39 protein-coding genes and 1 tRNA gene (1 of these 40 cut by a window edge) are annotated in these 48045 nt (G+C 42.7%); 5 read left to right on the top strand and 35 right to left on the bottom strand.

The features are described 5' to 3' along the window. Positions 1–218 precede the first annotated feature (218 nt). Positions 219–3728, bottom strand: coding sequence for a T9SS type B sorting domain-containing protein (locus tag ACFQZJ_RS07580; RefSeq protein ID WP_379933551.1), 3510 nt, complete (start codon positions 3726–3728; stop codon positions 219–221). A 218-nt stretch (positions 3729–3946) separates the two neighbouring features. On the opposite strand from ACFQZJ_RS07580, the gene ACFQZJ_RS07575 reads away from it, so the two are divergent. Beyond that, positions 3947–5221, top strand: coding sequence for a transposase (locus tag ACFQZJ_RS07575; protein WP_379933549.1), 1275 nt, complete (start codon positions 3947–3949; stop codon positions 5219–5221). Between the two features lie 122 nt (positions 5222–5343). Here the strand turns inward: ACFQZJ_RS07575 and ACFQZJ_RS07570 are convergent, their stop codons facing one another. The 5 genes from ACFQZJ_RS07570 to ACFQZJ_RS07550 form a co-directional block, all read right to left on the bottom strand. Continuing rightward, positions 5344–5562 carry an Arm DNA-binding domain-containing protein gene (locus ACFQZJ_RS07570; protein ID WP_379933547.1) on the bottom strand — a complete coding sequence of 73 codons (219 nt, stop codon included), beginning with the start codon at positions 5560–5562 and terminating at the stop codon, positions 5344–5346. A 227-nt stretch (positions 5563–5789) separates the two neighbouring features. Further along, positions 5790–5863 (bottom strand) — tRNA-Pro (locus ACFQZJ_RS07565). Between the two features lie 134 nt (positions 5864–5997). Then, complete coding sequence (locus tag ACFQZJ_RS07560; protein WP_379933546.1) at positions 5998–6918, bottom strand: alpha/beta hydrolase; 921 nt, start codon at positions 6916–6918, stop codon at positions 5998–6000. A 9-nt stretch (positions 6919–6927) separates the two neighbouring features. Then, on the bottom strand, positions 6928–8454 hold the full coding sequence (locus ACFQZJ_RS07555; protein ID WP_379933545.1) for a sulfatase: 1527 nt from the start codon (positions 8452–8454) through the stop codon (positions 6928–6930). Next, positions 8451–9176 (bottom strand): M15 family metallopeptidase, encoded by a 726-nt coding sequence (locus ACFQZJ_RS07550; RefSeq protein ID WP_379933543.1) that lies wholly within the window; start codon positions 9174–9176, stop codon positions 8451–8453. The genes ACFQZJ_RS07555 and ACFQZJ_RS07550 overlap by 4 nt, the downstream gene beginning before the upstream one ends. 160 nt (positions 9177–9336) lie before the next feature. Here ACFQZJ_RS07550 and ACFQZJ_RS07545 point away from each other — a divergent pair, with 160 nt between their 5' ends. Continuing rightward, positions 9337–10461, top strand: a complete 1125-nt coding sequence (locus tag ACFQZJ_RS07545) for a glycoside hydrolase family 130 protein (protein ID WP_379933541.1) — start codon at positions 9337–9339, stop codon at positions 10459–10461. A gap of 15 nt (positions 10462–10476) precedes the next feature. After that, entirely contained in the window at positions 10477–12270 is a 1794-nt protein-coding gene (locus ACFQZJ_RS07540) for an arylsulfatase (protein ID WP_379933539.1), read from the top strand. A gap of 85 nt (positions 12271–12355) precedes the next feature. On the opposite strand, the gene ACFQZJ_RS07535 is transcribed toward ACFQZJ_RS07540, so the two are convergent. The 5 genes from ACFQZJ_RS07535 to ACFQZJ_RS07515 form a co-directional block, all read right to left on the bottom strand. Further along, on the bottom strand, positions 12356–13990 hold the full coding sequence (locus tag ACFQZJ_RS07535) for a sulfatase family protein (RefSeq protein ID WP_379933538.1): 1635 nt from the start codon (positions 13988–13990) through the stop codon (positions 12356–12358). 224 nt (positions 13991–14214) lie between these two features. Further along, positions 14215–15042, bottom strand: coding sequence for a sugar phosphate isomerase/epimerase family protein (locus tag ACFQZJ_RS07530; RefSeq protein ID WP_379933536.1), 828 nt, complete (start codon positions 15040–15042; stop codon positions 14215–14217). Between the two features lie 103 nt (positions 15043–15145). After that, positions 15146–15862, bottom strand: a complete 717-nt coding sequence (locus ACFQZJ_RS07525; protein ID WP_379933558.1) for a gluconate 2-dehydrogenase subunit 3 family protein — start codon at positions 15860–15862, stop codon at positions 15146–15148. A gap of 9 nt (positions 15863–15871) precedes the next feature. Further along, complete coding sequence (locus ACFQZJ_RS07520) at positions 15872–17590, bottom strand: GMC family oxidoreductase (protein WP_379933534.1); 1719 nt, start codon at positions 17588–17590, stop codon at positions 15872–15874. Positions 17591–17778: 188 nt separating this feature from the next. Beyond that, complete coding sequence (locus ACFQZJ_RS07515) at positions 17779–19152, bottom strand: sialate O-acetylesterase (RefSeq protein ID WP_379933532.1); 1374 nt, start codon at positions 19150–19152, stop codon at positions 17779–17781. A 159-nt stretch (positions 19153–19311) separates the two neighbouring features. Here ACFQZJ_RS07515 and ACFQZJ_RS07510 point away from each other — a divergent pair, with 159 nt between their 5' ends. Beyond that, a complete protein-coding gene (locus tag ACFQZJ_RS07510; RefSeq protein ID WP_379933530.1) occupies positions 19312–20664 on the top strand; it encodes a Gfo/Idh/MocA family protein in 1353 nt (450 codons plus the stop codon). 341 nt (positions 20665–21005) lie between these two features. Here ACFQZJ_RS07510 and ACFQZJ_RS07505 read toward each other — a convergent pair whose 3' ends face one another. The 6 genes from ACFQZJ_RS07505 to ACFQZJ_RS07480 all read right to left on the bottom strand — a co-directional run bounded on the left by ACFQZJ_RS07505 (position 21006) and on the right by ACFQZJ_RS07480 (position 29669). Beyond that, complete coding sequence (locus tag ACFQZJ_RS07505; protein WP_379933529.1) at positions 21006–22031, bottom strand: LacI family DNA-binding transcriptional regulator; 1026 nt, start codon at positions 22029–22031, stop codon at positions 21006–21008. Positions 22032–22183: 152 nt separating this feature from the next. Further along, positions 22184–23509 (bottom strand): xylose isomerase, encoded by a 1326-nt coding sequence (gene xylA, locus ACFQZJ_RS07500; protein ID WP_379933527.1) that lies wholly within the window; start codon positions 23507–23509, stop codon positions 22184–22186. A 1-nt stretch (position 23510) separates the two neighbouring features. Further along, positions 23511–24998 carry a xylulokinase gene (locus ACFQZJ_RS07495; protein WP_379933557.1) on the bottom strand — a complete coding sequence of 496 codons (1488 nt, stop codon included), beginning with the start codon at positions 24996–24998 and terminating at the stop codon, positions 23511–23513. Between the two features lie 248 nt (positions 24999–25246). After that, positions 25247–25867: a response regulator gene (locus tag ACFQZJ_RS07490; RefSeq protein WP_379933525.1), complete on the bottom strand. Its 621-nt coding sequence runs from the start codon at positions 25865–25867 to the stop codon at positions 25247–25249. 702 nt (positions 25868–26569) lie between these two features. Then, positions 26570–28270, bottom strand: a complete 1701-nt coding sequence (locus ACFQZJ_RS07485; RefSeq protein WP_379933523.1) for a PorP/SprF family type IX secretion system membrane protein — start codon at positions 28268–28270, stop codon at positions 26570–26572. Between the two features lie 145 nt (positions 28271–28415). Next, a complete protein-coding gene (locus ACFQZJ_RS07480; protein ID WP_379933522.1) occupies positions 28416–29669 on the bottom strand; it encodes a cell envelope biogenesis protein OmpA in 1254 nt (417 codons plus the stop codon). A gap of 902 nt (positions 29670–30571) precedes the next feature. Between ACFQZJ_RS07480 and ACFQZJ_RS07475 the strand changes: the two genes are divergently transcribed. Continuing rightward, positions 30572–31321 carry a DUF6733 family protein gene (locus ACFQZJ_RS07475; RefSeq protein ID WP_379933520.1) on the top strand — a complete coding sequence of 250 codons (750 nt, stop codon included), beginning with the start codon at positions 30572–30574 and terminating at the stop codon, positions 31319–31321. Positions 31322–31480: 159 nt separating this feature from the next. Here ACFQZJ_RS07475 and ACFQZJ_RS07470 read toward each other — a convergent pair whose 3' ends face one another. From ACFQZJ_RS07470 to ACFQZJ_RS07385, 18 genes are all read right to left on the bottom strand, one after another. Then, positions 31481–31687 (bottom strand): YgaP family membrane protein, encoded by a 207-nt coding sequence (locus tag ACFQZJ_RS07470; RefSeq protein ID WP_379933518.1) that lies wholly within the window; start codon positions 31685–31687, stop codon positions 31481–31483. 19 nt (positions 31688–31706) lie between these two features. Beyond that, positions 31707–32012, bottom strand: coding sequence for a hypothetical protein (locus ACFQZJ_RS07465; RefSeq protein WP_379933516.1), 306 nt, complete (start codon positions 32010–32012; stop codon positions 31707–31709). Positions 32013–32327: 315 nt separating this feature from the next. Further along, positions 32328–35522, bottom strand: a complete 3195-nt coding sequence (locus ACFQZJ_RS07460) for an efflux RND transporter permease subunit (RefSeq protein WP_379933514.1) — start codon at positions 35520–35522, stop codon at positions 32328–32330. Positions 35523–35557: 35 nt separating this feature from the next. Next, entirely contained in the window at positions 35558–35890 is a 333-nt protein-coding gene (locus tag ACFQZJ_RS07455) for a hypothetical protein (protein WP_379933512.1), read from the bottom strand. A 25-nt stretch (positions 35891–35915) separates the two neighbouring features. Next, on the bottom strand, positions 35916–36047 hold the full coding sequence (locus ACFQZJ_RS07450) for a hypothetical protein (RefSeq protein ID WP_379933510.1): 132 nt from the start codon (positions 36045–36047) through the stop codon (positions 35916–35918). Between the two features lie 28 nt (positions 36048–36075). Then, positions 36076–37158: an efflux RND transporter periplasmic adaptor subunit gene (locus ACFQZJ_RS07445; protein WP_379933509.1), complete on the bottom strand. Its 1083-nt coding sequence runs from the start codon at positions 37156–37158 to the stop codon at positions 36076–36078. A 127-nt stretch (positions 37159–37285) separates the two neighbouring features. Beyond that, on the bottom strand, positions 37286–38599 hold the full coding sequence (locus ACFQZJ_RS07440) for a TolC family protein (protein ID WP_379933508.1): 1314 nt from the start codon (positions 38597–38599) through the stop codon (positions 37286–37288). A 552-nt stretch (positions 38600–39151) separates the two neighbouring features. Further along, positions 39152–39346 (bottom strand): DUF6132 family protein, encoded by a 195-nt coding sequence (locus ACFQZJ_RS07435; RefSeq protein WP_379933506.1) that lies wholly within the window; start codon positions 39344–39346, stop codon positions 39152–39154. Then, the gene (locus ACFQZJ_RS07430; protein ID WP_379933504.1) at positions 39346–39483 is read right to left on the bottom strand and encodes a hypothetical protein; all 138 of its coding nucleotides are present in this window, start codon (positions 39481–39483) and stop codon (positions 39346–39348) included. Before ACFQZJ_RS07430 ends, ACFQZJ_RS07435 begins: the two co-directional genes overlap by 1 nt. Positions 39484–39593: 110 nt before the next feature. Then, complete coding sequence (locus ACFQZJ_RS07425) at positions 39594–41048, bottom strand: NAD(P)/FAD-dependent oxidoreductase (RefSeq protein WP_379933503.1); 1455 nt, start codon at positions 41046–41048, stop codon at positions 39594–39596. 215 nt (positions 41049–41263) lie between these two features. Beyond that, positions 41264–43459, bottom strand: a complete 2196-nt coding sequence (locus ACFQZJ_RS07420; RefSeq protein WP_379933501.1) for a heavy metal translocating P-type ATPase — start codon at positions 43457–43459, stop codon at positions 41264–41266. Positions 43460–43600: 141 nt separating this feature from the next. Then, complete coding sequence (locus ACFQZJ_RS07415; RefSeq protein WP_379933499.1) at positions 43601–44194, bottom strand: class I SAM-dependent methyltransferase; 594 nt, start codon at positions 44192–44194, stop codon at positions 43601–43603. A 60-nt stretch (positions 44195–44254) separates the two neighbouring features. Continuing rightward, a complete protein-coding gene (locus ACFQZJ_RS07410; protein ID WP_379933497.1) occupies positions 44255–44935 on the bottom strand; it encodes an aspartate/glutamate racemase family protein in 681 nt (226 codons plus the stop codon). Between the two features lies 1 nt (position 44936). Further along, positions 44937–45962, bottom strand: coding sequence for a c-type heme family protein (locus tag ACFQZJ_RS07405; RefSeq protein ID WP_379933495.1), 1026 nt, complete (start codon positions 45960–45962; stop codon positions 44937–44939). A 53-nt stretch (positions 45963–46015) separates the two neighbouring features. Next, on the bottom strand, positions 46016–46288 hold the full coding sequence (locus ACFQZJ_RS07400) for a heavy-metal-associated domain-containing protein (RefSeq protein WP_379933493.1): 273 nt from the start codon (positions 46286–46288) through the stop codon (positions 46016–46018). A 62-nt stretch (positions 46289–46350) separates the two neighbouring features. Beyond that, entirely contained in the window at positions 46351–46692 is a 342-nt protein-coding gene (locus ACFQZJ_RS07395; protein WP_379933491.1) for a rhodanese-like domain-containing protein, read from the bottom strand. A 98-nt stretch (positions 46693–46790) separates the two neighbouring features. Further along, positions 46791–47459 (bottom strand): peroxiredoxin, encoded by a 669-nt coding sequence (locus tag ACFQZJ_RS07390; protein WP_379933490.1) that lies wholly within the window; start codon positions 47457–47459, stop codon positions 46791–46793. A gap of 96 nt (positions 47460–47555) precedes the next feature. Beyond that, a protein-coding gene (locus ACFQZJ_RS07385) for an MBL fold metallo-hydrolase (RefSeq protein WP_379933489.1) crosses the window boundary here: on the bottom strand, positions 47556–48045 show its 3' portion. 926 nt of this gene lie beyond the right edge of the window; only the last 490 of its 1416 coding nucleotides appear in the window; the start codon falls outside the window, past its right edge — the gene reads right to left on this strand; its stop codon occupies positions 47556–47558.

Raw genomic sequence — 48045 nt, 5'->3', positions numbered from 1 at the left:
ACTTTGACCCGGCAAGGGTGGCTCACTTTAATCCGGCGAGGGTGGTATACTATCGCCGATTTTTGCAGGTAGGTTTCATTACGATTTGGTTTTATTATTGATATATTTCCATGTGTACAGGAAATCAGAAAACAACTTACGTTGTGGAGTAAGGAATTTTCCGTCAAACTATAACGGAATTAATGGTAAAGTGTTGTATTTAAAACGAGAAAAATTTCTTATCGTTTAAGTGAAAAATGTCCGGTAATTACTTGGTCATTAGCATAGTTGTATTGAAACCAATAATCGGATTCCGGTAAAGGAGTACCGTTCTTGGTACCGTCCCAACCTGCTGAAGCAGCATCTACTTGGGAAATGAACTTTCCATAACGGTCAAAAATATAAAGTTGTGCTTCTGGATAAAGTTCCGTTCCAATGATATTCCAATATTCATGGATACCATCGCCGTTGGGCGTAAAAAAACGTTGGTATCCAATTGCATTTATTTCTTTGGTCAATATCCTACATTCCAGCACATCCCTTACATAAACGATATATGCCCCAGGAAAAACAGTGAATTCGTTACTTGTTTGATAATTCTCACCATCTACGGAATATTCAAAGGGCCCTGTTCCCGTAGCCGTTATGTTTAAAGCTATCTGGTCGGAAAATCCGTTAACGGATACCTCCATATTCTCGGGGGCACCGGAGGAAAGCACTTGAAATTCGGCGGTATTCTCGCAACGCACTCCATTTTGCACAATAGATACCGTAAGTTGGTAATCACCAAGCTCGTCCACGTTAAAAGTCCGCGTATCGGCAAGTTCTATACCATCGCCATTCTGCCAGGACCAAGTTTCAAAATCCCCACCATCTATGGTCAATGTTGGACTATCGGGGCATATCACGTAGCGTTCTTCCAATGGTATATTGGGCAAAGGATTTAAAATAAGTTCTAACGGTGTTGTTGCGAAACAGGTCTGTAAATTTATTCGTGCTACTCTTGCATATACTATTTCCTCGCCTAACGAAACAATATAGTTTTTCGCATCTAAACGGTTGCTGTCGTTTTGAGCATCTAGTTCCGATGCATAATAGTCTACGTTAAATTGGTTTGGGTCTTGCGTTCCTAGTATTTCGGTAGTTCTTTGACTTAGGTCTATAGTTTGATCTGCCAGCTCCTCAGATGCGCAAATAATCATTGCGGAAGGTTGTATGGCAAAAGGAGTATTGAATATTTCTATCTGGAAGCTACCCGTTACGAAACAGTCAGGATTAGACGCGCTTTCTAGTTTATAATAGATAAGCTGTGGGTTGGATGTGTTCTGATAGTAACCTAAAATCTCGTTTTCACCCAATTCAGCTTCTGCAAGCGTTTCATGGTAACTAATTGTGAAGTTACTTCCATTCTGGTTCCCCAGAATTTCCGAATTCTTTTCGCTAAGATTAAACTGGGAAAGGCCATCGGTATCGGTATCGCAAACAGTCCAATCCGTCACTGTTTGAAATTGGGGCGTATCCGAGACCCGCAGTGTAAAAAAGGTTGTCGCATAGCAACTTGCATCGGATGCATTCTGTACGCGTACATGGATGCGCTGTTCGTAAGTCGTAGTATTCGTATAGGACGTAGGCAAGGGATTTGCTCCCGATGCAGCTTCTTCCATTGAACGATGATAGGATACCTCCAGACTAGCGGGGTTTTGTAACACTATGATTTCAGGTGTTGTTTCGGTTAAATCGAACATTGCCACACCATCATTGTTATCATCACAAGCTTCCAAGTCCGCAGGTGTATTGGCCACTACCCCACTACTCACCTCTATCATAAAACTTCCCGTACTGTAGCAGCTTGGAAAGTTGCTATTTTGAAACCGCACGAATAGTTCTTCCATAGGTAAGGTATTCGTATAAGTAAAAGGCAAGGCGTCGCTTCCGGCATCGGCATCTTCCTGTGAGGCAAAGTAACGCACTTCAAAATTTGTTTCGTCCTGCCCGTTGAAAATTTCTTCATTTTTAAGCGATAGGTCAAACGTGTAAAAACCATCGGTATCGTCATCGCAGACCGTCCAATCTGTAAGTGTAGGTAGTACTGGTGATTGCCTTGCCGTTACAATAAACCGCGTAGTGGCATAACAATCCCTATTGTTGGTATTGGAAACACGTACGAATACCGGTGTTGTTCCCAATGCGAATTCATGCACGGTATCCAATGGATTTAAATTTGCATCCGCGTTTTCCTGTGAGAGAAAATAGGCCGTTTCAAATACGGATGCATCTTGGGTTCCCAAAACCGGAGTGTCGAAGGCGGACACATCTACCGTGTAGGTCTGTTGTTCCGTGCAATCGGTCACATCGGCGACGGTACCGGCAGTAGGCGTTTCATCTATTACGATTACCCTCGTCTCCGTTTTGGTATTGGTAGCCGTGGTAACCGTAACGGATACGGTATAAATACCTCCAGTAGTGTAGTTATGTAACGGTCGCTCCTCCGTGCTTGTAACACCATCGCCAAAATTCCATAATGCGGACACTATGGTTTCGCTGCTGTTTACTTCAAAACTGGTTCCATTGCCAGAACACAGATTCTCTACCTCTATACCCACTAAAAAATAGGATTGTATAAAAGGAGGTAGACCCAACACGGATATACCGCTATTTAATTCTATTGCATTTTCTACATAATCACAAGCCAACCCAGAAGTGTTAGGCTCGTTTATGACACCCAAAGAGGGTTTTGCGTCCAAACTAACGTAAATCTTTCCGTCCAAAGCAAGCTGCATGGCTCCCGGTCTTAGGTTGGACTTATGAACCAACTCCACCGCAGAGTCCTGAATATCGTTAGTGGTATAGGAAGAAATATCGAATTGAGTAATATTATAGGTAATTGGCATGAATACCTCTCTTATATCCGATGAACAATAAAGCTTACTGCTATCAGGTGAAAATTCGACCCCGTAATGTAACAAAAAATTATCCAAATTGAACCTATTAGCGTAGTAGTCGTTCAAAACGATCGGATCGGAAAAAACACCGTTGGTATCATCGAACTTAAGTAGCTCCAAATGTAAAAAGCTGGCAATGGCAACCATACTGCCGTCCGGAGAAACCTTCATATAACCCCTTGTACCTAATCCGTATTCTAAAATAGGATACTCCTTGCCTATAGCAGTGGTTACCGGAACCGTATTGATACCGGCAGGCGTAACTAAGTAGGCCAGAAAGTTATTGGTGCCGTATTGATGTGTCAAAACCCATATATCACGGTTATTTGCATGTTGCACTGCGGTTAACTTTTCGGCTGTAGGAGTGGTTAAAAGAACATTTTTTGTAGTAACATCACCTAGACCTCCGTCCAAGGTAATATCAACAATAGTGTATTGAAAGCCATTCTCTTCTCCCCCATCATCAACGGTAAATACATAATATATAGTATCGTTTTCAGGTAGGGGTATGATTATAGCCGATTGTGTACTTGAAAAATCACCGTTCAAACCTGACCCATTAGGCATTATATCATGATTTCTGTTCCAAACGGTACTCCCGTCCGTATAGAATAAAAGGTCTCCGTTCGAGTCAGAAATTGTGGCAGTGCCTTCATTAGTAAAGGTCTGACCATCTGTAATTGCCGTTGGCACACCAGTACTAAAATCCAAACCAGCATTACGTCCAAAATACCAAATGGAGGCTTCTTGCTGGGCATTCGTACAAAGTCCAAAAAGAACGAAAAAAAATAGGGGTATACTTTTCAATATCAAGGTCGGCGTTATGTGTAAATTTTGGTGTAAAATACCCTTGTTTTATGGCAATACAGCCTAATTGCTATAAAACGTAGGAAAAATCGTTAAATTGTAACCTTTATGGTAATTGCCCAAATGAAATTTTAATTCTCAACTAAATACACTTTTCATGGTTTCCTTCTATTCTTTCCAATACACTGGAACCGCGTCGGAAAATCAATATTTTTAAGATGACTCAAAACAGACAATCATGGGATACGGCCGTAAAGCACGTTGTAAGAAATGGGCTGATAAATGACATCCTTTCCAAAGAACAGATAGCTTCTATTCCCCGATCTAATATCTACCGTTGGAAACAAGAACCGAACAACAAATATCAATTTTGTGAAATCAACAAAGTTGTACAAGATGAGATTCATCTTATAAAGCGAATTAATCAGTCCTCAAAACTCAAAAAAATAAATCAGGCCTATTTTGAATTGGCAGATATATTTCATGAAATCATATCCTCTATTAAGGGTATTAAAGGACTTATGAAGGAACGGGCAATACTAATCGTGAATAGTATAGAAAAGGTAAATAATCATATTCCTATTAATAAGGCGATTAAGATATTTAACCTTTCTCGCAGTACGTATGAGAACTATAAATCCATAGTAGTTCATACCTGTGAACCTTCCTATTTTAAGTGGTGCATGCGAAGGTTTTCCAATCAATTGCTAGCATCGGAAGTAAAAACGATTAAAGAGTATATGGCGCATCCTGATTACAAATTTTGGTCAAAATCTTCTATTTATCTGAAGGCACTTAGAGATAAAAAACTTACCTGTGGTATTTCTACTTTTTACAAGTATTGTAGACTTCTTGGATTTAAGAACAGACCAAGAAGAAGAAAATCTGATAGCTACAGACCGGTAAAAACATCCAAACCCAACGAGCTTTGGTGCGCAGATGTCACTATTTTTAAGACCAGTGATACTACGAAGCATTATATCCATTTTTTGATGGACCATTTTTCTAAATTCATTATTGGATATAAAGTCTGTAGTAAACCATCGGCTAAAACTATAAAAGAATTACTTGATACTTCTTACTGCAAATATAGGCCGGATTCACTAAGATTTCTTACCGATGGTGGAAGTGAAAATGTAAATACTACACTTTCTAATTTTATCGATAGCCCAATCATTCCCATTATCCATATCATTGCCCAAAAAGATGTTGTGTATTCCAATTCTATGGTCGAGGCACTTAACAAAGTAATCAAGCATCAGTTCCTATTTCCTAAGGACATTATAAATGCTAACCAGCTTGAAACTATCTTAAAACAGTCAGTTGTTAGCTACAATACCCTACGGCCTCAGAAAAGTTTGGGCGGTAATACACCCCTCGAAACTTTTAAAGGAAAATCTGTTGATATTACGAAGTATTGTCAGAATTTCCATGCTCAAAAATCCCTAAGACAGGAAATGAACAGAAAAAACACATGCAAATTATGCATATAACCGCAAATGATAATCAAGTATAAATAACGGATTTAATTACTTATTCCAAATAGTAAAAAAACTACCATTTAGATAGCAAACTACTTATTGCAAACAATGTTCTATTTAAGAAACACTTCTTTTTAAATTATATGTGTACATTGCAAGGCATTACCTTGATGTGTTCTTGATCGACATTTCTTGGATTTAGTGTCCCAATTGGTAACCGATGTGTTTCGTTGTAAACTGATTTCGGAGCGTTTTCCATCAACCGTAATACGAGCATAGATCGGGGCGATATCGCCCCTTTGCTTTGATAGATTTAGCCAAAAATGAATGTTGAATGTTCTTGAAGTGTTCATAAACTCTCGCTTTAAGTGAATAATCGATTTGTGATATGAAAGTCAAATCGAAGCGAAAGTCAAACGCTATACAGTTACAATGTAGTAAAAAATTCTGTTCAAAACAGGTAACCGAATAGGTAACCTTTTTTTTGGTATTAAAGCTGATTATATGATATCAGCTAAAATTAAAAACGCTGATAATCACATAATTAGCTTTTTAAAGGTATTAAACAACACCCTTTTTGTCGGGATGACAGGATTTGAACCTGCGACCACTCGACCCCCAGCCGAGTGCGCTACCGGACTGCGCTACATCCCGAAAAACAGCTTACGCTGTCTACTTCTATAAACTTGCTTCCAATTTATACCTAGATGGCAAACACCCGGAAATTGGATTGCAAAAATATAAAAGTCATTATGAAATACGCCTATCTTTTTTAAAAAATACGAGCATTACTTCAGGTTTCTGATCCATTGTACCATTTGGTCGCTCCATTCCTTTAAGAACGGGTCTTTGAGGGCCAAGGAAAAGCCATGTCCTCCTTTTGGATAAACGAACAGGGTAGCCGCAACGCCCTTATCTTGCAAGGCGGCATAAAAAACCAGACTATTTTCTACGGGTACAGCTTCGTCATCACCGGCATGGAATAAAAAAGTAGGCGGCGTTTGCGGGGTAACGTTTTTTTCGTTGGAATAGAGGGCTACCATTTTTTGGCTGGGGTCCTTACCTATCAGGTTCTTCTTGCTGCCTTGGTGCGTTTGGCTTCCGAATGTAATTACGGGGTAGCCCAGGGCCATAAAATCAGGACGAGCACTTTCCTTGTCCACGTCATCCAAGGGTGCATACACCGTATCGCCAAATCGGGTACCCAAGGTAGCGGCCAAGTGCCCACCTGCCGAGAACCCAAGTATGCCTATCCGTTGGGCATCCAAATTAAACCGTGCGGCATGTTTACGCACCAGGCGCATGGCCCGCTGAGCATCGATCAATGGAACTTCATGTTTGTTCTTTTGCGACGTGTCCGAAGGGAGTCTATATTTTACAACGATTCCTGCCATACCCTTTCCATTTAGGAACTTGGCTATATCCGTCCCCTCCCAATCGTAGGCCAAAATACCGTAACCACCGCCAGGGAAAATAAGCATCGCTTCGCCCGTGGCATTGGATCGGGATGGCAGATATACTTCTATAACAGGTTCCTGTACGCTGCTGACGCGCACAATACCGTTTATAATTCGTTTTTCCCGTTCATCGGAGGCTATACTATTGGGAATTTTTCCTTCGGGCCACAAGGGCATAATGGTATCTTGGCCGTTTACCAGGGTACATCCTAATAACAGTATACCAAATAAAAAGAGTTTTTTGTTATTCATACATTTAGTTTAATATCCTGGGATGGGAGCCTCGGGCAAAATGGGTGTTCCCTGCCAAATGGGCATAACATCTTTATATTCCAAGATGCGTTGATAATTGCCAACATGGGGCAAACTGTTGGTTTGTGGCAGCCATTGCTTAAGGCTGTCCGCCCAACCAGCGTACTCCTGTTGTCCTATAAGATTATACCATTCATTGGGGTCTTCGCGCATATAATACAATTCTTCGGCTCCATCGGCATAGCGTATATAGCGCCAATCCTTGGTGCGTACGGCGTGGTTTTGATAATTATTGGTCGTTATGGCGGGCCATTGGCGGGGTGCCTTGGCATCTAGAAATTGCGGTCTTAACGAGTGTCCTTCTAGGTCTTCCTTTGCCGGGAGGTTGCAGAGCTCCAATAAGGTGGGGTAGATATCCAATAATTCCACAGGTTGATGCACTGCCTTGCCCGTGCCTATGCCCGGACCGGAAAAGATCAAGGGAACCCTGGTAGACGGTTCCCAGAGCGTATTCTTACCGGAAATCCCCTTTTCCCCCAAATGAAATCCATGATCGGACCACAGTACAATTATAGTATTCTCTGCTTGTCCGCTGGCTTCCAAAGTATCTAGTACCCGGCCTACCTGTTGGTCCATAAAGCTAATGGCGGCCAAGTAGGATTGTACAAAAAGTGAGTCCTGCCCTTGTTCCTGAAACCACTTCCATCGCGGTTCCGGCACGTCCCAATGATTGTACCAGGAAGACCTGGGTGTATCCTCCCTGTCATTTTCAAGGTATAACGGCATAGTAAGGCTGTCCATTGGATAAAGGTTAAACGACCATTCAGGGGCGTACAACGGTACATGGGGCAAAAAGAATCCAACGGACAAAAAATAAGGCCGCTCTGGTCTAGATCGGAGGACTTCCGAGGCCCAAGATGCGATGTCATGATCCTGCATCTGCCGGTCCCCTAAAGGAAATCGTCCCCAGTCTACCCAAGGATTATTGCCGCCGGGCGTCTTACCGACCAATTTTTGGGGCGGCTGCACCTTCACGCCGGCAGCGGGACCTAGCTGATCGAACTCGGTATCGGCCGGCCCGCGGCCATTACCTCCATGATATATCTTGCCGGCTGAATAAGTTGTATACCCCTGTTGTGCAAAATATTGGGGCAGTGTTACCAAGTGCCTTAATTCGGGCACCTCGCGGATCCAAGGGGAAAGTCCGTAAATACCTGTGGTAGAAGGTCTATACCCGGTAAGTACACTGGTACGGGAAGGATTACAAATGGGCGACTGCGCATGGGCATTGGCAAACAAGGTACCTTTTTGCGCCAAACGGTCTATATGGGGCGTACGCACCTGAGGATGCCCCTCCAAACAGCCTACCCAACCGTTTAGGTCGTCAATGGCAATGAACAACACGTTGGGAGCAGCATTTAAGGTCGCTTGGGGCTTACCTGAACCATTACAAGCCATAAGCCCCAGCATAAGGAGAAAAAGACAAAGGGTGCCCAAATGCCTAAAAAGCCTCACCATCTTCTTTACTGCGCTCATTCACACTCCCATTTAAAATTAGCTACAGGATCATTGGAGGCCGCCGAAAGGTTATAATGCCACCACTCCGTACGTATGGACCAGAACCCGAATTTTTCCATGGTCTCCTTCAACAAGGTTCTGTTGTCCAGGATTTCCTGAGGAAGGTCGGTCATGTCATGATACGCTCGCTTACCAAAAAAATCAAAATCCGTCCCCATATCCAATTCTAAACCGTCCAAAGTCTCCAAGGTAATATCCACTGCTCCTCCTTTATTATGTATACTGCCTTTTTTAGGATTGGCCACATACTGCGGGTTGGGTACGATCTTCCACATCTTATACTGCACGGAATTAGGGCGGTAGCAGTCAAAAAACTTGATCTTTACGCCATGCTTCTTAAACTCGGCATTTGCTTTCAATAGGGCCTTGGCTGTTTTTACACGGGTATAACATTCCGCACAATCGTATACCTGTTCTTTTAGAAAATTGTTTTCGGTAGCATAGCGCATGTCATAGGCAAAACCATCGCTGTAATCGGCCAAACGGATAAATAGCGTATCCGGTAGGCTAGCCAATTCGGGAACCTTTTTTTTTGGAACCTCCTTAATCTTCACTACCGTACTTTCCGTAGTAATTACGGAATCCTGTACAATAGTATCATTTTCTTTTTTTCGGGTCGACTTCTCTTTGCAGCCCCAGCAAAGGCACAAAGCAACTAGGATGTAGCTATAACTCCTCACTGAATAATTTTAATTTAGGTTGATAATTGTCCATTCCTTCTCGAAATAAGTTATGAAGATAATGGATTTTATTCTTTAGCGTAATTTCATTTCCAAACTTGCCATGTAACATAAAATATCATTCCCATTTTATACTTATCTTAACTTCCAAATTAAAAAAATGAAGCATTTATTATCCATAACATTTACCTTATTGGCGATACTAACTTCTTGTAAGGATGCAAAAAAAGAACTTGTCAATACTCCGGATGATATCGATGAAAAATGGATGTTAGGTTTCGACAAAACTGATATCAATCCAATAATGACCCCCGATTCCACCTATATATTCCATGATCCTGTAACCGATACTCCTGTTACATGGCAAAAGGCCGATGTTTTTAATCCTGGTGCCATAGTGCGTAACGATACCGTTTTTGTACTTTTTAGAGCGGAAGACAATCCGGAAGCTATTCTTGGGGGGAGAACATCTAGAATAGGCTTGGCCTACAGCACCAATGGAATCAACTTCACAAAGTACCCAAACCCGGTTTTATATCCTGATAATGATCAATTTGCGAAATGGGATCAACCTGGGGGAATAGAAGACCCTAGGATTGTGGAAACTCCGGATGGTGAATACATAATGCTCTATACCGCTTGGAACATGGATGTTGCACTTTTGTCCAGCGCTACTTCAAGAGATTTAAGAAATTGGACCAAACAAGGACCTGTTTTTGAAGATGCCCACGACGGAAAGTTCTTGGATGTGTGGAGCAAGTCCGGCTCCATAGTAACCGAACTAGTGGACGGAAGATTGATTGCCAAAAAAATAAACGGAAAATACCTGATGTACTGGGGCGAACTTTTCGTAAATCTTGCGGTTTCTTCCAACGGGGTTGATTGGGAACCAACGCTGAAAGAAAGCGGCGAATTATTGTATTCCTTTACCCCCACACTAAATGAATTTGATAGCCATCTAACAGAGCCGGGACCTCCAGCACTTTATACCGAAAATGGTATCCTACTATTATACAACGGCAAAAACCTAAGTGGTGAGGGTGCAACAACCAAATACCCTGAAGGCACGTATTGCGGAGGTCAGGTATTGTTCGATAAAAACGATCCGACAAAAATGCTGGCGCGTTTGGAGACTCCTTTTATATGCCCTAGCCTACCCCATGAAATAAGTGGACAGTATAAAGCGGGAACTACCTTCATTCAAGGATTGGTCTTTTTTAAACAGAAATGGTTCCTATATTACGGAACGGCAGATTCTATGATAGGTCTTGCCGTAAAAGACTAAATAACATTGATATACATGAATTCTAGGATCTTCCTAAAAACGTTCGTTGTACTCTTTATCATGATTTCGTGTAAGGAATCAGGCTCTAAAACCACAATAGAGGACAACTCCATCCAAACTCCCCCGAATATTATTCTAATTATGGCCGATGACCAGGGTTGGGGGGACCTTGGCCATAGCGGAAATACCAATCTCAGCACCCCTAACATTGATGCACTGGCACAAAATGGGGTATCCTTTACCCATTTTTTTGTGCAGCCCGTATGCTCTCCCACCAGAGCGGAACTTCTTACCGGAAAGTACTTTACCCGCCTTGGGATACACGGCACCTCGGCAGGTGGCGAACGTATGGACCCAAGCGCAACTACCTTGGCCGAAATTTTAAAAAAAGAAGGTTATAAGACCGCAGCCTACGGAAAATGGCACAATGGAATGCAAGCCCCCTATCACCCCAATGCTCAGGGATTTGACGATTTTTACGGCTTTGCTTCCGGCCACTGGGGCAACTATTTTAGTCCTATGTTGGAACACAACGGCCAATTGGTAAAGGGCAATGGCTATTTGGTGGATGACCTAACGCAGCACGGACTGGAATTTATAGAAAAAAATAAAGAAAATCCCTTTTTCCTGTACCTTCCATTAAATACACCCCACAGCCCTATGCAAGTGCCCGATGCTTATTGGAACAGGTTTAAGGACAAGGAACTGGCAATGACCTACCAAGGCGAAGAAAACGAGGATAAGCAGATTACCACAGCTGCCTTGGCCATGGTGGAGAACATAGACGGGAACGTTGGTAAGATTACCCAAAAATTGCGCGATTTAGAGCTGGAAGAAAACACCATAGTAATCTACCTTTCCGACAATGGGCCAAGCGATTGGCGCTGGAACGGGGGAATGCGCGGTAAAAAAGGTTCCACGGACGAGGGCGGTGTGCGGACACCCTTTTTTATCCAATGGAAAAATACCCTAACGGCCGGCACCGAAATCACTGAAATTGCAAGTGTATTGGATGTTTTGCCCACCCTATTGTCCATGATCGGACTTTCAACCAAACAGATGGGCAGCTTTGACGGCAAAAACTTGCAACCACTTTTTTTCCAGGATAATCCTGTTTGGCAAGACCGTATGATCTTTAACCATTGGAACGGTAGAACCAGTATACGAACACAGAAGTACAGATTGGATTCCGAAGAACGGTTGTACGATATGACCACCGATTACGGGCAGACCAAAGATGTTTCGAAAACCTTTCCCACTATCAAAGATTCGCTGGTAAAGGCAAAACAGGAATGGCTCAACAACATTGTACCCATGACCAAGGCAACGGACAACAGGCCATTTACTCTTGGACATCCAGATTATGCCTATACCCAACTTCCCGCTCGCGATGGGATTGGCCATGGAAAGATAAAGCGCAGTAACCGCTATCCCAACAACACTTTTTTCACCAACTGGACTCGCGAACAGGATTCTATTTCTTGGGATGTGGAGGTGCTAGAGAAAGGCAACTACAAAACAACGCTATATTATACCTTGCCCCAACAAGAAGAAGGTCTTGTGGTACATCTTATTAATGGTAAAAACAACTTAAGTACCATCATTCCAATTGCACACGATCCACCTTTAATGGGCATGGAAGACGATAGGACACCCCGCATGGAATCGTATGTGAAAGATTTTCGTCCCATCGATTTGGGCACCATTTTTTTACAAAGAGGAAGAAGGCCAATGGTACTTAAAACATCCAATAATAAAAGCGGTAGAGGATTGGACGTCCGGCTATTGCTATTTGAACGTGTAGAGTAGACAAAGTCCCTACGAGGAGTCTTAACAGTATAAAGTTAAGTCAAAAAGCGCTCATGAGATTAAATTAAAAACATCCCTTAGTTGCTCAAGGATCATACAACAACACCTCACTATCGGCAAGGCCAATGCGTTCTGCCTTCGCCTGAACATTAAGGGTATCGGGAAGGGCATGGCTGTAAATATTCCAAATACTGTCTTGAGGACGTTTCCAAGCAATTGTGGCGTCTCTTATGTCGGAATGTAGTTTAATGGTAGTGCCAACCGGCTCCAAAACCAATGGAGGCAATTTCGGCTGTACCCCATTGGGTAGCCACCTTTGTATCAGTTCCCGCTCCGGAACGGCTCCAAGGTCATTGCTCTCGCGTATCCATTCGTCCAATACCTTTCTGTAATGCATCAAGGTATCCCTAAGGGTGTCGTCCTGGGCCAGATTATTTAATTCATAAGGGTCTTGGACAAGATCGTACAGCTCTTCCGTCGGTTTTCCATCTTCCAGCCAGCGGCGCTGTTCCTCGTTTAAGGCACCGGTTTTCTTCATTTTTCGCAGTTCCTGCATCATGGGCATCTGTTCGCGATAGGAAACAGGCAAGGCATGGGACAACAGCGTATCAAAACTTCGGATATATTTGTAACGTGGGGAGCGTACCGCCCTCAAACGATCATAGACTTCATCAAATCGGTCACTGGCATGAAAGGTATACCGCGCTTTTTGGGGTGACTTGTATGCACCCATTAAGGCCCTCCCCTGCATTACTTTAGGAGGCTGCAGCCCTGCAAGGCTCAACACTGTAGGTGCAAGGTCTACAAAACTAAAAAGGGTATCATTCCGCTCCCCCGCCCTATGGTTATCAGGTAGCTTCACGACCATGGGCACTTTTAATCCGGTATCGTACAATGCCCGTTTGTGCCTGGGAAAGGGTCCGCCATGATCGGAATAAAAGAAAATAATAGCTTCGTCGTAGAGTCCGTCCGCTTTCAATTGGGAAATAACCTCACCGATCTGGTCGTCCAAACGTTTAAGGTTGCTGTAATTTACGGCCAAATCATGGCGCACCGTCTGGGTATCCGGAAAATAGGACGGAACAGGCACTTTAGCGGGATCTACGAACAGACTATCCTTTCCACGTGCCCAAATTTGCGACTCGTGACAGACACTAAAATTAAACACGGTAAAAAAGGGCTGTCCGGGCTTGCGTTTACGCCAATGTCTTTGGTTACTACTTTCATCCCAAGCAGCATCCGTTTTTTCAAAATTATAATCCTCCTTTGGACCGTTTGCGGTATAGTACCCCGTTTTTCGTAAATACTCCGTAAACATTTTAACGCCTTCCGGCACCATGGGGGAGTAACTGGGCAAACTATCCAATAAGGGCTCGTTGACTTCTCGCCAAGGTGTATATGTGCGCATATTGTGTGTTCCCAACGTAGTGGGATACATACCAGTTATAATAGCACTTCGCGCTGGTGCACATACGGGAGCGGGCGTCACCGCATTGGTATACACCACACCATCTTGTGCCAAACTTTCCAATACAGGTAATGTTATAGTAGTATCACCATACATGGGAAACCACTCCGGCGATTGGTCCTCTGCTACCAACCATATAATATTGGGCCGCTTTTGAACTTTAGGCAGATTGGCACGCTGTTCGCTATTCTTACATGCCGAAGTTAGGATGAAAACAAGGGAAATTAAACAACATCTTACTGTAGGTATCATTATCCTTTACGTATAGATTATTTGAAAAAGTATTGAACACTCTGCACACGAAATAGCTTGTCCATAAAAACCACAACGACAATAGGTTTTAGTTTCCTATTTGCAACAATTTTGCTTCTTTAAACCAATCCGTGTACAAGTGAATATTGTTACGTACCCAATAGCCTAACCCGTTTCCATTGGTTGATGTATTGGTATCATCCTAAAATAGTACACCTTCCGCTTTAATCGAGGCCCTCTAAGTATTTCATGCTCAACGGAACCTGCTCTACCACTCTAGAGCACTCGTCCTCTATAAACATATATTCTACGACACCTAGTTCCTTGGCCCGTTTTACTACCCCGGCAATATTCACTTCTCCCGTACCCAAAACAACATTGGTCTCTACATCTGCATGACCGCTATGGTTTTTAGATGTTCCTTTTTCCATATCCTTTAAATGCAGGAGTACAAATTTTTTGGGATACCTGTTGAGTAAGGCCAAGGGATCTTCACCGCCATGGTGTACCCAATACACATCCATTTCAAAGGCAAAATGTTCTGCATTTTTGGCCATGTAGTCGAACAAAGTTCCCGTTTTATAAGGCTTAAATTCATATCCATGGGCGTGGTATGCCAATGTTAGCCCTGCCGCTTTCAATACTTTGCCTGCCCGATTAAAAACTTCCGTCGCTTCTTTGGTCTTCGCAAGATCAAACTGATTGCTTTCATGGGTTATCCAAGCACACATGACATATTTAGCTCCAAACGCCTTAGCTTTCGCTATAATTTTGTCGTATTTACCTTCCTTTAGGTCATCATACGCTGCCCCTACGCTAACCACATCCATGTTTCGCCGTGCCAGTTCCTTTTTAAAATCGTTCATGGCCATACCATAAGTATCTCCACCTTCCAGTTTGGTGAGTCCCCAGGATTCAATAATATCCAATGTGCCCTTTACATCCTCCTTAAACTGGTTTCTGAGACTATACAACTGTAAACCAATTTCCTGAGCCATTACCGGAAGACAATAACAAAGAAGAAACAACGAAACCCCTAATTTTTTTATCATGCTTAAATATATAAAAAAACCTGCCGGTTGTGGCAGGTTTTTACGTTTCGTATATATGTAAAACTTCAATTCTTAGAAAAATTGAATGTCACCGAGAAATTATTTAAGTCAATAAATTCCCCTTATCGTCCCAAGTAGCTACCGTATTTCTGGTACTTTGATCGATACATTTGGCCAGCCATTCCGGTTCATAGGCTACACCATGTTTGTCCAAGACTTCTTGTGGTACCCCATCCCAAACATTAGGCTGGTTTCCTTTATAACCCAAATCCGCTATACCTACCTTAGAGGTGTAATACCCCGTTACGGTGAGATTTCGCATTAAGGCAAAAAACTGTATTTCAAGGGGTTGTTCGTCTAAGGGGATATCATCATCATGATGACAAATTTGGTCACAAATCTGTTTTTGCTGCTCCAAGGTGGCCGCCTTAAACTCTACCCCAAAATCCGTATTGCTTTTGTGGTCCAACCACATGAGCCCTCCTAAAAGCGTATTTTTCATGTCCGGCATGTCTTTCCCTATGAACTCTATAAATTCGGGTACATCAGCCTCTAGTGGTCCGCCATGCGGTTCTTTTGGTGGCAGTATTACCGTGCTTAATACAGCTATCGTCTCCATCTCGTGCTCATTAAAAAGCTGTTCCGCATTTAATTTTTCTATGCGCTCCAGTTCGTCCGGTGTTCTACCAAAATAATGGGTATCCTGAGGAGCGTTAAGCACCTCGTCAGCTGTTTTATCTTCCGTTTTACAACCATGAAAGGCCAAGGCCGATGCCCCCGCACCTAATATCATGGTTTGTATACTCTTTCTTCTATCCATTGCCATACCTTAGATATTTTGCTGTTTTAATTGTTCAATAATATAGTCGCTTGCTCTCCAGGATAGGGCCATAATAGTCCATGTACAATTTTTATCCGCCTGGGATACAAAAACTCCTGCATCTACTATAAACACATTATCTACGTCGTGCAACTGGTTAAATTTATTAGTTACCGAGGTTGTAGGGTCGTTCCCCATGCGGGTGGTACCAACTTCATGTATAATCTCTCCAGGGGCGTGCAAACCATAATCCCTATCTTTTCCGGGCTTATTTAAATAAATACCCCCCATATTATGAGTGATTTCCTCAAAGGTATCCTGCATGTGTTTTGCCTGTCGCACCTCAATATCCGACCATTTATAATTGAATTTTAGCACTGGAATGCCGTAATCATCCACAGTGGTCGGGTCTATTTCACAGTAATTCTCCTTTACTGCCAAACCTTCTCCTCGACCACCAAAGCCGACAATGGCCCCATAATAGGATTTCACTTCGTCGCGAAGCTTATCCCCATAACCACCTGAGGGAAGTCCTACCAACTTATTAAAAGCGCCTTGATCAAAACCAAAACCATAATTAGGTTGTCCCATACCGCCCCAAACTTCGATGTGATAGCCTCTTGGGAAATCCAGCTTCTTGTTATCTCCCCACCAAGGACTGTAAACGTGCATACCTCCTACCCCATCTTCATTGTAGGATACGTCTCGGTTCATTAACCCCGGGATAAAAGCCATACCGCTACTTCCGGTAGAATCATGCAAATATTTCCCTATAAGATTGCTGCTATTTCCAAGTCCGTTTGGATGCTGCTTGCTTTTGCTGTTCAATAAAATACGGGCAGAACTACATGCTGATGCGGCAAGTACCACAACTTTGGCCTTCAATTTATATTCCTTACGATCTTCCTTGTTAATATAGGAAACTCCCGTTGCCTTACCTTCTTCATTCGTAGTTACCTCGCGCACCATTGCATTAACGAACAACTTTACCTGTCCGCCACTTTTCTGCGCCGGGAATATCAAACAGCTGCCCGCAGAAAAATCTGCATACACTGAACAGGAACGTCCACATTGTCCACAATAAAAACAAATACCACGATCGTTATTAATACGTTTCGTCAACATGGACATACGACTGGGTATTACAGGAATACCTGATTTTCTAGCTCCTTTAATATAAAAAAGCTCATGTAATCTTGGTTTTGGTGGTGGAAGAAAGAAACCGTCCGGATCATCTTCCAAGCCTTCGTTGGTGCCGAATACACCAATTAATTTATCTACCTTATCGTAATACGGTTTTACATCTTCATAACCTATGGGCCAATCCTCACCATAACCATCACGAGTTTTTCCCTTAAAATCCTTTGGACCAAAACGAAGCGAAATACGGCCCCAATGATTGGTTCTACCCCCTAACATTCTAGACCGCCACCATTTAAAGGTGGTTCCTTCTTCATGGGTGTAAGGCTCTCCCTTAACTTCCCAATCCCCATAGGACATATCCCATTCCCCAAAAGCCCGATCGGTACCCGCTCCTCTTCGAGGCGAATCATAAGGCCATTTTAATTGGGTCATAGTTTTAGGATCCGCTGGGTCAAAATAAGGCCCAGCCTCCACGACCGCAACCTTAAGTCCTGCATCTGCCAATTGTTTTGTAGCCATACCGCCACCAGCACCAGAGCCTACAATTATAACATCAAAGGCTTCAGAAGATTCTTTTATTTGCATGTAAAGTAATTTTTACCACAAGTTAAGGCTTTAGCTTAAAACAAACCTTACTTTTTATACCAACAACTAAAAAATCCGTGTCCAATTACACTAAAAGCACAGTGTACGACATTATAACGATGAGTTCATAAAAGATTATAGAAGAGCATTATGCAAAAACTTTTAGCTAGTGCCTTACTATTCGTAAATCAATTACTGGAAAATGTGGACGTAGGTAATTCGGCTGCGTTAAACAAACCTGGAATATCCGTATTGCCCCATGCAAACCTGACCGATACCGGCACAGATACTTGTTTCGCCGTTAACACCACCGTATTATTCCTGATTTTTGGTTTTGCGGTGTGGTAAACTCCGTCCGCTCCGGCAATTTCAAAAAACGAGTCGCTCTTAGCCTTAAAATGGAGTCCGTTCGCATGGTCCAAATGAACCAGCAGTTCCCTGTCATTGGTCTCAAAATTCTTAAAAAGAGGTCCGTAGACTTCAGTTTTCAATACGTTAAAATGTTCTTTTAAGGCAATGTTCGCCAAACGTAAGCCCACATCTTGTTTGTTCTGCGGATGTATATCATCAACCGTACAAATATCACTGGTAACCACCATACCTGTATTTGGAAGTGTAAGTGCGCGTCTTTGTTGGTCGCGAACTATGGCACCTTCATGCGCCCTACCATAGTTATAAGGTGCAATCTGCACGTAATAAAAAGGGAAATCGGCCCCCCATTCCTTTCGCCAAGACATAATCATTTTGGTAAACAAATCCTTATAACTTTGGGCATTGGCAGTGTTGGATTCTCCTTGATACCATAGCGCTCCAGAAATCTTAAAATTGGTTAGTGGTGCGATCATGGCATTGTACAACGTAGATCGCTCAATGGGTGCCCACTGGTTCGTTTTGATCAACTTATGGGATTCTTTAAGTTGCGGATGTTCGTCAAATACGTATTCCGGGGTCCAAACCTCCGCAGAAGAAGCACCCCAAGAGGCATCTATCAATCCTACCGGAATGTTCATTTCTTCTTGAACACGTCGAGCAAAAAAATAGGCGACAGCACTAAAATCGGCCATGGTCTCCGGAGAACAAATTTCCCAATCACCGGAAACGTATTCCTGAGGTGTAGTTGCGGTTCTTTTATCCACGGTAAAAAGACGAATGTTCGGATAGCGGGCGTTCTGTATTTCGGTAGCGGCATCTACAATGCCACTGTTGGCGCTCCACTCCATATTGGATTGTCCAGAAGCCAACCACACCTCGCCTATAAGCACATTTTTGAGTTTAATGGTATTTTTATTGCCATTAAACTCAATTTCATAGGGACCGCCAGCCTTTGGGGTAGTAACCTGCACCCGCCATTTGGCATTTATTCCTGTTTTCACTTCAATGGTTTTACCGTCCCAACCAGTGGTAATATTAAACGTCTCGTTAGGAGATGCCCAACCATACAAGTACACCTCGGATTCGCGCTGTAGCACCATGTTGTCACCAAATATCCTAGGGAGGGTAATATCCGCGTAAGCAAACTGAATAAAAGAAACAATCGACAAAAGAAAAAGCTTCGTTTTCATACCGTTGGCAATATATTTTCAAATTAAATATAACCATTAAAGTGATATGGCTAACCGTTTTATGCATAAGGTGTCCTTTACAGCTAAAGAATCATTACGTATCTTAATCCCAAGAATACATAACCAGCACTATTACAAAACACAAGACATCATACCCTCATGAACAGAAGACACTTTATCAAAGGTACCTCAGCATCCCTCTTGCTGTCCTCTTTTGGCAGTTATGGTTTTAAATATTTTAAAAATGAAAAACCAAAACGGGTAGGACTTATAGGAGCAGGCTGGTATGGTACCAGTGACCTGTTTAAACTGATACAAGTAGCCAATGTGGAGGTAGTTTCCGTATGCGATGTGGACCAGAACCATTTAAAAGAAGTGTCGGAGCTGGTATCGCAACGTCAAAAATCCGGTAAAATACCCAATGGGTACACGGATTACAGAAAAATGCTAAAAAATAGCAAGCTAGATATTGTGCTCATCGGTTCGCCTGACCACTGGCACGCCCTACACTGCATTGAAGCACTGAAGGCGGGTGCTCATGTATATGTACAGAAACCTACGAGTGTGGATGTCATGGAAGGCGAGGCGATGGTCGCTGCGGCGAGAAAATACGACCGTGTCGTACAAGTAGGAACACAACGTAAAAGCACACCGCATCTAATCGATGTGAAAAAACAAATTGTTGATGCCGGACTGCTAGGTACCATTGCACACGCAGAAATGTGCTGCTATTACCACATGCGTGCGGATGGAAACCCGCCAGAGGAACCGGTACCTGATTTTTTGGACTACGACCTGTGGACCGGTCCCGCGCCACTTCGTCCTTATGACGGAATTCCGCATAGGAGATGGTGGCGTACCTTCAGGGAATACGGGAACGGAATTATGGGCGATATGTGCGTGCACATGCTGGATACGGTGCGCTGGATGCTGGACCTTGGCTGGCCTTCAAAAATAAGTTCCCAAGGCGGAATCTACGTTCAAAAAGGAGGGAAATCCAACACGCCGGATACCCAATCGGCCGTTTTTGAATACCCTGAACTGAACTGCGTTTGGCAGCACCGCTCATGGGGCAGTCCCGTAGATAAGGAATATCCATGGGCTTTTGTGATCTACGGCGATAAAGGCGTATTAAAGGGAAGTCCCATGCAGGCGGATTTTATTCCGCGCGGCAAAGGAGAACCTATACATTTTGATGTTTTGTACGAAAAAGAAAAATACCCGGAGGACCTTATAGAGAAGGATAATGAACTGCATGCCGCCCCTGCCACACGAAGACATCTGATCAATTTTCTTGATGCCATCCAGAACAACAGTCGCCCCATTGCCGATATAGAAGAAGGGCATATTTCTTCAGCGAGCTGTATTTTGGCGAATTTATCCATGGATTTGGGCCGTGCACTGGTCTATGACCCAGAAACGAGAACCGTTGTGAACGATGCGGAGGCAACCCAGCTATTGACACGGGAATATAGGGCTCCTTGGGTGCATCCACATCCTGATAGTGTGTGAAAGACCTCTCCCTAGCCCTATCCCAAGGAGAGGGGACGGATGCTGCAAAAAAAAAATTGAATGGCGGATATGATGAAATTCTTGTGATAATGAGTAAAAAGATTAAAGGATGCGGCTTTGGGAAAAGACCTCTCCCTAGCCCTATCCCAAGGAGAGGGGACGGATGCTGCAAAAAAAATTGAATGGCGGATATGATGAAATTCCTGTAATAACGAGTAAAAAGATGGAAAAGTTTGACTTGTGGAAAAGACCGCTCCCCGGCCTCTCCAAAGAAAAGGGGATGCAGAATGCGTACTGCTCCTCTATACTTACAGAGAAAATAAGTCGTTTACTAAAAGTGATTAGGGCAACTTCCTAGTGGAATCTCTGACAACAAGACTTGTTTTTACTACTTTGGTCTTAAAATCAAACTGTCCTTCATTGGCATTCTCTATCCGTTCGATGAGTTGTTTTGCGGCGGACTCCCCAATGTATTTTCCATGCTGACTCACCGTTGTCAACGCAGGAGTCACGTATTCGGATAATTGGCCATTAGTGAACCCTATAATAGAAATATCATCGGGCACGCTGTACCCTCGCGCTATTACCATCTTCAAAACCTTGACCGCGGTAATCTCGTCCAAACCTAAAATGGCATCTACAGGGGCTCCATCTAAGAGGATAGACATCAACACATCCAAATCATCGTCCTTACCAAAATTGACAACGAGCTTGTAGTTAAGCGGGATGTTCTTTTCCGATAATGCCTTTTGATAGCCTTCAAAACGAAGCGTACCCACGCTAGACTTGGAAATGGGCGAAACAAAGGCGATATTTTTACAACCGGTATCTAGAAAATAAGAAGTTGCTGTATGACCGGCCTCAAAATCATCTACCACAACTTTATCGCAATGCACCAAGTCCGAAACCCGGTCAAACAATACTAAAGGAATTTGATTGTCAACAATTTCCAGCAATGCTTCTACACGCTTTTTTTCTTGTGTTTCCTCGGATAATGAAACTATGAGTCCGTCTACAGTTCCGGAATCTAAAAACTCAAGCGTCTTGGACTCCTTTTCAAAAGACTCGTCGCTGATACAACTGATGATATTATAGCCTTTATCGTTCGCCACTTTTTCGATACCATACAGCACCTGCACAAAAAAATAGTTGAGGATATTGGGGACGATAACGCCAATGGTCTTATTGCTTTTATTCCTCAAATTAAGGGCCAACCTACTGGGCTTGTAGTTTTTATCCTTTGCGTATGCCTGAATTTTTTCCTTTAGCGCCACGCTTATTTCATGACTATCGTTGATAGCCTTTGAAGCCGTAGAGACAGACACCAAAAAATGGGCAGCGATATCCTTTAGGGTGATTTTTTTCATCGGAATCTAAAATACTATAATTTGATGAAGCAACCCCCGGGATTTTACCAAATAACAATTTGTGGTATTCACGCTAATTGATATAAATAAAAATGGCGAAAGAAAATGGTAATACACCAAATACTTTCGCCATCAATATACTATTAAGCTGCTTAGATATACTGATTCACGATATTCTCGAACAGCTCTTGTTTACCGCTCTGTAATTCCAATTCTCCATTTTCAGCAGCAATTTTGTACAAATCGTTGAGATCTAGCTTTCCTTCCTCAAAATCTTTTCCTTTACCGGAATCAAAGGAGCTGTAGCGTTTTTCCCTGAGACTTGTATAGGCTGAAGAAGAAATGATCTTATCCGCCGTCAACAAGGCCCTGGCAAAATTATCCGCTCCGCCGATATGGGCATGGAAAACATCGTCTAAATCGGTTGAATTCCGCCTTATTTTCGCATCAAAGTTGACACCACCACCTTGAAGTCCGCCAGCCTCCAAGAACACCAACATCGCCTCTGTCGTTTCCAAAATATTGTTCGGAAACTGATCCGTGTCCCAGCCGTTTTGATAGTCGCCACGGTTGGCATCCAAACTGCCCAGCATCCCCGCTTTTGCAGCCACGGCCATTTCATGTTGAAAGGTGTGTTGCGCCAAAGTAGCATGGTTTACCTCGATATTTATTTTAAAATCCTTATCCAGTCCGTACTCCCTTAGGAAGCCAATAGCCGTAGCGGTATCAAAATCATACTGATGCTTGCTCGGCTCCATCGGCTTGGGCTCTATAAAGAAATTCCCTTTAAACCCTTGCCCTCTGGCGTAATCGCGTGCCATGCTTAAAAACCGACCAATATGGTCCAGTTCCCTGCCCATATCGGTATTCAAGAGGGACATATAACCTTCTCGTCCGCCCCAGAACACATAGTTTTCTCCGCCTAGGGCAATGGTGGCGTCCAAGGCCAGTTTTATCTGTCCGCCAGCCCTAGCCACTACGTTGAAATCAGGATTGGTAGCGGCACCGTTCATGTACCGTGGGTTGGAAAAGCAGTTGGCCGTTCCCCACAACAACTTAATACCGGAGGCGGCTTTCTTTTCCTTGATGTAATCGGTAATCGTTGCCAAACGTTTTTCCGATTCCGCGAACGTGGCGCCTTCTTGGATCAGGTCAAAATCGTGAAAACAGAAGTAATCGAACCCCATTTTGCCGATAAACTCAAATGCGGCATCCGCTTTGTCCTTTGCCGCCTGTAAGGGGTCGGAGGCTTTGTCCCATTCAAAATTTTGGGTCCCGGGTCCAAATGGGTCCGCCCCTTGCCCGCAGAAGGTATGCCAATAGGCCACTGCAAATTTAAAATGGTCGCGCATGGTTTTTCCAGCGACCACTTGCTCCGGATTATAGTATTTAAACGCCAAAGGATTATCCGATTCCTTTCCTTCAAACTTAATTTCCCCGATACCCTTAAAGTATTCCTTGTCTCCTAATACTGCCATGTTATGTTGTTTTTAAAATAATCTCTAGTTCGTTTTTCCATACTTCATACCCCTTTTGGTAGGCTTCCTTGTTTTTCTCTGGCTTGTATGTCATTACATAATCGTTCTCCATGATCCGCTTGCCAAAAACTTCAAAATCCCCTTTATGCAGATCCGCCGCACGTGCCGCCCCGATAGCTCCTGTGGTATTATAAATTTCAATATCGTGTCCGATGAGCGTAGCCACGGTATTTGAAAATATTTCCGAACGGAAAAGGTTGTCGTTCCCCGCGCGCATTAAATTTACCGCACTGCCGTCCGACTTTAAGATTTCCATTCCATAAACAAAGGAAAAGGCGATGCCCTCCAAAGCCGCCCTGCATAAATGCGCCTTGCCGTGGTTGTTTAGATTGATGTTCAGCATTCTGGTGCCTATATCCTTATTATTCAGCATGCGTTCCGCACCATTACCAAAGGGAATAATGCAGACCCCGTCAGAACCAACAGGAACGGAAGCTGCCAAGGTATTCATTTCCTCATAAGAAGCTACGTCCAAATTATTCAATAACCAACGGAATTGAATACCGGCACCGTTGATACAAAGCAATTTACCGATACGTAAAGTTTTGCCCGGTTGATAAGTTACATGGGCAAAATTATTCACCCTGGCACTTTCCTTCACCGACAGACTGTCCGTAACCGCATAAATTACACCAGAGGTACCGCCAGTTGCCGCTACTTCTCCGGGGTTAAATACATTGAGCGACAAGGCATTATTGGGTTGGTCTCCAGCCCTGTACAAAATGGGAGTTCCCATGGCCATTCCGCTTTCGGACGCCCCTTTTTGGCTAACGGTACACTGTTCCGAAAAAGTGGGCACAATGTCCGGAACTTTACTGCCGTCAAAACCGTAATGGTCCATAAGCATCTCAGCTATGGCTTCTTGTTTAAAATCCCAAAATATACCTTCGGTAAGTCCGGAAACCGTAGTGTTCATGGTTCCCGTTAAGCGATATGCGATATAATCTCCCGGTAACATAAATTTGTGAACCTGGGTAAAAATATCAGGCTCGTTTTCCTTCACCCATTTCAATTTAGAAGCGGTAAAATTGGAAGGGGAATTCAATAACTGAGATGTACACCGCTCCTCTCCTATTTCTTCAAAGGCTTTTTGACCTATTCCTACGGCCCTGCTATCGCACCAAATTATGGAGTTGCGCAGCACTTTTCCATCAGAATCCAGCAAGACCAGACCATGCATTTGATAGGATATGCCAATACCTTTAATATCGGAATCCGCTACCTGATGCTCGCTTTTTAACCTCTTTATCCCGGCACAAACGTGCTTCCACCAATCCTCGGGATTTTGCTCTGCCCAACCATTCTTAACGGCTAACATCGACATTTCGGTTTGAGGCTCTTGCACAAGACCTAAACTCTTACCGGTTTCTGCATGTACCAGTGCTACCTTGACCGAAGAACTTCCTATATCCAGACCTAAATAATACATGTGCTTCTCTTCTATGATCACCAAAACAGTTCGGTTCTTTAAAAATAGAGGAAAAGGATGATAACTAAAACAATCCTAACCAATATTCTGTTTCACAAGTGGCCCGACCAAAATTTTACACTGTATCGATTCTAATTAAAATGTTGATAGTCAATATTTTAAAAATTAAACTTTAAAAAAAACACACGTCGAAAACGCTTTCGTACAAACTTGACTTTTATTGTCCGAACCTAAACTAAAACTGTTAACTACAGTCGTTCTAATTTTGTTAAAGCCTCCGACTTGGAGTTTACATTCAATTTTAAATAGATGTTCTGAATATGAAAATTGACCGTACTCGTGGTTACGAATAGTTTGTCGGCGATAACTTTATAGGTGGCGCCCTTGAACAGATAGTCAACAATTTGATTTTCCCGCTCCGAAAAAAAAGTAAACGATTTTTTATGAAAATTGGCTACCACTTTCTTAACGATATCATTGCTCATTGCAGCCCCCTCATTTCTAATACTGGTAAGTGCATGATCCAGTCTATCGGCACTCATAGGTTTGGTAAGATAACCGTTTGCACCCTGTTTAAAAGCCCTTTTAATGGTGTCAAAATCGTTGTTACTGCTAATCATGACCACCTTTACATTTCTATCTTTCTTTCTGAACAAGTGAATGGCATCAATACCGCTTATTCCTTTTAAACCTATCTCGGCAAAAATAATGTCCGGTCTAGTTTTTTTATATTCCTTTAAAGCCGATTGTATGTCGGTATAGGTTGCTACCAATAAATAGCCGGAAAATCCTTCTAAATATGTATGATAAGCCGCACTTAACACTTTATTCTTTTCTATAACGATAATCTTTAATTTTTGAGTTTCCATAATACAAAATTAGCATGCTAAACTATTCAAAATGAATACGATAACATTGATTAGTACTATATTAAGTTTAAGTAGTTTAAACTATGTGCCAATTAAATAAGACACTATAATATTCAGCATTAAAGCCTACTCCTTACAGATGACATCCTAAAAACAGTGTTTACTAAGGTTTTTAAAATACCCTGATAGCATCATGCCTAACGGTTAGGCCGTATGTGTAGTAAGCGGCTAAAATCTAAAAAGCTATCCCAGTCCAAGCTTTGTCTCGGTAGCGGAATAGCAAAAAAACCGAAACGCATTGAGCATTGAGTTTAGGACGGAAGCCGTATTGGAAAAGAGAATTTTGAACAGTTGCATTACCGTTCTGTTTTGTACTCCAAATGATAGGTAGAATTGTTGCATACTTTTGGGGGGATTTGGGTTAAATACTAAATTAAAAAATGTAATTTATGTTCGAAATATAATTAATAACAAAATATCTTAGTTGAATTTGTAGCTATTTTCGTTCAAATACTATATTACGTTACCGTTCATCGAAAAAAACAGGATGACAAGTTTGTTTTTTACCACTAAACAATAGAAGACTTAACAACGAAAAAAGGAGGGTTTGGCCATCCCCCCGGATACCTTCCCTCCTCTTATCGACAATCCACTAAAACATATAAATAGTAAACAACCTAGTACGTTATCCTTTCTCTTTTATCACTCCTCCCGGCTATAAAAAGCCTCATCATCTTCATATACGTTAGAAGCAGTAGCCGTAGAGCGGTCTACCTGCATGATCCATTTTTCATCGCTATACTTGCCCCCCAAATCGGACACGGATGCAACCTGTGCCTCTTGCTTTGCATCATAATCGGCCAAATAGACATAATGCAAACCATTTTCCCTGTTATAAAACTGTTTTGGTTCAAGTCCTTTTTTCTCTAAGCTTTCTACAAAGGCATTCAAGTATTTTTTATTCTTGTATACATTGGCAATTACATAGAAGCCGGATTTTACGCCAATGGCATCGGCATCGCCCAGCACTTTAACAGGTAACTTGGAGTATTGCCTTCTATCAAAATCATTGTATTTGTTCTCTTTCCCGGTACCGGTATTCGTTCGCGCCAAATACGTTTCCTCTTCCGGGGTATAGTTCTGTAAGCTTGATTTTATATTATCCTTGATATCATTGCGTAAAAGACGTACTATAGTCTCAAACCGGTCTTCAAATGCGGCTATACGGGAGGCCTCTATAGAGTCTTGACGCATCATAAGTTCATCGAGAATAAGCTTGTTCTGATAGGCCAAGGTATGCTCGTCTATCGTTCCGCTCATCATATCCTGCTTAAACTTGGCGTTTCTCTGCCGTTTATCCTTTTCGGCCAATAAATCGGAAATTTGCGCCTCGTAATTACGTACAATTTGATCAATTTTAGCATCGTCGGAACTATCCACATAGCTATGGGCCATACTGTTTTCGTTCTTAAAGGTATACGCTAAGGACAGTTCGTGATTCCATCCTAAATTAGCTTCTTGTTGCGATAAATCTTTTTCCATTAAATAGCCAAGAGACATAGTCTTACTCAAATTAAAGCCAACACCGGCAGACATTCCGTACTCTTGATCCAATGTAGTCTGTAACCAGCCGTAGTTTGGCATGTCCAACACCAAAGAACCAAAGTAATAAAGGCTGCCATTGCTGTTTTGGCCTACCTGCGCCAAAGGCATTAACCGTGCGTTTTGAAAAAGTCCTCTCCCGGCCTTGAATCCATGTGTATATTGCACGGATGCTTTTATACTGTTTAGGGACAAATCGGTTACAAACTCTTCCGTGGTCTGGTTGTACCGAAACAGATCTTCGGCGTAAATACCAAAATCAAAATTGCCCAATGATAAATTCACCCCTGGCTTAATGGCAATCTTACTTTCCTTTCTAGCATCTTTTATGGTAGGGTCCTGTTCCGATATGACCACTTTATTCTTGTCCACACCTTTGTTTATATAAGTGATATTAGTGCCAAATGCCAGTTTACTGTTCGTTCCCAAGCGTACTGAAGTTGCATAGTTGGCGTTAAATCCAAACTCTTGTATTACGCCAGTTGACTGACTGTAAACTCCGATTCCCAAAGCCGTTCTATCATTGAGTTTATTGCTAAAGCCCAAAAAATAGTTCTGGCTGTTATCATCGAAAGTGGCATACTGGTTTCTATGCAGTATGTTTAAATAGGATTTATTTTCCCTTACCAAAGAAAACGTGGGGTTGATTAAAAATCGGTTAAAGAAAAGTTGATTGTGATATGCCCCCGAAGTGGCAATCTCTGTTTTTGCCTCTTGACTATATGCCGATAAGCTTCCCGCAACAGTGGTAAGAATTAAAAGTAGAGCTATTCTTACGGCTATTTTATGTGTAAAGTCCATTTGAATATTTTTTATGTTTTAGGTAGAGTAATGTCATACAACAGTTCCAATGCTACTCCGTTGCAACAAAGAACCGATGTTATAGTTTCAATTATAAGCGCGTAATAAGGTTGGGTATTCCTGGCGCAAAACGTAGTTTTTAATACTATTCGTCCTCAAATAGGGATGAAGAGTATTCTTCCTGCCCACTTGTATTCAACGCTTCCAACAACCGGAAATCCGTTTCGGGAATACCCTTTTCGCCTACGTAGGCATAGGCAATCTTTTGTGCCGAACCAGTCTTTTCGCCACGATTGGAAACTACGTACGCCATCCCTTTTTGTGGTGCCAACTGCAAGGCAAAATCGTCTTCTGTACTGTTGATAGAACCTCCCATGTTAATGGCCAGACCCACACTTCTTTGTGATACTTGAACGGAAAACACATCCAGGCCGCCATAACCTTTGTGGCCCTCGGAGGCGAAAACCAAGGTGTTCCCCTCCATAACTTTGGGATACATATCGTTACGCTCCGTGTTTACGTTTTGTCCTAAGTTTTTAGCAGTACCTACTCCTCCGTTGCTTCCAATAGTGGCAACATAGATATCAAATTCACCAAAAGTGCCGGGCATGTTGGAAGCAAAGAAAAGACGCTTGCCATCAGGAGATACCGACGGATGAACTGCAGAAAATTCCTTGGGACATAGCGCAAGCTCACGAACAGTTTTCCATTTACCCTGTACCTTATCGGCACGATATACTTTGTGAACCGGTTCTTTTTTTGAAAAAATTCCGGTAGTTGGTTTTACAAATACTGTTTTACTATAATACGCCGTTTGCCCATCTTTAGTTAATGAAATTGGAGATTCATAGTCCAACTTCTTTTTGTCGACCGTACGCTTCTTATGAATACCGGGGTCAACTATTTTTTCCCTAACGGCAAGTTCTTCCCTGTCAAGCCCCAAATTCAAAGGTTTAAAGCGGTCCCTAAAAGAAAGGCTGCCTTTTTTTGGGGAAGCTTGGGTCATTTGGTAATCTGCGCGTACGAGTTCGGTCCAGTTCTCTTCCGATTCTTCATCGGATGATTTTGTCTTACCAAGTTTAGAAACGGCATGATCGTAGCGCTTCTGGTAGGAGGGTTCTAACAATCCATCGGCGTTTAATTCGATTAACCGATCATACCAAAAAAGTGCGTGTTCATAGTTTTCTGAAAGAAAATGTGCGTTTCCTAAATCTTGGTAGACTTCTTTTTCCGAATAGCCCATGGATTTGAGCTGTTTGAAATTTTTCATTCGCTGAACGGTAGCATCCATTTTGTGTTTATCGATGGATGCAAAAGCTGTTCTTTGCGCGTTCATGGCCATGCTGCACAGTACCGTAAAGCAGCCAAGAACTACTTTTTGATGTAGGTAATTCCTCATAATAGTAAGATTTTGGGTTTAGACCTCAAAGTTGCAAAAAAGTTATAGCGTAATACTTAACAAAAATTCATAGGTTTTTGATGCTTTTACCGATAATCGATAAAAACTGATGAACGTAAAGTGATTTTAAAAGAAATGATTCGAAAGAAGAGAAAAAAAGTGTCGTTCATCTTACTTGTGAACGGATTATCGAAAGTAACGGAACCTAAGTATTTTAATTGTTGATTATTGGTTCATCTGTATCTTTTATAGGACAAAACGCACAAAAACTGCCCGGTTCGTCAAAGATTGAACTAAACACGCACTACTATAATTGGCCTCGTAATGCTGCAATAGTTTCCTACTTAAATATGGTAGAACTAAACAAAAACAATTTTCTCCGACAGCCCAATCCCGTTTATGAGCAATATGACTATCGATTTATAGCCTAGCCTTGATCGGCACCTAGGTTCGTTTATCAGGAAATCGGTCGGCCAAAGCCTTCTAAATACCTAAACCTCAACAGTATCTTCTTGAACTCCCCAAATAATTTAATGAATAATTTATACATATATATTTTTTATACCCTTTAAATTTTGGGGTACTATATTAATTATATAATAAAAATAAAATTTACACCCTATAAAAATTAGGGTAGTAATTATATCAACTATATATTTCCGAAAGTTTTACGATGATACATATAATTCATACAGTTACTGTTAAAACTAATAATTTCTTGAACGGTAGTATTACTACCATATTAATAATAATAACCATGCAAATAAGAGCTCCGATAAAAACCAAGGACAAGGTTTGATTCTAAACCAAAACGATCCATAATTCAAACACCGGTCAAAACATCTCTATAAACAACTAAAAATCAAAGTATTAAAAATAAATAATTCTTAAAACCATATATTATGCAGTTAAAAAAATCACTTCTTATCCTTACGTTTATACTCTTATTAACGAACCTTGGCCTCCAGGCACAATCCACCGATGACGATACCGACAAAATAAGTGTTGGTCTAAACCTTAATCAAGATGCCTTTTTTGGATTTAATCCTATGATGACCTTTGGATACGCGCTTAGCGATACCGATACCTTTACCGCTTACGGAATACAGTGGGGCGCCGGTACCGGAAGTGCATGGGGTCAATGGACGGAATTTGGTATTGGTTACAACAAGACCTTAGGTAATTTTGATATTAATCCGCAATTGGGCTTTACCATGGGGAGCTTACTTTCCAGTGGAGCAGCCCAACAGGGGGTTATTGGCGACGGTATCGTGCCCAACCTAACAGTAAACTACGGGACGGATTTACTGGAAGGCCAGTTCTACTTTGGGTACTATGGTGCTTTAGCAAATAAAACCGCAGCGGGAGAGGCTACCAACAACTACGTACACTATTGGGCCAATTTAGGGGTCAAGGTAACTTCCTTTTTATCTGTAGGAGGCCATTTTGAGGAGTTGTACCTATCCGGTGGAGACATCAACGGAGGCGGTTCTCTAGATCGTGCCGATGGCTATGTTTGGCTGGGCCCCTATTTGCAGTTCACTAAAGGGAATGCCGGACTACGATTTTCCTTTGGCGGCAATCTAGCCGATGAGGACGAACGTTTTGCACCAAACGATTTTTATAAGTTGAGTTTCTTTCTATCGCTTTAAGAGATAAAATAATCAGCTTATCCAATTAAAGGGAACCGATTTATGAGCAAGCGGTTCCCTTTTATGTTTTAAACCATACATCCTATAATTAAAAACGCGCTTTGTTTTAAAAATTCCGCGTCAGCTAGAACTTCGGAATCCGTTTCTTTGATGGCCTACTTAAACACCACAACTTCCTCCGCTGGATTTTACCCCTAATTTCATAAGTATGGTTTCTAGCAAGCACCATTTCGTGAAGGCCGATTGTATTAAATTAACCCCTATAAATACGGTAAACCACAACCAGTTTATACTCACGTAAACTGATAATACAACACTTACCAATACCATTGTACCTACGATAACCCTAAAATATGTATTTAACATTTTGACTCTATTTTTAAAATTAAATTGATTTTTCAATGGGTACCACAACCGCCTTTATTGGGTTGTTGGTCTCCAGATTACTATTGAATTCTTTTATGAGCTTAAAAATGAGATCAATATTCTCGTCCTCCGTAAAGGAAAAGAACAAGCTCGATTCTACACCACTTTTCTGGCTGGGAAACCAACTGGATGTCCGTACCACGGACGTATGGTTTTTATACCCATCAATTTCGGATCCACTAAAGCTCTCAATTTTGGCCTCCTTAAAAAGTCGGAGAATGTCCTTCTCAAAGGCCTCAACCACGGTTACAATTAATAGTTTCATTTCTGTTCCTTTTTAAATCAAGTTCAAATACAAATTAAAACTCAAATACAAATTCAAGTTCAAGTTCAAGGGTCAAATTCAAATTCAAATTCAATTGTCAAGTTCAAGTTCATACTCAAATACAAATTCAAGTGTCAAGTTCAAATACAAGTCTATACACCCAACTGATCATTTCAACTTTTCACTAATTACTTTTCATTACTTACCTCCCACTTTTTACTAATTACTTTTTACTAATTACTTATTACCAAAAACTACGCACTAACAACTATCCTCTACCCTCTTCCACCACATCGTCAGTTCCCCCTTTGGGGGCTAGGGCGCTTTTTTCTTCTCGATCATATAATATACCAAGGGCACAACCAACAAGGTAAGTATTGTAGAAACGATAGTACCGCCCATTAACGAAATGGCCAAACCTTGGAAAATTGGGTCAAAAAGTATGACAAATGCACCAATGACCACGGTACCTGCGGTTAACAGAATTGGAGTGGTCCGCACCGCACCGGCCTCGATCGCGGCCTGCTTTAAGGGTACGCCCTCCGCCGTTCGCAAATTGATAAAATCAATAAGCAAGACCGAGTTCCGCACCATAATACCGGCCAAGGCGATCATACCTATAAATGAGGTAGCGGTAAAAAACGCACCCATGATCCAGTGGCCCAAAACAATACCGATCAAGGACAACGGAATAGCCACCATCATTACAATGGGCGCCTTAAAGTTCTGGAACCATCCTACGATCAAAATATAGATCAAGATAATAGCACCCAAAAAGGCAATACCCAAATCCCTAAATACCTCTAAGGTTATTTGCCACTCACCGTCCCATTTTACGGTATAATTATCCTCAAAATCGGGCTGACCCAAATAGAGCTCTTGCATTTCGTAACCTTGGGGCAAGGGAATTTCTTTCAGTTTTTCCTCCATACCCAAAATAGCATACGCGGGACTCTCCAATTCCCCGGCCATATCGGCAAGGACATACACTACGCGCTTTTGGTTCTTTCTATAGATGCTTTTGGCACTTGTAGTTTCCCTTATGGTTACCAAATCGGCAATAGGCACCATATTCCCCATTTTAGAAGCGATCTTCAATTGAGCGATATCGCCAATGGTAGATTTTTCCTTTTCGTCCAAGGCCAAGACCAAACCTACCTGTTGTGTAGCATCGGCGTCGTAGAGATTGGCAATGGAACGGTTGGAGAGGGCCATGTTCATCGTATGTGCAATTTGCAATGGTGCAACCCCATAGCGCATCGCTTTTTCTTTATCAATGGTAAATTGATACTCCTTTTGGTCGGCCTCCACCATCCAATCGATATCCACCACATCTTCCGTATTTTTGAGGATATCTTGTATATGGTCGGCGATCCGCATCTGTTCTTCATAGTCCGGGCCATACACCTCGGCTACGATGGTGGATAATACGGGAGGCCCTGGCGGCACTTCCACTAATTTTACGTTCGCATTGTATTTCACCGCAATCCTTTGTATTTCCGGTCGCAATAGTTTTGCAATATCATGGCTTTGGGCACTGCGTTCGCCCTTATCTACCAAATTCACTTGAATATCCGCCATATTACTACCACCACGAAGATCATAATGCCGCACCAGTCCATTGAACGTAATGGGCGCAGAAGTTCCTATATAGTTCTGGTAGTTGACCACTTCTGGCCGAGTCGCCAAATATTGGGCAATTTCCTTGGCAACCACTCCCGTGCGCTCCAAGGTGGTTCCTTCCGGCATATCGATCACTACCTGAAATTCGTTCTTATTATCAAATGGCAACATTTTAACAGCAACCGATTTTGTGAAGAAGAGTGCCATGGAACCTAGTAGCAAGAGAAAGGTACCTGCCAAGAACAACCAGCGTTTTCTGGAATTCTCGATCAATGGCCTTTCAAAGCGATCGTACAATCTATAAATAAGGGTCTCTTCCAAAGGCTTTTCAACTTTTTCAGGTTGTCCCTTTTTATCCTTCTCCCTCAAGAAAATATAACCTAAATAAGGTGTAATGGTCAGTGCCACGAACAAGGAGAAAATCATAGCTATAGAGGCTCCAATGGGCATTGGTGCCATATACGGCCCCATTAAACCGGATACAAAAGCCATGGGCAGTACCGATGCAATTACCGTAAACGTGGCCAAAATAGTAGGATTGCCCACTTCGTTAATGGCATAGAGTGCCGCTTGTTTAAAGGGCAAGCGTTTCATCTTAAAATGCCGGTGCATATTCTCCGCAATAATGATGGAGTCGTCCACCACAATACCCGTTACAAAAACCAAGGCAAAAAGGGTAATCCTGTTTAAGGTATAGTCCAGCATATAATAGCTCAACAGGGTCAAGGCGAAGGTAATGGGCACCGATAAAAACACCACCAGACCACCGCGCCAGCCCATGGCCAACATGACCACAAAGGTTACCGCAAGGATGGTGCCCAGCAGGTGCAACAACAGTTCAGATACCTTCTGGGAAGCCGTTTCACCGTAATTACGGGTCACTTCCACATGCACATCGTCCGGAATCAAGGTCTTGCGCAAGTGGTCTACCTTGTTCAAGATCACCTCGGAAAGTTTCATGGCATCCGCACCCTTACGCTTGGCTACCGAAATGGTCACCGCTGGATATTCCGACCTGTACTCGGCCACCTTATCGCTTGCTTGTCCAAAACCCAGACTTACGTAATCCTGGGGCACCTCCGGACCGTCCACGATCTGTGCCACTTGTTTCAGGTAAATAGGTCGGTTTTGCTGTACGCCCACCACAAGATTCTCCACATCGGTAACCGATGCCAAGAAATTGCCCGTTGTCACCAAAAATTCCGTATCGTTTTTATCAAAGCTACCGGCACTCAACTGCGCGTTGTTCGCTTCTATCATTTCGGCGACCGTTAAAAAATCCAGACCGCTTGCCGCCAGTTTTTCCTTGTCAAGTACCACGCGTAATTGACGGTCCTGCCCCCCTATTTTATGGGTAATGGCAACATCGTTTACTTTTTTGATCTCAGCCTCCAGCTCTTGCGCCATCTGGCCCAATTGGTAACTATCGTAGTTTTCGCTCCAAAGCGTTAGACCCAACATAGGCACATCGTCAATGGCACGGGTCTTCACCAAGGGAAAGGTTACCCCTTTTGGCATTTCGTCCATGTGTTTGTTGATCTCGTTGTACAACTTTACAAAAGAGCGCTCAATATCCTCGCCCACATAAAACTGTACGATCACCATCCCCTGCTCCTTCATGGAGGTGGAATACACATATTCTACCCCTTTAATATTGCTGATCAGCTGCTCCAATGGCTTTATTACGCGACTCTCCACCTCGGTAGGACTCGCCCCGGGGTAGCCCACAAAAATATCCGCCATAGGCACATCTATCTGCGGTTCCTCCTCACGTGGTATCAAAAATGAACTGTACACGCCAATGACCATAAAAACGATCATTAAAAGCACCGTTAATTTACTGTTTATGAACATCTTGGCAATTTTGCCTGCTATTCCTTCCTTCATGCTTGTTTATATTATTGGTTGGGCGTTTCCTTCGTTTATGCCGTTTCGGTTTTTAGAACCGCAACGGCAACACTCCGGTCGGGCTTTCGCCAGTCGCTTTTTTTTGTTTTGTGTCTTCGTATTTGTTTTCGTCTTTTTATATACTCCACTGTGTGTTGACCCGTTCCTGTTCCAAGTTCAAAAAAGAGCTCCGACAATGGCTCTATCCCTAACGCAGGCCTATTCTTATCACATCCGGTCTTACTACATCTTACTCCATGTTGTGCCACTAAGGCTTGCGCTTTCCACCCTTCCCGGCTTCCTCTCGCCCCTGGCGGAGGAATCCGCCCCGCCCTCTCTATGGCGGGGAGCCTTTTTTCAGCTGACATTCTCGACCTCGTTCTATGACCAGCTTTAGCCTTTCATTGCACCTTCCCCTTTGTAGGGGAAGGTGGCTTGTATTCCGACTTTTCCATCGCAAAACAAGACGGAAGGGGTAGTACCCGAGCCTTTCTTCATTTTACCGAACTGTGTATCGTGCCGCATGGGCCTGCGCTATCAACCCGCCCCGAATTTACTGGACCGCTATCCTCGCTCCGTTATACAGCTTTCCGTCCGCTTTGATAATATATTCTTCATTGGCGGACAGACCGGAAAGCACCTCTACCTCATCGCCCATCACCCTGCCTAATCGCAACCATCGCAATAATGCCGTATTGCTTTGGCTAACCGTGTAGACGCCGCTCAATTGGCCGTTTTCTACAACAGCTTCCAACGGAATCCGTATGGCACTAGAAGCCTCCTTCGCTACCACCGGAAATTGAACCGTGGCGTACATGCCCGATAATATGTTCGCATCCGTTTCGGCCAGCACCACCTTTACCATATACTGCCCACCTGTATTTTTGGCGGAAGTACTTACCTCAGTTACATTGCCTTTCACCGTTTTATCCAAAGCTTTCAAAAGCACATCGACCTCGGTATTGTTCTGTATTCCCAATATTTCGGATTCAGGAACCATAGCCATGATCTGGTAGGTGCCGGGCGACTCTACTTCCAACAGGGGCATTCCCGGGTTGGCCATATCACCGGCTTTTATAAATTTATTCGTAACCACGCCACTGAAAGGTGCCCGAATGTTCGCGTATGATAATTGCGCATTTACCTCGTTCTTCATTTCTTTCGCAGCATTAAGCCGCGCTTTGGCCATTTCGTAGTTTGCCGTAATATCATCCAGCTCTTTTTGGGAGGCACTATTTTCATTAAAGAGTGCCGTGTAGCGCTCATAATCCTTTTGTGCATTGGTAAAGGCCGCTTGTGCCTCGGTGATGCCAGCATTTACCTGGGCCAATTTTGCAGAAACGTCGGCATTATTAATGCTAAGCAACAACTGACCTTTGGTTACCTTGTCTCCCATATCCACATAGATCCTGTCTACATAGCCCATCATTCTAGTGCTTATATCCGCACTGTTGGCCGCTTCGACCTTTCCGCTGACCGGTAAAAAATTGGTGTCCGTATTTTGGGACGTCGCCCTAACTTCTACCGAAACGGCCGGCGTAGTGTCCGCGGACCCTTTTGGTTCTTTATCGCCACAACTCGTCAAGATTAGCGTTACCGCTAAAAATGCTATTGGAATGTATGTTCTGTTTTTCATGTTTAAAATGAGTATTTAGTATGTAGTAAAAAGTATTTCGTAATTCTGTTTTTTTTAAATTCCCTGCTTTAGTGGATAGGTTCTTTTTTGCTTTCCCATTCGGAGCATCAGTTCCACCCTTTGGGAGCTAGGGGGCCATTAAAAACTGAACATAGGCCAGTGCATAATTGTGCTGAAAGATAGTGGCATAATACTCCAATTGCTTTTGGGCATACTGGGTTTCTGCCATTAAAAGATCTGTTGTTTTTTCCAGGCCTTGCTCAAAACGGTTGGTACGTATACGTAAGGATTCAGCCGATTGATCTAAGGACAAGGTGGTAAGTTCCAAATTGTTCTGGGCATCCTGAAGCATACGCATAGCCCTATTGAACTCTACGTGACTTTCGGCCTTGTACTGTTCCAGTTCTAGTTTAGATTTCTCAAATTCCGCCTTACTTTTTTGCGCTTTTCCAAAGCGCTTGCTACCCTCAAGGATATTCCATTTCAATTCCGCACCAAAGAGGTAGCCATCCGAATCGCCTTGAAAAATCTCGTCATCATGGAGTTCATAGGTTCCAAAAGCGTTCAAGCGTGGTAAGAAAGACATTTTATCGGCTTTATGCATTTGTTGATAGGCTTCCGTTGCAGAGGCCATAGCCTGTATATCCGCCCTATTGTCCGTTACGGTCGTGGTAGCCAACAGGGTAGCGTCAACAGGCCATATCATTAAGGTGTCCGCTGGTTTTAAAAGCGCATAGGACGTATCGTTCATCAAAACGGATAACTGGTTACTGGCATTAAGCACATTACTTTGTGCGTATTGTAATTGATTTTCAATTTCGGCCACCCGTACGTTTACCGCCAAAACATCCGATTTTTGAAGGTAACCCTGCTTAAAGCTGTTATTTGCTATCCGCTGGTTCTCTAGCGCGGTTTCCCTTGCTTTCCTAAGTACCTCTACCGTTTTGTACGCCAATTGCAATTGCATGTACGCTTTATCCACTTCAAGGGTTATATATTGTCCCTGACGGGCAGATTGCAGTTCGGTTGCCCTTAGCTTGGACTTGGCGGCCTTACGTTGATGCAGACCATCAAAATTCAACAGCGGCTGTTCTATCGTAAGCCGTGTGGCATAATCCTCTATTTGGCGAGGATCGTTCAGTAACGCGGGATCAAAATCGGCAGCAGTAAGTATTTCCTGGTTGAGTTTGGAACCAAAGGCCATTAGCGGATTGGTCGTCGCTATTCCCGTATGGCTGACACCGATAGTGGGTAGAATAATGGCATTGGTCTGTTTAAAATCGCCCTGAGCGGCCCTAATATTGGTTTCGGCTATTTTTAGGGCATTATTGTTTTCCTTCATTTTAACCAAGACCTCCTCTTTGGATATCCATTGGGGTTCTTGCGCTTGCAGCAGGGTAAAAGTGAACAGAAAGCATAGTAACAAAAGATGGTATCTCATTATAATTTCATATTTATTTGACAAAATTAAGCTTGTGTTTTGGTCTGTACAGTAACTAATGTTACTTAGGGTTTTTATCCGTTTTTTTTGGCATGAAAACAAGAGCTATATTGACTAATTATCGAAAGCAACTTTGCAAAATTATTGTACTACTATTTTATCGTAAGCCTCATAGTCCTATTACGCTGGGGAAAGGATTAAAATAGACAGCAAAAGAAAACGAGAATCGTATCGTTATCACCATTTAGCTTAAGATTACTACCGTTGTAAAACTAGGTCCCGCAACTAACTTTCAAAATGACCCAGATCAGTAAGGGCAATAAATACAAAGGCTTTACATCGCTTATGATGATTTAAAAACCTCGGTGCATCCACAATAGGTACGCAAGCGGAACTCATGCTATGTTCCGAAGTAAGCCTGGAGTAGTTGAATGCACTGAAATTTCGGTAATGGCATTAAAGAACGAGCCATAATATCAAAAAAGACACCTTGTTTTACCAAAGTGCCTTTTTAAAACAACCAACCAAAAATTTTAAATGTTTACCATTTCTTTATTTTTTCGAAGACGGCACAAACATACTACCTACCAATCCGCCCATAATACCGCCGTACATAGCACTGTTCAAGGGTTTTGAAGTAATGGGACAGGTGCCGCTCAAACAACCTATTTCAACATAGTAGATGTACCCTCCCAAGGCACCTATGATAGTACCCAGAACCGTTAAGAGTATAATTTTTCTATTCATTAATTGGATACTTTACGGGTACCGCCGTGCCCACCTGCAACTATTATCATAATTTTTAAGCTCAACCAAATAAACTTAAAAAACTGGATTATAGGGTTCATCATATAAAAACGTTTCGACTTGGATATTCTTCTCATAACATGCTGTTTTGTTTCTGTCTTCTTTATGTTTCCATTGTTTCAAGTATCTAGATGGTTTCTTGAGCTGAACCTTCAACCTTGAACATTGAACTTTCAACCTTCTTACCCTATTCAGGTATCAACCACCAAAACGGTTTCATCTTGGCCTTATACATAAATGCATAGTGCAGGGCCAGTTTAAGCCAATGTCCTGCAAGACCTATTTCACCAAAAGTCTTTCCTAATTTACGGCCATGCGTGTCCGGGTATTTTTTAAAATCAGGTACTATAGGGAATGTTGTAATACTGATACCGCTTCCCTTGGTCATCCCGTATCCTGCAGATGCAATACAGGCCGCTCCCATATTGCCCATAGATCCTTTGTGGTGGAGCTCTTTCTTTCCTTTAATAGTATGAATGATATTATCGGCCACTAATTTTGCAGTAATACCCGAGGGCATTCCCGTACGGGGGGGTGCCGGAGAGATCGGAGTACCGTTTTTACTGACTCTAGGTTTAGAAATTGCATGTGGGGGCGCAAATGCGATACCTGGCGCAAATATGTTTGGATAAGACGGATTTTGGTAGGTTTCCGGCCAATCCTGTACGCTCCATTCTTCATAGGGTTTAGGGGTGTAATCTGCATCTACGATCATAAAACCTTTGAACAGTTTTTCCGTTATATCTTGATTATTTTTATCAAAGGCCTTAAAACCGTGGCCCGAAAAAGCGGGAATCAACATGGCAAAATCATACGTTACCGAATGGTAGTCGCCATCCAAGGTTTCGTAATGCGCTACGCCATCCTCAATTTTATTGACTCCGGCACCAATAATCCACTTAATATCGCGATCCTCAAACACCATTTCTACCATTTCACTGGATTTCATAATGTTGTTCCCGTAACTGAGCAACATCCCGTCCATACCAAAATCTCCCAATTGCGGTTCGTTGGCAATCCATGTAAGCTCGGCCATATTACGCACCTTATGTCTTCTCAACTCCTGCTCCACATTTAATATATATTCGAACGCCGCACCTTGGCAAGTAGATTTTCCATGACCTGTGCCAATTAGGATTTTGGCTTTTTTACCCCGCTTCATTTGTTTAATGAGCTCCTCCAAAGCGCCCCACGCGTGCTCTGCGTGGCCATAAGTGCAGACGGAATACGCCTTGTTGGTTCCGGGATTTAATCCCTCGGTCATATCAAAAGCGAGTTTAGGGCCTGTAGCGTTTATCAGGTAGTCATAGGTTACCTTTTCGGTTTTTCCCTTTTGTTCTCCAACCACATATTCTACATTTACAAAAGGTGCTAGGGTTTCCGTGTCACCCTCCGGATGAAACGTAGTTACTTTTGCCTGTTTATAACCAATATCCTTTTTCTTGTATAAGGGTTCTAAGGGGAAAAGTATCTGTTTGGATGTCATTCTGCCAATGCCTACCCAAATATTGGAAGGTATCCATTGATAATTACTATTTGGAGAAACTACCACAACCTCATGTTCTTTGGCTAACTTTCTACGAAGGTGGGCTGCGGCCACATGGCCCGAAATACCAGCACCAAGGATGACTATTTTTGACATGGCTTAAATTTTTATGAAATCTAGGGTACCCGCAGCAAACCTAAAATGACCTGTGTCAGTTTTATGCGTAACGTACCGGACATCATAAAGGTCATGCTATTAAACTAGCTATACAGTAACATTGGTTACATAAGTAATTTAATTTGTACGTATTAAGATATTTAATTTTTAAGATGTAGACTTATGGCGAAAGTCTCCGCATTATCTGGCCTTTTTCACAATTCATACCTTAAAAGCCGCAATGCGTTCAATACCACGATCAAGGTAGAACCTTCATGACCCACTACGGCAGGTCCTATGGCTATGGTTCCCATAATCGTTAAAGGAACCAAAAGGGCAACCATGCCTAGACTAATGACCAGGTTTTGCTTTATAATACGTTTCGCCTTTCGGCTCAGACCGATAGCGAACGGAAGATTATCGAGCTTGTCCGCCATTAAGGCAATGTCGGCCGTTTCCAACGCTACATCAGAACCTGCGGCACCCATGGCGATACCAACAGTGCTTTTGGCCATTGCCGGAGCATCGTTTACACCATCCCCTATCATGGCAACGCTACCTTCTTTTTCTAAGAGCCGTTCTATGGCAGTTACTTTATCTTCGGGAAGCAAACTGCCCATAGGATCGGTAATTCCTATATTCTTAGCTATGGCATCAGCTACTTTCTGATGGTCCCCCGTAAGCATCACCATCCTCTTTATGCCCATTTTTTTTAAGGTAGCCAGGGTTGCAATGGCTTCTGGTCTGGCAATATCCATTACCGAAATGATACCCAGGTAGGTTTCATCTTGATGAACAATCATGGCGGTATGCCCCCCTGATTCAAGTGCCGACATTTTCAGGTCAATTTCTTCCGGAACTTTTTCTCCCGTTAATTCCTCAAAAAGCCTTCGATTGCCAATATGGACCAGGCTACCCTCCCAATTGGCTTGGATACCCCTTGCAACTAAAGCTTTCAGGTTCTCGGCCTCTGGTATATCGATATCGCCCAATTCCTTCTTCCCTGCCTCAACAATTGCAGCTGCCAAAGGATGGTCGCTCAAAGCTTCTACCGCAACGGCAATATTTAATAACCGCTCTTTGGTGGTGGTTCCAAATGGAACGGCATTGGTCAAGGTTGGCCTACCTTGGGTAAGCGTTCCCGTTTTATCAAAGGCAATAGCACCTATCCCGCCCAAATCTTCAAGCGGTCTCCCTCCTTTTATCAGGACGCCTTGGCGAGCGGCCCTTGCTATTCCTGCCAATACCGCGCTAGGCGTAGAGATGGCCAATGCACACGGCGATGCAGCGATCAATACGGACATTGCCCGGTAAAAACTCTGCTCAAAAGTCTCATTGATAACGACGAAGGCAAACATTAACAACAGCACTAAAACCAAAACAGAAGGCACATAATATTTCTCAAACCTATCGGTAAGGTGCTGGGTGGGCGATTTTTGTGTTTCGGCTTCCTTAACCAAGGTTATCAATCGAGAAAGCGTACTGTCCATAGCTCGTTTCAACACTTTAATCTCCAGAACACCGGTACCGTTCATGGTACCCGCAAACACCCGGTGTTCCGGAAGCAGTTTTGTAACCTCATTTTCGCGCGGCCAATTAGTACTCGGTCGTTTATCCACAGGTACACTTTCGCCGGTAATAGCCGCTTGATTTACAGGACTTGTTCCTTTTATGACCACCCCGTCGGCAGCTATTTTAGTATTGGGCCGTACCACTATGATATCGCCTAAATTCAGCGTTTCGATGGGTACTTCGACCAATTCGCCATTTCGTTGGACCAAGGCCACGGGAGGAGCCAGATCTGAAAGGGCTGCGATAGACTTTCTTGCCCGTCTCATAGCATAATGTTCTAAGGCATGTCCCAAACTGAACAAAAAAAGCAACAATGCACTTTCGCCCCACTTTCCCAAAGCGGCCGCCCCTATGGCAGCAAAAAGCATGAGAAAATCTATTTCAAACTTTCCCCGGAGCAAATCCTTACCAGCTTCAATAAACGTGAAGAATCCGCCAAAAGCTGCTCCGATAATGAATAGAATGGTAGCCATATTTTCCGGGATACCGGAGATAAAGGAAAGAACAACTCCCGCAATCCAACATACACCACTAACTATAGCAAAATAAAGCTCGGTGTTTTCCCCTAAAAACTGAAGATTAGCGTGGGCATGGTGATGGTCATCTTTGTGAGGCGGTACATTATTATTTTTTACATTGACAATTGGCAACCCTAATTTTTTTACGGAAGAAACAAGATCGGACCGACTTATCTGGTTGGTGTCCCACTCCACTTGGACTACACCCGAATGTGAAACAGAAACATGATGCACACCTTTTTGTTTACCCAACAGTTGCTCAATTCTTCGTGCCTTTCGTGTATGCTGAATCTTTCCTATTTCGAACTGTAGTTTATTCATGTTTGCTTCAAGTACACTTTAAGTACGTTTTAAAAATGATATTGATTCGTTATCGATAATATACCATTTCCCAATTAGAACATCAATAAAAACCTAAAGGTTTCATTTTATTTAGATTATAATCAGCGGAATTTAGAATCCTTAGCTTAATCGTCCTACAAACTGAATTACCGATGCTTCTCCCTGGTGGTATTCTCCCTCCTCGAGGATTATTGTTTTTTCTTCGAGAAAATCAAAAGTCACAGCGCTGAATTCATTTTGTAATTCTTTAATCGAAAAAAGCATATCCTCATTCTTAGGGCCGCCAGACGGTTTCCCCAATTGATTTTTAGAGAAGGCCTCAAAAATTACGGTACCCTTAGGCTTTAAGAATTTAAGTAAACGATCATGCGCTTGCGCCCGAATATCGGCTGGAAAATGAGCGTAGCTAAGACCTATGACATCAAATTTTTTATCCGAGCTGAAATCAAGTACATCCACGACTTCATAATCGATGTGAACTTCATGTTGTTCTGCAAGGCTAATTGCCTTTTTCATGCCAGTTGCACTAAAATCAAACGCCATAACCTGCCAGCCTTGGCGTGCCGCATAAATGGCGTTTCGCCCCTCTCCTTCGGCCGGTAATAGGATTTGCCCGGGAGTTAATCTGTCTAACTGCTGTTTAAAAAATGTATTGGGAAGTGTTCCGTATGCAAAGGAATTTTCCTCATATCTCTTATTCCAAAAATCCTTCATTCCAACTATTTTGGTGTTACCGATCCATTATCATTTTACCAAAAAACGCGTATAAAAACATCAACCTAAAATAAAATCGACCGCCATCTGTGCATGAAGATCCGTTGTAGAAAGTAACGGAATGTCCGCATCCCCCTTCTTGATCAATAAGGGCAACTCCGTACACCCTAGGATAATGCCCTCCGCTCCACGCTCCCTTAGCCGTCCTATCTCTTCTAGAAAAAAGCCTTTAGCCTTATCCGTAAAAACACCATGGGTCAACTCGTTGGAGACAAAATTATGCGCACGTGCTACATTTACTTCCTCGGGAACAAGGGTTTCAATACCATAGGTGTTTTTCAAAATCTTAGGTATAAATCCTTTTGTCATTGTAGGCCGATTGCCCAATAGCCCCATTGTTTTAAGACCCAATTTTGCTGCTTCCTTTCCGGTTGCATCGGCGATGTGCAAGATGGGAATATTGATTTTTGGTTGTACAAAATTGTATGCGATATGTGGTGTGTTGGCACAAATAACAATGGCTTGTGCACCTGCTTTCTCCAGTTTTTGGGCAACATCCAAATAGGTAGTATGTATTTTATCCAAATTTTGTTCGCGCATCACTTTAATATTGATGCTATGGATAATTATAGGCGGATTTTCTTGTGTACCAATATGCTTGCCCACCAATTCATTGATCAGCCTATAGTACACTATCGTAGCATGCCAGGAAGTACCACCGATAAGGCCCAGCGTTTTCATGTTATTTTTGGTTTTCCTTATCAAACACGATGGCCCAGATCCCTCGTACTTCATTGGTGTCATAACCAAGCGCCTTGTCCGTTGGATATAGCTCTTGAAGTTTGGCCATGGTTGCCGGTTGCACTTGCTCATTGGGCGTTCCGTGGCATTGCAGGCACATGGCGTTGGTAGTGATCGGGAAATAGAACTGGACCTCACCCCTGGCTTCCTTTACAATAGGTTTGGGCTCGATTCCGGAGGCAATCAGTCCCTTGAAATAGGAAATATAACCAAGCTCTTCTGTATTGGCGGTATTCCCGGGATTTCTAGGCTTGTCCGATACCCGTTTGATTTTGGCATTTTTAAGCTGGGCAATGCTATCTGTCAAGGGCAATGCTTTTACATTACAGAATTCCAGTGCCCCTCCCGTTCCCTTTTCCTGTATGGCCTTCATCAGATTTTTGCCCAAGGCTCCTTTTGCCGCCAAGGCATATTGCATACCGGTTTTTGCATAGGGATCTTGTGGTGTATCTACTTGCCTGTTTTTACCATTTCCCGACCCTTTTCCTTTACCAAGACCTCTTCCAATGCCCTTACCATTAGCGTGTTCTTTTTTAAAGTGCGCATCGAACCAATCGGGTTTTTCTACTTCATTATCATACAAGTACGCTGCCATCTGTGCTACTTCATCATCGGGATAAGGCATGTAGGGCATTTTACCGAACCTACGCTGGGCATCCGGCATTTTGGTCTCCGCCTCTGGGTCGTTTATCCACCTGATAAGATCTTGGGTAAAGGCTTCCTTAGTAGTGTTCTCGTCTATGTAGTGTTTCTTAATGGCAAACATAGGCGGGGCGATCATACTAGCTTCATCCGCTTTTGGGTTATGACAGGTATAACACTCCGTTTCCAAGAGTCTCTTACCTGTATTGGTATCGTTAATAGTCGCTATCCGGGTATCCGCAATGGGTTCCATGGGAGCGGACTTGACCTTATCCTTGCAGCTAAGAATGGTAAAAACGAATAGTAAAAAAATAACGTATTTCATACAAATGGCTTTTAGGTGAGCTATTGCCGAGAATAAGGGGTGAAAAAGTTGTTTTATGCTTTGGATAATTTTCCGGTAGCGCAGCTCACGAAGGACATGGCTTTAGCCCCCATAGAGTTCTTATCATCCACAGACGGATATCCCAAGGATTTTAACTTATTGGCTACGGCAAGGGCATCTTCATCGTGTTTGTGCTCAAAGGAAACCGTGGCACTTTCCACATCTACCTTTACATTGGAAATCGCTTCCAGTTCGGTTAATTTAGCCGTAATCGTATGGGCGCATCCGCCACATTTTAGATTTTGTATTACAAGAGCGGTTTTCATAATTCGTTGTTTTTTTATTTTCCATCAATTTAACCTACTACATTTGAGTGCCAGTGGCTTTTTTACCACCTCATGTATCCGCCCTTTAGATCATAAATCTGGGTAAAACCCATATTTATTAACCTCCGTGCAGCCTTCTGGCTGCGTGCTCCGGAGCGACAATAGAGATACACCGGTTTTTCCTTGTTCATTTTTTCAAAGGAGGTGCTAAATGCAGCTGCATTAAAGAAATCGATGTTTACTGCATTTTTTATGTGCCCGCCTTTGAATTCGTTGGCAGTGCGTACATCTACCAACTGTACTTTTTTGCCGGTTATGGCCTCTTTATAGCTGTTGGCATCAAGTATGGCGATTTTGTCCGAGGTTTCATTTTTTTTCCCAAATAGGGTGCTTAAGAATGACATAGTTTATTTTTTAGTACCAGGTGTTTTATTTTGAAAAGGAAACAATCAAATGCTACCTTGACCGCTTCCTTTAAAAACAACCAACCAAATTAAATTCTTTATTCGTTTAGGTTCAACTCTTTTTTTGCCAGATAGAAATCAACTTTCTCCAAAGCATCGTCCTTTAATCGTTCGTCCATTTCCGCCAAGGTCTTTGGTGGCGGCACAATGACCTGATCGCCCTTCTTCCAGTCCAGCGGCATGGCCACTTTAAATTCATCGGAAATTTGAAGTGCTTCCAAAGCCCGTAAAATCTCATCCATGTTACGGCCTACGTTTAAAGGATAGTACATTATTAACCGTATCTTTTTGGTAGGGTCGATGAAAAATACAGCGCGGACCGCTGCGGTCTCGCTCTCGTTGGGCTGTAACATTCCATATAGTTTGGATACTTTCATGTCTATATCCGCTATTATCGGAAAATCAAAGTACACTCCCGTCTTTTCCCTTACATTGTTCACCCAGCCCAAGTGGGCATGTACACTATCAATGCTTAAACCCAATAATTCTGTGTTTAAAGCATCGAATTCCTTTTTTCGAATGGCGAATCCGCTCATCTCCGTCGTACACACGGGCGTAAAATCTGCCGGATGCGAAAACAGTACGATCCATTTGTCCTTGGCAAAATCGGATAATTTTATTTTTCCCTTGGTGGTTACCGCCTCAAAATCCGGTGCTATATCGCCAATCCTTGGCATTGAAGTTGTTTTAAGTTCTATTGTTTCCATTTTTAGATAGATTTTTTATTTACAGTTTTAAGTTTCTTTCGTTTGAGGCATCAAGTTGGCTTTAGATTCAATTTTTACCTTGAACATGAAACCGAATTATAGCATCGTTGTAGGGCATACGTAGTCCGATTTTTCTATGGATGTATTTTTCATCTCTTCGAAACCACCTTCTACATCCACTACATCTTCCCAGCCGCGTTGTTTTAAAATAGAGGCCGCGATCATACTACGATAGCCCCCTGCGCAGTGTAGTACAAAAAATTTTTCTTTAGGAAACTGGGATAAATGCTCATTTATTTCGTTCAAGGGTACATTGATTGCACCGATAATATGCTCGGAGTCATACTCACTTTTCTTTCTAACATCGAACACCAAAGGCTTGGACGCCTTATAGATCGATTCAAATTCAGTAGCGGAAAGACGACCCACGATTTCATAATCACTCCCAGATTTTTTCCAATTTTCAAAACCTCCCTCTAAATATCCGATTGTATGATCGTATCCCACACGCGAAAGTCTTGTCATGGCTTCCTCCTGTTTATCCGGGTACGTTATCAAGAGAATTTGCTGCTTTACATCGGGAATC

The organism is Maribacter chungangensis (assembly GCF_042676845.1).
Lineage (GTDB): Bacteria > Bacteroidota > Bacteroidia > Flavobacteriales > Flavobacteriaceae > Maribacter > Maribacter chungangensis.
This window is presented reverse-complemented; position numbering and strand designations above follow the sequence as displayed.

Excerpts from the sequence above, each read along its gene's own strand:
- ACFQZJ_RS07575 (WP_379933549.1), top strand. The coding sequence starts at position 3,947 with ATGACTCAAAACAGACAATCATGGGATACGGCCGTAAAGCACGTTGTA.
- ACFQZJ_RS07570 (WP_379933547.1), bottom strand. The coding sequence starts at position 5,562 with ATGAACACTTCAAGAACATTCAACATTCATTTTTGGCTAAATCTATCA.
- ACFQZJ_RS07560 (WP_379933546.1), bottom strand. The coding sequence starts at position 6,918 with ATGAATAACAAAAAACTCTTTTTATTTGGTATACTGTTATTAGGATGT.
- ACFQZJ_RS07555 (WP_379933545.1), bottom strand. The coding sequence starts at position 8,454 with ATGAGCGCAGTAAAGAAGATGGTGAGGCTTTTTAGGCATTTGGGCACC.
- ACFQZJ_RS07545 (WP_379933541.1), top strand. The coding sequence starts at position 9,337 with ATGAAGCATTTATTATCCATAACATTTACCTTATTGGCGATACTAACT.
- ACFQZJ_RS07540 (WP_379933539.1), top strand. The coding sequence starts at position 10,477 with ATGAATTCTAGGATCTTCCTAAAAACGTTCGTTGTACTCTTTATCATG.
- ACFQZJ_RS07535 (WP_379933538.1), bottom strand. The coding sequence starts at position 13,990 with ATGATACCTACAGTAAGATGTTGTTTAATTTCCCTTGTTTTCATCCTA.
- ACFQZJ_RS07530 (WP_379933536.1), bottom strand. The coding sequence starts at position 15,042 with ATGATAAAAAAATTAGGGGTTTCGTTGTTTCTTCTTTGTTATTGTCTT.
- ACFQZJ_RS07525 (WP_379933558.1), bottom strand. The coding sequence starts at position 15,862 with ATGGATAGAAGAAAGAGTATACAAACCATGATATTAGGTGCGGGGGCA.
- ACFQZJ_RS07520 (WP_379933534.1), bottom strand. The coding sequence starts at position 17,590 with ATGCAAATAAAAGAATCTTCTGAAGCCTTTGATGTTATAATTGTAGGC.
- ACFQZJ_RS07515 (WP_379933532.1), bottom strand. The coding sequence starts at position 19,152 with ATGAAAACGAAGCTTTTTCTTTTGTCGATTGTTTCTTTTATTCAGTTT.
- ACFQZJ_RS07510 (WP_379933530.1), top strand. The coding sequence starts at position 19,312 with ATGAACAGAAGACACTTTATCAAAGGTACCTCAGCATCCCTCTTGCTG.
- ACFQZJ_RS07505 (WP_379933529.1), bottom strand. The coding sequence starts at position 22,031 with ATGAAAAAAATCACCCTAAAGGATATCGCTGCCCATTTTTTGGTGTCT.
- xylA (WP_379933527.1), bottom strand. The coding sequence starts at position 23,509 with ATGGCAGTATTAGGAGACAAGGAATACTTTAAGGGTATCGGGGAAATT.
- ACFQZJ_RS07495 (WP_379933557.1), bottom strand. The coding sequence starts at position 24,998 with ATGTATTATTTAGGTCTGGATATAGGAAGTTCTTCGGTCAAGGTAGCA.
- ACFQZJ_RS07490 (WP_379933525.1), bottom strand. The coding sequence starts at position 25,867 with ATGGAAACTCAAAAATTAAAGATTATCGTTATAGAAAAGAATAAAGTG.
- ACFQZJ_RS07485 (WP_379933523.1), bottom strand. The coding sequence starts at position 28,270 with ATGGACTTTACACATAAAATAGCCGTAAGAATAGCTCTACTTTTAATT.
- ACFQZJ_RS07480 (WP_379933522.1), bottom strand. The coding sequence starts at position 29,669 with ATGAGGAATTACCTACATCAAAAAGTAGTTCTTGGCTGCTTTACGGTA.
- ACFQZJ_RS07475 (WP_379933520.1), top strand. The coding sequence starts at position 30,572 with ATGCAGTTAAAAAAATCACTTCTTATCCTTACGTTTATACTCTTATTA.
- ACFQZJ_RS07470 (WP_379933518.1), bottom strand. The coding sequence starts at position 31,687 with ATGTTAAATACATATTTTAGGGTTATCGTAGGTACAATGGTATTGGTA.
- ACFQZJ_RS07465 (WP_379933516.1), bottom strand. The coding sequence starts at position 32,012 with ATGAAACTATTAATTGTAACCGTGGTTGAGGCCTTTGAGAAGGACATT.
- ACFQZJ_RS07460 (WP_379933514.1), bottom strand. The coding sequence starts at position 35,522 with ATGAAGGAAGGAATAGCAGGCAAAATTGCCAAGATGTTCATAAACAGT.
- ACFQZJ_RS07455 (WP_379933512.1), bottom strand. The coding sequence starts at position 35,890 with ATGTCAGCTGAAAAAAGGCTCCCCGCCATAGAGAGGGCGGGGCGGATT.
- ACFQZJ_RS07450 (WP_379933510.1), bottom strand. The coding sequence starts at position 36,047 with ATGCGGCACGATACACAGTTCGGTAAAATGAAGAAAGGCTCGGGTACT.
- ACFQZJ_RS07445 (WP_379933509.1), bottom strand. The coding sequence starts at position 37,158 with ATGAAAAACAGAACATACATTCCAATAGCATTTTTAGCGGTAACGCTA.
- ACFQZJ_RS07440 (WP_379933508.1), bottom strand. The coding sequence starts at position 38,599 with ATGAGATACCATCTTTTGTTACTATGCTTTCTGTTCACTTTTACCCTG.
- ACFQZJ_RS07435 (WP_379933506.1), bottom strand. The coding sequence starts at position 39,346 with ATGAATAGAAAAATTATACTCTTAACGGTTCTGGGTACTATCATAGGT.
- ACFQZJ_RS07430 (WP_379933504.1), bottom strand. The coding sequence starts at position 39,483 with ATGAGAAGAATATCCAAGTCGAAACGTTTTTATATGATGAACCCTATA.
- ACFQZJ_RS07425 (WP_379933503.1), bottom strand. The coding sequence starts at position 41,048 with ATGTCAAAAATAGTCATCCTTGGTGCTGGTATTTCGGGCCATGTGGCC.
- ACFQZJ_RS07420 (WP_379933501.1), bottom strand. The coding sequence starts at position 43,459 with ATGAATAAACTACAGTTCGAAATAGGAAAGATTCAGCATACACGAAAG.
- ACFQZJ_RS07415 (WP_379933499.1), bottom strand. The coding sequence starts at position 44,194 with ATGAAGGATTTTTGGAATAAGAGATATGAGGAAAATTCCTTTGCATAC.
- ACFQZJ_RS07410 (WP_379933497.1), bottom strand. The coding sequence starts at position 44,935 with ATGAAAACGCTGGGCCTTATCGGTGGTACTTCCTGGCATGCTACGATA.
- ACFQZJ_RS07405 (WP_379933495.1), bottom strand. The coding sequence starts at position 45,962 with ATGAAATACGTTATTTTTTTACTATTCGTTTTTACCATTCTTAGCTGC.
- ACFQZJ_RS07400 (WP_379933493.1), bottom strand. The coding sequence starts at position 46,288 with ATGAAAACCGCTCTTGTAATACAAAATCTAAAATGTGGCGGATGCGCC.
- ACFQZJ_RS07395 (WP_379933491.1), bottom strand. The coding sequence starts at position 46,692 with ATGTCATTCTTAAGCACCCTATTTGGGAAAAAAAATGAAACCTCGGAC.
- ACFQZJ_RS07390 (WP_379933490.1), bottom strand. The coding sequence starts at position 47,459 with ATGGAAACAATAGAACTTAAAACAACTTCAATGCCAAGGATTGGCGAT.